Here is a 57,671-nt window from a genome sequence, read left to right as displayed (position 1 = left end):
GAATATTAATTCTATTAAACCTAGCATTCATTATGAAGGTACTGAATTAGTTGGGTTTGATGCCATCATTCCGCGTATTCATGCTAGCGTGACTTTTTATGGTTGTGCCGTTGTACGTCAGTTTGAAATGATGGGCGTATATGCCGCGAATGATTCAATCTCCATTGCGCGTTCGCGGGACAAATTGCGGGCACTGCAACTACTTTCCCGCAAAGGGATTGGCATGCCAGTGACGGGTTTTGCCAATAAGCCAAATGATATCCCAGATCTCATCAATATGGTGGGCGGCGCTCCGTTAGTCATTAAATTACTCGAAGGCACTCAAGGGATTGGTGTCGTACTCGCTGAAACTAAAACGGCTGCTGAGAGCGTGATTGAAGCATTCTTGGGGCTCAAAGCGAATATCTTAGTACAGGAATACATTAAAGAATCCAATGGTAGTGATATTCGTTGTTTTGTTGTCGGTGACAAGGTGGTTGCTTCGATGAAGCGTCAAGGTCCCGAGGGCGATTTCCGCTCTAATCTGCATTTAGGTGGTTGTGGTGAGGTGGTAAAAATCACCTCTGTTGAGCGTAAAATGGCTATTGCCGCTGTGAAGGCGATGGGATTGGTTGTCGCGGGAGTAGATATTTTACGTTCTAACCGTGGCCCACTGATCCTTGAGGTTAATTCGGCGCCAGGCATTGAAGGGATTGAGCAAACAACAGGGATTTCAGTGACTGAGCCCATTGTTGAGTATATCGAGAAAATGGTTGCGGCCCGTAAAACAAACCGGTCAATTATTGCCTAATTGGTGATAGTGATAAAATGACGCCACTTTTTAAGGTGGCGTTTTTTAGGTTTAGAGCTTATAGATCAAAACTGTAGGAATATCCGAGTACTAGTTTGGCATCATCATCGGTGAGATCGGTATCTGAGACCATAAATGACACTGTGCCTATGCTGGTATCTGCGCTGAGAGTCACGTTATAGTCGGCATAATTATCTTCGCCAAACCAAGATTGGACGACATCACCGTTTGAGTAACCATAGTGCACTGATAAACTCAGCTTTTCAGTGAGAGGAACGGATACCGTCGCGGCAAGATAACTGAGATCTTTATTATCTAAAGGATCGGCGGCCAGATCGTCACCGGCATTGATGACTTGGGAGTAAGCAAGTTCGAGCCATTTCCACGTGACAGCAGCATGGAGCTCACCAAAATCAATACTGCCCGGCGCGTCTGGATAGGCGTAGTAGAGATAGCCAAAGTCGTAGCTGATGTCTTCGGTAATACTGCCGCCATAACCCGCATATAGATCAAGCTCGTAGCTAGTATCATCACCAAAATCCACATTCGATGCCCAAGTTCCCGCATAAAATCCAGAATCGTGGCTGTAGTCAAGGCCACCTTGGATTGCGACCGCATCTTTAGTTTGGGCCGCACCGCGCCATAGATAATTAGAGGTACCGCCAATGTTGCCTGATACGGCTGCAAAGGCGTTGCCTGCCAGTAACATTCCCGTCGATAAGGCCAAAACGCTGTACAGTGATTTCTTCATGCTCATCCCCTCGATTGACTTATTTATCGATTCACCATTGGCACACTCAAAGTCAGCTGTGTTCATTAGTGCATCTTGGTTTTTTCTAAGGAAGGATTTGCTAATCACATGCCACTATTACAATGCCATGTAAAACAAGGTATTAGAATTCACAATGTTAATGAAATGTTTTTATTTGCCAGTTTGTGGGGCAGAGGCGCACTTTTGTTGTGCAAAAAATATTCAGTGCTTCACTGGAATTGGGCAAAAAAAACGCCTCACAATGGAGGCGTTGTATTGAATTTTATAACTTAGTTTACGCTGTCACGTAGGGTTTTACCCGCTTTAAACTTAGGCACTGTCGCTTCAGCAATTTGAATTTCTTTACCCGTTTGTGGGTTACGGCCAGTGCGAGCGGCACGAGTCGCTGTTTCAAAAGAACCGAAACCTACGATGGAGATTTTGTCACCATTTTTCATTGATTCGGTAATAGCTGCTTCAAAAGACTTCAATGCGCGTGCTGCTTCTACTTTCGTTAGATCGGCATTTTCTGCAATTTTGGCGATTAGTTCAGTTTTGTTCATTTTTATTGTCTCTTCTTTCCGTAGATTTATTTGAAATAAGCGTGCCTAACATGCCATAAGGTTTAGCACTTGGAAAGCCTTTTGCGTCTAGCGTGCAGCAGGATGTTCAGTAAAGCGCAGAATATTTACTCAGTTCGTGACTTAAGTTTTATTCTGGTTTTATTCTTCTAACAGTTGATAGAGTAATTTTTTAACAAGTTTGGGTTCAAAGGGTTTGTCACATAAGGCATTTACACCCGCTTGGGACACATTGCTGAGGTGGGTATCGTTGGCTTCGGAAGACACCATCAAGATGGGAATGTGCGATTGTTGGCTTTCATTGCGGATAAATTGTGTCAAAGCTAGCCCATCTACACTCGGCATATTGTAATCAGTGATCACTAAGTCGAACATATTGTGTTTCATTAACGCTATGGCTTGCGCGCCATCCTCGGCCTCGGTAATTAGCTTCATCCCTAAGTTACCAATCGTACGTTTAATGACGTTTCTTGCCATACGGCTATCATCGACCACTAATACACGTACATCTTGTACATCGAAATTACTCAGGTCGAGTTCATCGTGGCTGAGTAAATCAATCGTGGCATTCAATGCTGTACCTAAATGGTCGGCACTGAAGGGTTTAGGTAGAATCGCTACTACACCCGATTGGCGGAATATTTCAAGTTGCTCACGGCGGCACTCACTCGAGACCAGCATAAATTGGATATCTTTGCAGTCAGCGTTGGCCCTTAAGTAGCCCAAGAGATCGATGGCAGTGCCATCATCGAAATGCATGGCGCTCGCAATAAGGTCAGGTTTATGGCGAGCAATAATATCTTTAGCCGCTTCTATGTTTTCTGCGGTTTGAATGCTGAGAATGCCTTCTTGTTGTAAGCGCTGAATAATAATTCGACGCTGTGTCTCTGAAGGTTCTACTAAAAGAATGGAAAGTTCGCTGGGCGATAAATGGCTCATAGTCTACTTCAAGTTAAGAGTCGTAAGTATTTTACTGGGTCGCTAAGCTACGCTATTGATAACAGCTTAGCAACAAAGTCCATTACTGAGTTTGGCGGGTCAAATAGTGTCTCGTGACCTTAGAAAATGCGATCCAATACTGCACGAGTAAAATAACAATAATGCTCACTGTGAGTGGCAACATAGGAATGTTGTGGCCAGAAACAACCACTTTTACATCCTCAGGGGTAATGCGATAGGCAATAATTGCTGTAATCCCCAGTGCCGAGAATCCTAAGGTTTGCATGCCAATATAAATTTTCAACACTAAGCTAGACCACGGCGCGCGTATGAGTATGCCAACGAGCACGGGGAGGACACCTAGGGTGAATACATCAAGGGATTGAGTCATCACAGTACGCCAAAGTGCAGCAATGCTGAAGAGGCAATATAACGTGATCAGTAGTATAAGACGTTTAGGCATAAATGTATGTGTAGACAGGTAGCGTAGAAGATGAGCAAGTGTAGGAAATGCCCTAATCCGAGTCCAGTATAACCGTAATATCGTGTAGAATATGCCTTTTTGCTAGAGGCTCTAATAGGTGACGTTTATGACAGAAGTTGAGTTTTGGGGGTTAGTCACGCGAACGGAAGCTGCGCAATCACAGGAGTCTTTGACTCAAGCACTGAAGCAGAAACTTGCCGAATTGAGTAATGAAGAGTTAAAAGCTTTCGATAAAATCTTTGGTCAGCAGATGCGCCGTAGTTATTTGTGGTCTGTTTGGGGGGCGGCTTACATTATTACGGGCTGTGATTCTGAATATGCTTTTGCCGAGTTTAGGTGTTTTTTGATTTCACTTGGTAAAGAAATTTTCGAAGGTGTGGTTAATCAGCCTGACACCCTAGCACGTTTAGTCGCTTGGCCAGAGCGAGATGCCTATGCTTACCCTTTTGTAGATGAATACGACCTTATCGCAGGGCAATTATACGAAGATAGAACTGGTGAGGAACTGCCCTTTATGCCATCGGGCAAGGCGACGCCCGTGGGGAAAAAATTTAGCACTAAGCCCAAGGATTTAAAGCGGCAATACCCTGAGCTGAGTGCCCGTTTTCCATTTTAGTCTTGGCAATACCTTATGAGCGTAAGCAAGCGTTGGTAGTTACATCGAAGGTCATGCCGTATTTAGGGCAGATGTCGCTCATAAACTCATGTTCTTGCGCGGTTAATTGTTGACTAAAATCTTGCTTAAGCTGCTCTGTCATTTGATGTTCAGCCGCATTTTGCATCTGAGCCAATTTGCTCAAATGAGTGTTAACTGCCTGTTGCTGGCTGATGGTCAATGGCGCAGCTTGGCTTGAAATACTTACGCTAGTTCCGATTGTCAGCAGTGCCAATAAAGCGAGTTTTCGTGAATATGGGTTGAATAGATAAGCCGTTTTTAGGTTCATAGGTAAGCTCCAAGTTAAAAATTACGTTTAACACGTTAGTTCTAAATCGTGCATCCTTAGACGGTAAAGAAAACGAGTTGTACTGTGAGGAGCTGAGTTTATTGTATAAATATTGAACCTATGCTGAATGGTTAGTTAGTGCTCATTCTTCATTTCTTCGCATTGAAATCCTTGCTTACGGGTATCGAACTGGCACATAGATCCACATTCCCAAGGCACATTGTCGTAGAAGGCAGATTGTTCGCGTGCAAAATCGCGGCAAGTATTATAGCTGTCAAAGTTATCGGTTTTTTTATATTTTCCTGAATCATAGCCATGGTTGTAGATAAAGGCTGACCAAGTTTTAGGGCCAGTATTTTTGTCACTCGGGGAGATAAACCAAATCGCACTTACGACGCAGGTAAACAGGATAAGAATGAACACAGGTACAACAGGGAATTTCATTTTTTATTAAGTGGGCAATGTAAACAATAGCGGAAGGATAACGCTTTTTTTGTCGTTATGCGCGTGAAATGTTCACAAATTGATAACTATGCACTTACTTGGTGCAATTTCGATACAAAAAGATACGTATCGGTTGTGATAGTTAAATAATATTTACTTAATTATACAAAAGCTTACGACACATTTGCTGTACTTATATCAGTTTTGCGTTAAGCTCTAGTTCAGGTTAGATTTTGTACTGTGGTTCTCAGAAAGTTATCTAGGCCTTGGAGGCAAACATGAAAATTCAGTCCCTTTTACTCGCAGGTGTATTAAGTTGCAGTGCGGCTTGGGCGGCCGATGAAGCGCCTGTGGATCCCGTCACCGAAGATGGTGTGGTTAAAATTGTTTGGCAAAGTCCTAAAGATTATCGCGATATAAAATCATCAGGGGAGCTCCAATCCCGTTATGAGAAGCGCTTATTTGAGACCTTAACTGAAAACATCAATAAAGAAGCCGCGAAGATTTTAAAGCCAAATCAAAAGCTTGAAATGACCATTACCGATGTTGATCTTGCGGGTGATATGCGTCCAACATTTGGTGCGACCGCCAATGATTTACGCATTATCAAAGACATTTATCCGCCGCGTATGACTTTTTCTTATCAAGTCATGGAAAACGATAAAGTGATTATCGCGGGCGATGAAAAACTGTCGAATATGGGGTTCATGGATGGGATCCAATCTTTAAATGATAAACCTTTTATGTATGAAACCAAAATGTTAACCGAGTGGTTAAAGAAGACGATTGCCCCACAACTTTAATGACTCATATCGGTTGCTAATGCTGAGGATTTAAGTTGTTTAGCTATGCCGTTAGGGCCTGAGTGTCGATAATTAGATGATTTTCTAACAGGTAAAATCCGTTATTTGCGGATTTTGCCTGTTTTTTTGCCCTAGCGCTTAAGGTCGATAGACTATGTTCATGGGCGTTAAAGGTGAGTGCGGGGGGTAAAATGCCTACACACAGACTGATCAATTGATGGTAACAGGCTTCGCCTTTTCTATCGTCGGCGAGCATTTCTTGGGCCAGCCAGTGCTCGGCGCTATAAAACAAATGCTTATGGGTTTCAAAATCAGCTAGAATTCGCTGGCAACGGCTGATCATATGCTCACAGGTGCTGATAATGACAAAGTCATCGCCGCCGACATGGCCAACAAAGCAATTGTCGCTTTTATACTTCAGTAACAGATTCGCCACTTCACAAATCACTTCATCGCCACGGCAAAATCCATAAATATCGTTATAGGGCTTAAAGTTACACAGATCAAAATAGGCTAGATAAAAATGTTTCTTTTGGATCTTAAGGCGTTTTAATTCCTCTTGAATGGGCACATTACCCGGCAAGTCTGTCAGAGGATTCGCATGGCGCGCCATCTTAATTCTGTGCTCTGTGATCCTTTGTAGCAAATCCTTGGTATGGCCTATGCCGAGTAGTTTTCCACGGCGAAGGATAATGAACTGTTGCGCTACCGTATTAGCACTCTCTGAGGTCAGTAATTGACTTACGGTGGATAAAGGTTCGTTGGCTTCAATCTGGATGACTTGCGGGTCCATCACTTCACTCACAGCATGATTTTCATGTAAGGCGCGACCATAGGGTGTGCTGAAGAGTTCAAGTAAGGTCGCGCGGCTGATAATACCGAGTGGCAACTGGTTATCGACCACTACAACCGCCTGTAATGCAGGTTGCGAGATAAAGGTGTCACTTAAAAATTTGAGTTTAAGCGTGGGCGCTACGGTAATGGCGCTCGTGCACAGGCTCTCGGCCGATTCGCTGTATCTAGGTTGAATTTGAGTATTGCTCGGCACTAAGGTCGCTTTCATCGCGCGGCAGGGGAGCACTTCTGGACGACCGAGTAAGTAGCCTTGGCAATAGACGATACCCAGTTGTTTGAGTACGGCTAATTCCTCTTGCGTTTCAATTCCTTCGGCTATCACTTTGCAGGTTAAGCTTTGGCATAACTCCACAATCGAGCGGACAAATTCCTGTTTGACGGGAGTCGAATCAATCTGATGGATAAAGTGACGGTCGATTTTGACATAGTCGGGTGACAATTCTGACCAGAGTCTCAGACCCGAATAACCTGCACCTAAGTCATCGATCGCCGTTAAAAAACCTTGGCTACGATAGTGATTCAAGCAGGATTTGAGTAAATCGATATCATCGGCGGGATATTGCTCTGACAGTTCAATCACAACCTGTGATGGCGCTATGCCGAGTTGTTGCAGTAGCTGTAAGGTCATGCCCTTAGGGTGGGCGGGATCTAATAATGCCTTGGGCGAGATATTGATAAACAGCTTGCCTTGAAACTGACGCAACTTAAATTGCTCGAGTGAAATACGGCGACAAAGGGTTTCTAGCTCGCTTAATTTACCTTGATGTTCGGCGGTCTGAAATAGCGGGACTGGGGAGTATAACGGGCTGTGTTCAGGGCCACGGCTTAACGCCTCAAAACCATGAATTTTATGTTCTAATATATTGAAAATTGGCTGAAATAAGGGACTGATTGCCGCTTTAGAGATTATTTTATTGAGCTCTTTAGCCAGATCTAAACTTGTCATTACGTCAGCCCCTTCGTCTATGTGAGCGGAGTCTATGACTTAGAAATGACAAAATGATGACAGTTTTGGGGAAGCTTAGTGCTATCTATCTGTGTTGGTGGGCTTGATTAGATATGCCATGGAAAGAGCTGAAATCTAAGGTGAGTTCCAGCTCCTAATCTCGGTTTAGCTTTGCTTCTTAAAGGCCTGCAATGTTTGCAGTAATGCGCCTAACTGACGCACATAGGTTTCGAGTTCTTTAGGATCGAGCGTTTGATGTTCTTCCATGCGAGTTAAGTCATCGACCAACTCTTGCACATAGGGCAGAAAGCGATTACTCGAAGCGATAAAACCTTGTTCTGCCGTGAATATGCTGGTGAAGTTTCCATGGCCAGCTTTCTTTAGCTCATCTAACTTAGCGTCGGCGTCTATGGCTTGGCGATAGGCGATTTGAAGATTTTCTTTCAGTTGCTCTATAACCTTGGTATGTGGCATAACAGCGTCTCATTGCAAAATTTGCAGGAATTATAAGGGGCAAAGGATATGGCAACAAGCCAATGGCGACTAATTGCATCAATCAGTTTTCTGGCGTTAGCGGGTTTGAGCACAAAAGTGGTGGGTGCAGAAACCGATAAACCACCATTTTATCAAGTGCAATGGCAAGGCAAGAGTGCGTATTTGCTAGGTTCGATTCATATTGGACGTGCCGACTTTTATCCTTTACCCACCCAAATTGAAACCGCGTTGGGTAAAGCTAAGGGCTTAGTCGTAGAAGTTGATATCAATAAAGTCGATAGCACAGCCTTACTGCAGCAATACGGCCGCGCCGATAAAACTAAAGGTTTAGATTGGCAGAGCCGAGATAAGCAAACGGTCGAGAGCATGACGCCCTATTGCGCGGCCACGGCAAATGTTTGCCAGTCGATACAATCTTTTGCACCTTGGCTGCAGGCTACTCAAGTTAACTTATTGCGTTATAACGACTTAGGTTACAGCACGGATTATGGCGTTGATATGCAGTTGATGGCTCGATATGCGGCTTTGCCTGTGTATCCGTTGGAAACCGCCGAGTCACAATTTCAATTGTTAGCGTCTTTTAATAGTCAAGAGCAGTGGTCTATGGTGCGTGAGGCGATTAGCGCATCGGATGCGGAGCTTTTATCGTTAATAACGGCTTGGCGTTCAGGTAATGAAACTGAGCTTGATGCCATAATGCAGGAGCAAATGGGCGGCGAGGGCGACACTAAAATGCTAGAGAAAATCCTCTGGCAGCGAAACCATGTGATGGCCGATGGCATTATAAAATTAATGGGCTCGACTGACGTGACTTCACCTTTGTTTGTGGTGGTTGGTGCTGGCCATGTGGTGGGGGATAAAAGCGTGGTGCAATTGCTAGAGCAAGCAGGCGCCAAAGTGAGCGCCTGCTGGAAACAGACTTGTCAGTAATCGTTTAGGCAGCGCGTTTGTAACGACGCGCGCTCACACTGCAGAGCTTTGCCCTAAAAAGTGCACATATCGGCCGAGGGAAATATAGGGTTCGCGTTGCGAGTACTCCAGCTCCATTTGTAGCAGCTTGTGATAGTCGAAATCCGCGGGCTGACTCTTTTTCAAATAGTCGTGGATTACACGCACGCCAGACTGGCTGATGAGCGACATTCGCCACTCGCTAAACCAATCTTTAACTTCTTGAATATAAAGCGGATGAGTGGGAGTTAGTCGCACTTTCTTCTTCACTTTTAAATCAGCGGCGACGTAATCGAAATTGCCCGACACTAAAGCATGAAAGCGCATGGCTTCTTTGTTGTAAAACATCAAAGAGAATAATCCGCCGGGTTTTAGCATAGTAAGTAAACCCGCTACGGTGGGCTTAGCATCCGTTAACCATTCGACGACTGCATGACACAGTATGATATCGAAATAGCCATGGTTATCGACCGATAATGCTTGGATAGGCGCATGGATAAGCTGGATAGCTAATGGTTCAGGGGAGGCATCAATTTGTTCTTTGGCTTGAGCCAGCATCTCAGCAGAGATATCGCAGAGTACAACTTCGTGGCCGAGGCGCGCTAATCTTTGGCTAAAGTAACCAAAACCCCCGCCCGCATCTAATACTCTGAGTTTTTTATCCCCCAGTTTTGCCAGCGCGGGGACGAGGTCGCGCCATAGCACTGCGGCACGAATTTCGCCCTTGGGCGTACCATAGATGTTTTTCGCAAATTTTTGCGCGAGCTTATCAAAATTCTTATCTTGCACGTGATAACTAGGTTAAAGAGAGTGGAACGATAGTGTGGCACAGTCGTAAATTTTTCGCACTCTGGAGATGTTATTGCCGAGTTGAGATGGATAAATTTGCATCGTTAATTTTTAATCTATTGATTTTATTGGTAGTAATTATTCCTACTAAACTTAGGGATACACAGAACTCAGTGCTCTGGGTTATAATCACGCCGTTTTCGCCAAACCTGACTCTATAGTTGCCCATTCGGAGAGTCAGCATCAGCCCTTATTAAGACGCAGCACTGCTTGTTTTACACTCGTTATCAGCTTGATTGATCAGACGTTACTCGTCTGTGCGGGGTAATTTATGGCAATGTATTTTTGTGCCAAGGGATAGTTAATTAAAAGGTACTCAGACTTGAATAATGCATATTGTGTTGAATTGAACGCGATGCCGTCGCTGTTTTCTCTTTATCGCAAGATCTTCTTTGGCCGTAAGCCTGGTTGGGATCAACAGCCGTTGCCCCAAATCAAGGTGACCGCGCCGCATGTGACTGTGTCTGAAGCTAAAGTAAGCCAATATGCGCAGGTGTGTGGTTTTCAATTTGACGGTAAAGTTCTACCGCCAACCTATCTCTACGTGATGGCATTTCGCCTGCATGCGGTGATCTTTACCCACGATGGGATCACTTTCCCACTGCTTGGGATGATCCACCTTAAGAACCGCATTCAAGTGTATCGGCCTGTGACGGTGGACGAGACTTTCTCCCTCGAGTGCGCTTTGACCACGAGCCGCGAGACGGATTCTGGCTTAGAGTTTGAATTTGTGTCTAAGGCGTTTGTGGGTGAAGAACTCGTCTGGGAATCGCTATCCACCTATTTATATCGTATCGATGTTGCTGGGCGTCGCGTTCGCCCACCTAAAGCCATTGATATGGCATGGGAAACACCACAAAGCTGGAGTTTGAGTGAAGATTTAGGTCGTCGTTATGCTAAGGCATCTGGCGATTATAACTTGATCCATCTGCATCCTGTGCTTTCAAAGCGTTTTGGCTTTGATCGAGTGCTCGCCCATGGCATGTGGTCTAAGGCCCGTTGTTTAGCCGAGCTGATGCCAAGTATTGGCGATCGTCCATTCACTGTGGATGTGACCTTTAAGCTACCACTTTTGATGCCTGCCGATGTTGGATTTGGCTATGAGCAGAATGCTAATAATATGGTATTTGAGTTACGTGACAGCAAAGGTCGTCGCCCGCATTTAAGTGGCGATGTGCAGTTTTAAGCCGCACTCATAATACATACAACCACGGCGCCTTCTGGCGCCGTTGTTGTTTATGGTTGTTGCTTTTGAGAAACAAAAATCAAGGTACGCTGTGACCCATAGATGCCTGCCAGATACTGAACCATTGCTGGCGATCGAGCTGGATCTCATTGGCGGCGACGGCGCTCTTGAGCCGCTCGAACGCAGGGCTGATTATTTGATGCAGATTAAGGAATCGCTCATTAACCCTTTCGACGACTATATATCTTAAAGCCAATCACCTAATATCCGCCCTATTCAATGAGTGTTGTTAGTTGAACTCTCATACTAAACCAGAGTGTATCTGAAAGGGATAAACCGACGCATGCTGACAGATATGGATATTTCGAATCGCGCTAGCCTAAAAGACATTAATGAACTGGGCGCCGGCTTAGGTCTATTACCCGAAGAGATGATGCAATTTGGTCACACTAAAGCCAAGGTCGAGCTCAGTGTGTTGCAGCGTTTGGCTGGGCAGCGCAAAGGCAAATTGATTATCGTCACCGCAGTCACGCCTACGCCCCACGGTGAAGGTAAAACGGTGACTAGCATTGGCTTAACGCAATCGTTAAATGCCATAGGCAAAAAGGCCTGTGCCTGTATTCGCCAGCCCAGCATGGGGCCTGTATTTGGGGTGAAAGGTGGTGCTGCGGGTGGCGGTTATGCGCAAGTGGTGCCCATGCAGGAGATGAATTTGCATCTCACGGGTGATATTCATGCCGTGAGCAGTGCCCACAATTTAGGGGCTGCGGCGATTGCGGCGCGGCTATTTCATGAAGCGCGCTTAGGTAAGGCGGAATTTGAGGCGCAATCTGGGCAAGCGTTTTTGAATATCGATCCTAGAGAGATCCGTTGGCACCGAGTGGTCGATCACAACGATCGCTGTCTTAGGCAAATCCAGGTGGGCTTAGGCGATAATAATGGCCCAGAGTACGCATCCAGTTTTGATATCACCGCCGCCTCTGAGTTAATGGCGATTTTAGCCTTAAGTCATAATTTGGCAGATATGCGGGCGCGGATCGGTCGTCTAGTGCTGGCCTTAAATACCCAAGGGCAAGTGATTACCGCCGAAGACTTAGGTGTCGCTGGTGCGATGACGGCCATCATGGCGGATGCGATAAAGCCGACGTTAATGCAGACTTTAAATGGTTCACCTTGCCTGATCCATGCGGGACCCTTTGCCAATATTGCCCACGGTAATTCATCCATTATTGCTGATGATATTGCCCTCAGACTGGCGGATTTTGTGGTGACTGAAGCTGGTTTTGGCTCAGATATGGGCTTTGAAAAGTTCTGTAATATCAAAGTGCGTCAATCGGGTCTGGTGCCCGCTGCCGCTGTGCTTGTCACTACTTTAAAAGCGCTGAAGGCCAATAGTGGTTTAGTGTCTGAGTCAGATATCAATCTACCAGATCAGGCTCGACTCGAAGCAGGCTTTGCAAATTTAAACTGGCATATCAACAATGTGGCTCGATATGGTATTCCTGTGGTGGTTGCCATTAACCGTTTCGCCACTGATACTGATGCCGAGTTGCAATGGCTAACTGCGGCTGTTAACGCGAGCAGCGCCTTTGGCTGTGAGGTCAGCGATGCTTTTAGTCAAGGGGAGGCGGGCGCTGTCGCCTTAGCGCAGACTGTGGTTCGCGCCGCTGAAACCGAGAGTCAGTTCAAGCTGTTATATTCAGATGAAGCCTCATTGGAGGCTAAGTTATCCACCTTAGCCGAGGTGGGGTATGGTGCAGCGGGCGTTAGCCTTTCTATCGAGGCCAAACAACAGGCGCAGCAGCTGACCGTATTAGGTTATGGGCATTTGCCCCTGTGTATGGCCAAAACGCCGTTATCAATTAGTCACGATCCTAGCTTAAAGGGCGTTCCTCAGGACTTTGAGATCCCAGTGCGGGGTTTAGTCTTGCATGCTGGTGCGGGGTTTATTACCGCCTTGGTGGGTAATGTGATGACTATGCCAGGACTAGGGCTGAAACCGGGTTACTTAAAAATTGATATTGATGTGCAAGGTGAGATAGTTGGCTTAGGCTAACACTTGATGCAGAGATTGATAGGCCAGAGATAAAAATAAGGGCGAGCTCATTGCAACGCCCTTCTTCTCTCGTTTAACGCTGGTTTAAAGCGGTGATTTCGTAGTTTGATAGATATGCACATCACGCTGTGGGAAGGGAATACTGATCCCTTCGGCGTCAAAGCGCATTTTCACTTCGCGGGTAATGTCCCAATACACTTCCCAGTAATCTTCCGGTTTTGCCCAAGGGCGAACGATAAAGTCGACCGAAGATTCGCTCAATAGATGTAGCTTAATCGTCGGTTCTGGCAATGGTTGTACCTTAGGATGCGCTTCGACGATGGACTTGAGAATCGCTTCAGCTTGTTCGATGCTGTCGCTATAACTGATCCCAAAGGTCATATCGACTCGACGTTGATGCTCAGCTGTGATGTTGTTAATTGTGTCACCCCAAATCTTATTATTAGGAATAATAAGACGTTGGTTATCCATGGTTTTAATCGTGGTGGAGACAAGGCTCATGTGACTGACGCGTCCGGTGACGCCAGCGGCGTTGATCAAATCGCCCACATCATAGGGACGGTAAATTAAGATCATCATGCCTGAGGCGAAATTCGACAGGGTATCTTGCAGGGCAAAACCAATAATTACACCCGCGATACCAAAGCCTGCGAGCAGGGGACCAAGTTCGATCCCAAGCTGTGAAAGGGCGATTAACAGCCCGATAGTAAAGACGGCTTTACCTGATAGCGAGGTGAAGAAGTCTTGTAATAACTTACTTAAATTCAACTTAGAATTGCTAACGGTATTTTTCACTATCTGTTTGGCTAACTTGCCGGCGAGACCCGCAATAAACAAGATCAAACAGAAAACAAATAACTTAAACACGACGGTTGGGCCGTGATTAATCGCTTGTTCTTGTGCCGTATTTAGCCACTGCTCAACGAGACTTGATGCCACATCAAAGTTCAACACATCTTGAGTTATATCACCTGAAACACTAAAGAGTGTCTTTTTCAGCGCGGCGGTATCATGGCCTAAGGCGTCGAGTAGGCTGATGTCGATATTTAAGCTCTGACTATTCTGTGCTAAGCGTTCCTTTAGCATCATTACGTGGCTGGTTTGCGCCGAAGTGACATCTTTACCTGCATTGGTTGCGATATCGATTGCTGCTTGTAGTTGCTGCTGGGTATAAGTCACTAAACTTTCTAGCGTATCGGCACGTGCTACTAAAATTTGCATCAGTGATTTTTGTGCTTCGCTAATATCTTGGCCAACTTGTTCGAGCCAAGTGAGCGTCTCGAGTTGTTGCTTGTAATAGGTGTCTTTTTCTAATTCGCGCTTTGATATTTCCAGCAGAGTCGCATCATCTGTGCTCGAACCTAATTGCTGTTCTAATTTACTAATGTTGTCATCGATATAAGCATCAATTTGTTGGATGTAGTTAAGTTGTCCTTGGATTAATGGTTGCAGAAAAGCTTTGTCGATTGGCGTTGTTTCGAGCAGATCTTTAATCTTATTACGTAACTGTAAGGTTTTGTTTTGAATTCGATATTCAACAATTGTCTTCAATTCGCCTTTGGCATTTTTTAGTTTACGTATATCCGTATCGATAGCCTGTTGCAGCATTGCCAGTTCTGCCTTGAGCGTTACAGGAGTGCTGGATGGGCTTTCGGTTGCAGCGACAGGTTCAGTTTGCGCTTGGGATGAAAGGCTCAGTAGTGGTATTAGCAGGGCAAACACGAGAGCGAGGTAGCGGTGCATAGGAGTGATCTTAAGTAGAAATATGTCTGAGTATGATAGATGTTGCCGGATCTACTGTAAAATATCTGCGAGTGAAATAGCCCTTGGAATTAAACTTTTTTAGGGAAGGGTTGATTTGAGCTTAACCTTGAGTGCGGTGCTTTATCTGCTTTTTCCGACATTTTGGGTATTTACAGGCCGAACTCTAGTCGGTATCTGGTAAACTTGCGCATCGTTATTTAGGAATCGTGTTTTCATGTTGTGTTCCCATTGTAATCAATACATCAAGGTCAGTGACATTAGCCAGCAAAGAGGCAAAGGTTTCGACGCCCAAGTGCGTTGCCCCCATTGTGCGGCTTGGTTAGGCCGCAGCCCAACATTGGCTAAACTCAAGTTATTAGGATTTTATTTGAGTGTGTTTATGGCGGGATACAGTTACTTTGATGCCTCTGTGCGGTATTTTGCGATCCCTGTAATGATTTTTTCGTTGATGTTGTTGTTTGTGAGCCATTTTATGGATCAAGTCATCACCATTGAAGCGCCCGAGCAAGTCGATGATAGCGATCAAAGGCAGAAGTATCGTTAGGCTAATAAGTGGATTCGTTATGGATAGGAAAATCGGCGGTAAATTTTCCAGAGACGAACATCATTTGAGCGCCTTTAGCAGGCGCTCAAAATGCAACTAAGAGGGTTTAAAGGGCGAACTGCAGCCGCGTCTTTATTTACTGCACGACTTGTTCTTGGCTCGTTAAGGAGTGCTCAACGTAATAAATACCACCAAATATCACCGCGCTGAAGATGACTATCCCTAAGATAAGCCCTAAGTTTTCACGAAAAAATGCTAGCATAATAGTTGCCTTTAGGTGGATAAAACGGAGCCATATCGAGCTTGATTTCGTCATTGTGCTCGCAGACATAAAAACTAAATACACTATAGTTACACTCACTTAAGCTAATCTTAAATGCGTTTTTTACCTGAGTTCTCACAAGATCCTACCGCTATTGAAACAAGAAGTTATTGGTAAGACTGGGTACCTCAAATATCTTGTAACCTTTTGCAAAGCGATTACCTTATTGCAACTTGCTATGGCACTGACATAGACTTATGCAACTTTTTAACTATGGGGACGACTGAGTGAGACTTAAAAGTCACATTAGACGCACAATTTCGATATGGCTTGCTGCCGTACTGATATTGCTGTCTCTTGCTGCCTCAGCCCATAGTGTGACCCATCTTGATGATGGCGCTAAGACTCACTGTACCCTGTGCTTCCATCAGCACCAACTCAACAAGATTTTATTGACCCATCCGCTGACGCTGAATTTAGCTATACAGCATTTCGATGTGGTCGAATTTATTTTACCTTCCTCTATTTTTGAACACGTCAGTGTTTATCGCAGTCGTGCGCCTCCCTTCGCTCTCTAAATCAACTTAAAATTTTAACTTATTGTATTTCTTGATGACTTTATATCAGTCGTCGAGTGCTAGTTGTATTTTGGAGATATCATGACTGTTTTAAATACCCGAATTTCTTTGGTGGCTTTGGCGTGTGCGCTCGTTTCGCCTAGCTTATTTGCAGAAGACTCGAGCTTGACCAACCCTAATATCAGTGGTGTGCTAAATGGATATTATCAGACGGGAGAACGCCCATTAGCCGAGAGTCCAGATGGCTTTGGTTTAGGTGAAACTGAACTGGCGATGAGTGCCAATATCGATGATATGTTTTACGGTAAAATCACCGCAGTAGTTGAAATGCATGACGGTGAGACTGAACTGAATCTGGAAGAAGCCTTTATTCAAACCATGGCGATGCCAGCGGGGTTTTCTATCCGTGGTGGCCGTTTCTTATCGGACATTGGTTACCTCAATAACCAACATTTACATACTGATTCCTTCACCGACCGTCCTGTGGTTTACCGTGCATTCTTAGGGGGACATTATTTTGATGACGGTATACGTTTTAACTACGTAGCGCCGACGGACTTGTATTGGACAATGGGCGTTGAAGCCTTTAAAGGCGATAGTTTACGTGCTGCCGATGAGCATGGTGAGCGTGAGTTTAAGAAGGTCGGTGTTTATACCTTGTACTCAAAAATAGGTGGCGACATAGGTGATAACAGCTCATGGCAAGCGGGGTTGAGTTACTTGCGCAACGAAAATGGCCAAGTGACTGCCCATGAAGAAGGGGAACATGAAGATGAGCATGCCCATGGGGATGAGCACGAAGGTCATAGCCATGCTGCATCTTACACAGGTAAAAATACCTATGGTGCTGATTTTGTGTATAAGTGGGCGCCTAACGGTAACTACAAATATCAAAATCTCACTGTGAGCGGTGAGTACTACCGCGTGAGCGATTTTACACCTATCGATTTACATCCTGAGGATGCACCGAGCCAAGATTACCACCAAGGTTGGTATCTGAGCAGTGTGTACCAATTCACGCCGAGCTGGTCAGCGGGGGTGCGTTATGGTGAAGCTGATACGCAAGAGCTCCATGGCGATCATTTTCATGGGCAGAAGTTGAAAGAATCTGAGGTGAGTTTGGCTTGGCATTCTAGCCATTTCTCGACGGTTCGTTTCCAGTATACCAATCAAAAGGGTACTAACTTCGACGGAATAGAAGACGATAACATCTTCACTATTCAATACATTATGTCTCTGGGGGCTCACGGTGCGCATCAATTCTAATTTAGCTAAATTGGCCGCAGTGGCCTTATCTGTCACTTACACTGGTTTGGCCCATGCCGAGCTGAATGTGTTTGCCTGTGAACCTGAATACGCGGCATTGACCAAGGAGCTTGCTCCAACGGCTAGCATCTATTCGGCAACGACGGCATTACAAGACCCTCACCAAGTGCAGGCGCGTCCGAGTTTGATCGCTAAAATGCGTCAGGCGGATCTTGTGGTGTGCGCAGGTGCCGATCTTGAAGTGGGTTGGTTGCCTATGCTGCAGATGAAGTCGGCAAACGCAAAAGTGCGCTCGACCGAGCAAGGCTTATTTTTCGCTGCCGATCAAATCGAGACCTTAGATAAACTGGCCAGTGTCGATCGAAGCATGGGTGATGTGCATGCTCAAGGTAATCCACATATTCATTTTGACCCGACGCGACTGTTAAAAGTCGCCACGGCACTGAGTGCTAAGCTGACTCAGCTAGATCCTGCTGGTGCGGCCGATTATCAACAGTCACTGGCAGATTTTACCACTCGCTGGCAAGCCGCAGTTCCGCGTTGGGAAGCGCAAGCTAAGGGATTACAAGGTAAAAAAGTGATCGCTTACCACTCAAGCTTTAGATACTTATTCAACTGGATTGGTATCGAGCAAGTGGCAGATTTAGAGCCAAAACCGGGTTTAGCTCCCACTAGCGGCCACTTAGCGAGTCTGCTGACGCGCGCCGAGCAGGGGGATATTCTGGCCGTAGTTGTGGCATCTTATCAGGATGAACGCGGTGCAAAATGGCTGGGTGAAAAAGCGAACTTGCCCGTGGTAATGCTGCCTATGTCTGTGGGGGGGAATGATAAGAGCCAAGATTTATTTAGCCTGTATGACAGCGTGATTTCCCTCTTAAATGGAGTGAAATAAACCTATGTTTGATCTTGAGCTGATGTCGATTCTGTTACCTGCATTGGCAGCGGGGATCTTAGTGTTGTCGACGCATATTGTACTTGGAAGACAAGTACTTAAGCGTGGCATCATCTTTATCGATTTAGCGATAGCGCAAGTTGCCGCTTTAGGCGCGATTGTCGCTCACATGGACCACAGATTAGAAGATATGCCGTTTGCTAATGTGTGGATGCCAGCGCTGTTTGCCCTTGCGGGTGCAGGGTTTATCGCTTGGTTAGCTAAGCGGATGGCGGGTGAGTTGGAGGCTATGATTGGCTGCTTTTACGTCTTGTCTGCGGTGGCCGCAATGCTGTTGCTGGCAAACGACCCACATGGCGCCGAGTTGTTAAAGCAATTGATGTCAGGTCAGATCCTGTGGGTAAGTTGGTCACAACTGATTTTGCCGGCCGTAGTGTATTCACTGGTGTTATTAGCGATATTCCTGCGCCCCCAGATGTTGGACGGGGCAGGATTTTATCTGCTATTTGCGCTAGTGATTACCTTATCGGTTGAATTAGTAGGCGTTTATCTGGTGTTCAGCACCTTGATATTGCCAGCTTTAGCGTTGAACAAGTACCGTGGTAAAGGTCGGCTATTTTACGCTTACCTCGTCGGTTTACTGGGCTATGTTTTGGGCTTAGTTCTGTCGGCGACATTAGATCTCCCTAGTGGTGCGGCAATTGTCGCGACTTTGGCCGTGAGTGCCTTAGTGATCCGCTTTGTGTTAAGTAAAGTTTCACCTCAGGCAACTGAGTCTGAAATCCTACCCAAGCACCACGCTTAGTTCGATATTAATCTTAAAGCCCATCGATACACTGGAGGTTCAGTATATCGATGGGCTTTTTTTGCTTGCTTGTTAGCAAGTCAGCTTACAGATGTAAACAATATATTGAGTCCCAAAGCCATGGTGGCTATACTGTCGCCACTTTTACAGTCGGAGTAAATCGTGCTTTTAATCGTCAGATCAATGTTGTTGGCGGTATCCTTGTTGCTTGCCTTTATTTTTGGTGGCTTAGTGTGTTTATTAAGGCCTCGCCATCGCGACAATGTACATATGTTCGCCAAGATCTTCTCATCGGTTGCGCCAATCCTTGGGATTAAAGTGATTGTTCGCCGGCACGAAGATGTGCAGGACGGCCCGTATATTTTCTTAGCAAATCATCAGAATAACTTTGATCTCTTTACTCACACGACAGCAGTTCCTAAAGGTACAGTGAGTTTAGGCAAGAAGAGTTTGGCGTGGATGCCGCTATTCGGTCAAATCTATTGGTTGTCAGGTAATATTCTTATCGACCGTAAAAACCGTCACAGTGCCTTTGATACTATGGCTAAAACGGTTGAAAAAATTAAGCAGAAGAATCTATCCGTATGGATTTTTCCTGAAGGTACACGTTCGCGTGGTCGTGGTCTGTTACCTTTTAAAGCGGGAGCTTTCCATACTGCAATCGCGGCGGGAGTGCCAGTGGTGCCAGTGGTTGCTTCGTGTCAGAGCCATATTAAGTTAAATCGCTGGAATAATGGTGTCGTCATCATCGATATGATGGCACCTGTGCCGACCGCAGGTTTAGATAAAGCCGATGTGAAAAACTTCTCTGCGCAAATTCATGCCAGCATGTCGGCGAGATTTGCTGAGATAAATCAAGAAGCGGCAGCACTTATGGGTAAAACTCTCGCGAGTGATGACGTATAATGCCAATTTGAGCCAGATTTACCTTAACGGAGACAAATCCATGTCTATTGAAAGTCAGTTAAAAGCCCAACTTGCAGAGAATCGTGACATAGTGCAAGCCCTGCTTGACGATGGCTCAGAGCCTGATGCGGAATATGTTATTGAGCATCACTTTTCATCGACCAATTTTGACCGTCTTGAAAAAGCGGCTGTGGATGCCTTCAAATTAGGTTTTGAGGTGAATGATGCCGAAGAAATGGAACTGGAGGATGGTTCAATTATCTTCTGTTTCGATGCTGTCGCACACCACAAACTGGATGTTGAATTACTGGACAAAGCGGCCGAGCAATTGCTGCAATTAGCGGTAAAGCAGAAAGTGGAATATGACGGTTGGGGTACCTATTTCGTCGGCGATGAAATGGATGACGAAGAAGATGAAGATGAAGACGAAGAAGATGATGGTTTTCCTCATTAATTCGTTGGTGGATCTCGAGTTTAATCTTCACTTGTTTTAAATAAAAATGCCCATCATTGATGGGCATTTTTATTGGGTATACTTAGGATTTACTTGTTTTACTCGTATGTAAAACACTGCAGTTACGGCCTTTTTGTTTCGCTTCGTACAGGGCTTTATCGGAGCAGGAGATCCAGCTAGAACTGCTGGTAATATGGGAGCCAATTTCACATACGCCTAAACTTACCGTCACAGTAATCTTAAGGCTTTCATACACTATGACGGATGCGGCGATTTTCTCCCTGAGTCGCTCGGTAAAGTTCATCGCATCTGCGCCGCTGGTTTTAGGCAATACGACCGCAAATTCTTCGCCGCCATAACGTCCTGCACAGTCGGTATCACGTAAGGATTGGCTGAGTAAGTGCGCAATATGCTGAATGACTTTATCACCCGCCACATGACCATAGCTGTCGTTGATATGTTTAAAGTTATCGATATCTATCATGACTAAACTTGCCATACCTGAGTAGCGGGCATACAAGTCGTACTCGTGGTCTAAGCACTCTTGCCAATGACGACGATTATGCAACTGAGTTAGACCATCGGTTTGGCTAAGGCGTTCGAGTTGCTCGTTGGCAGCTTTAAGTTGCAATTTGTTGATGGCGATATCTGTCACGTCATAAATAATCACACTGATATGGGTCACTTGTCCCGTGAGCGATGCCAGCGGCAGCAGGGTCACGTTCTGGTACATGTAGTCAGCACGGCCCGTTATCGGGCGATAGTTTTTAAATTGGAAAACGTACGGACGTTGTTCCCAGCTGATAAAGGCACGGTTTTTAAGCATAAAAACCGATTCCATTTTCTGCTTTAACCAAGTGGCGGGCAGATCGGGGAAGCGGGTAAACAGGTTTTGACCTTTGATAGAATTAGGGGAAACACCGCTGTGATTCTCCATAAAACCGTTCCACAGCTGGATATTGTAATGGCGATCTAATACCACTAATCCCACCTCTATGGTTTGTACCATATCGATGAGCCAGTGTAGTTCGTTCATTGCGCTTTGGTCATTTGACATAGGATAAAATCCAACTGGTTAATCGAGTAAATAGCCGAGTTTATAGCTAAGTGTGGGGATAGAATCCTCGGTGAAGAGCAGTAGCAAATCGCATTGAATATTATGATCTTCAATCCGATAGTTGATCTCCATTGCCAAAGTTCGGTGCCATTTCTCTGAATTATCATGGATCAGATCGTTAACCGTGCAGTGCCGTCCCAGCACGACAGGGTGAGCCTGACTAAATTTCATGTCGAGCTGTTCAGAAATGCCGTTAAGGAAAGCGCCTATCAGCACGTTTCCAGTATCGATCAGGACTTCTATCTCAGTATTTTTGTCTTCTGGATTAGCTAATCCCATCAGCTTGGCCATGTCTTTAAAGCTGGAATCATGGAACAAGAGCAGAGCTTCTCCCGCAATACCCGCCCCGATAAAACCTTGGCAGAGCGCGGATACCGTTGAGCTTTCTTCCGTGGCTTTGAGCGCCATGGTTAACTCACTGACTTCAAGCACGTTCACATTAGGGATAGGTAGTAATACGAATACATCGAGTAACTTAGCTAACAGATCGGCGGCGCGTCCCATGGCAACGTTGGCTATTTCTTGGCAAGCGTCGCGCATGTCGACTTTGATCATCGGGACTTCGTCGGTGAGATCTTTCTGCGTCAGCGTTAAGATGCCGTAATCTTGTAAAATGTTGCTGATGGCATCGGCGCTCACCGGTTTTTGAATAAAATCTAACGCACCCAAGGCTTTAACCCGCTCGTGAGCTTTGATTTGAATATCGCCGGATACCACAATAATCAGCGCGGGTAAGTCCTGTTGCTGCACGGTTTGCAGTACTTCATAACCGTCCATTACAGGCATGTTGAGATCGAGAAACACCACTTCGCCTTTTCCTGCGCGGATGGCATCAAGGCCTTCGGCACCATTGGTCGCATAAGTTATTTCCACATCCCACTCTTTGGGGAGTGTGCGGGCCATTTGCTTACGTGCCATGGCGGAATCGTCACAGATGAGTACAGATATTGACATGCTGACTAGTGATCCTTATTTGCCCATTTATTGAAGATAACACTTATTTTTTAGGTCTGACTGACGAATTGCGTTCTTCGGGCAAGTCTGATTAATATCTTTTATATGTAACTTATAGATATCATTGATAAATTTATATTTTCTGGTGGCATTAAAATTTGAATCATTGTTGAATCAAATCATGCTGAATCTTAAATCGAACTGGCTAATGTTGAGTAAATAACAAGGATATAGTGACTAAAAAAGGACTATAGAATCCATATATTGCTGCCCAATCATCCTTCGCTGCAGGTAGCATTGCGATACTGGTGTCGATTTTTAGCAGTTAAATAGCTAGCAGTTAAATACGCTTAATTATTGAGCTTGCTAAGGCTATCTAATCGAAAAATACATTAGGATTACTGCACGTAGTGATGACAGCCTAACATAAGTTGCCTTCAATCCATGATGGAATTGGCAATATTTTGACTTAAGTCAAAAAACAGGCTCATGTTATATCTTTTAGTGAATCATGCCAAATGTGTTAACATTTATTCTGGACTGACCAGTAACGGAATATTTCATGAGTGGCCAAAGTGTACAAGTTAAAATCGATGATGGCATCGCCTATGTGTTGCTTAATCGTCCTGAAAAAATGAATGCTATTAACTATTTAATGTTTAGTGAGCTTGACTGTGCGATTAAAAGTATTAAATCCAATCGTGCGGTGCGAGCCGTGATCCTCTCGGGAGCGGGTGGGAATTTTAGCTCTGGGCTCGATGTCAAAAGCGTCATGTCGGCACCGATGCAGGCAGTTAAGTTACTGTTTAAGGGGTTACCGGGGAATGCGAATTTGGCACAGCGGGTGTCACTAGGTTGGCAAACCTTGCCTGTGCCAGTGATTGCCGTGCTTGAGGGCTGTTGCTATGGCGGCGGTATGCAGATCGCTTTAGGCGCAGATGTGCGTATTGCTAGCCACGACAGTAAGTTATCTATCATGGAAGCGAAATGGGGACTTGTGCCGGATATGGCGGGTTTAGTCGCATTAAGGCAAATTATGCCTAAGGATCAAGCCATGTTACTTAGCCTGACGGCAAAAGTGCTTGATAGTCATGAAGCGCTAGCTTTAGGACTCGTGACACAAGTGAGTGAGACGCCGATGGAAGCCGCTGAGAAATTGGCGCGGCAACTGATGCAAACCTCACCGGATGCGGCAGCGGCCATCAAACTTAGCATTAATCGCAGTTGGACTGCTTCTATCCGTAGTCTGCTGTGCCGCGAGTCTATTAGTCAGATTCGGTTATTGTTAGGCAAAAATAGCAAGATAGCGGCGACGCGTCAGCTGCAAGATCCGCAGAAACCCTATCGGGATCGTCAATCGGGTTGGTAATGCTATTTTGTCTGAATTAGCTTGAATCGCCGTTTTTACTGCGCGCCGCTCATTCGGGCAGAAAAGCCTTTGATCGCATTTAAGCAATTCTGCCATGCGCTCTCGTTATCTAAATTGAGCGCTAGGGTAGTTTGGCGATAGTTAGGGCTTTCTAAGGTCACCGCGAGTTTTTTGCGATTGTCGGCTGTTTCTAATGAGGCTGGGTGACCGTCTGGTGATTGAATATCTAAAATGGGCAGCGTAAGTTTTGCCAGTTGCTCCGCGAGTGCTTGATTACGCTGTTCGTCTTCTCGATAGGGATTGATGACGATCAGCACATCGGGATCGGCAATCTTCTTCTGGCTTAATAGGCTAATCAATAATCCTGCACTTTGGTCTGCGGTGATCAAAATACGTTTTCCCGCATAATCTGCACCGACGGCATCTAACTGCGACATGCTTTTGACTAGAAAATCTTCCTGCTCTTGCAGATGCTTGCTGTTATCTTCGGGCTTGATTTTAGGGCTTGGTTTGTTGGACGGTGAGCTTAATTGCGCGGCGCCAGGCGAGGTCACTTCAGTGGCGGCGGTGGCAAAGTTAGCTGCGGGCATTTCAGTTGGCGGAGTTAAACTTAAGCTGGCCCAACCGGCAGGATTGATATTGCGGCGTACAAACGCCATCAATCCAGGCGCGTCTGCGGTACCATTGGTGGCGGGCAGGATTATCGCCGCACCAAGTTTCTTTTTACCTTCCCATGGTCGCACTAACAAATCGTAGGGCTGATTATCAATCGTGATTTGTTTAATTTCATTTGTGGGTAGATAGCTGTTATTCGACTTTTTGGCACTGATTTCGGCTGGCGTTGGCGCAGCTGTTGCTGGGTCTGCCGCGCGGGAAGAGATGCTAGTGAAACCAAGTAGGAGGCAAAAGAGGAGTGAAAGAATGCGCGGCATAGAATTGATAACCACCTGTGTAGTCTCATAAATTCATCAGTGTTTGAGTATAACCTGAACAATTACCAAAAAGTGAATTTTCCTCGCCAAAGAATTGCACCTGTCATTTAGTATAAAAAGTCACTTGTAATAAGAGGCCACTTGGAATCGAAAGCCACAGGGCATAAAAAAGCCCAACGCTGAGGCTGGGCTAATTGATTGAAACCTGTGGTTCCGCTTGGGTTTATACGTGGCTGACGAGTACCATGCGGATCGCATCGAGTTGTAACTGGCTGGCATCCAGATAAGTGTTTAGCTCTTGCATCTGATTGCGCAGGTATTCCAATTCTTCCTCACGGATATTGGGGTTCACCGCCTTGAGTGACTCTAAACGATCAAGCTCTGTGCTCAGTTGCTGAGTCATTTTCTCTCTGGCTTGGGCGACCATTTCATCGACAACCACTTGAGCATATTCTTCACCCTTAGCAAATAGCGGATGCAAAATAGGCTGAGATGCCGTGACTAACTTGCCGCCAATGTGACGATTCACCGCGCTTAATTGCTTATCGAAACTGGCGTAATCCACTTTTGCCGATAGGTCGTTACCGTTTTTATCCAGCAGCACGCGAATGGGGGTAGGCGGTAAATAACGGTACAGCTGGCTCGACTTAGGTGCTGAAGCATCGGCCATGTAGATGAGTTCTAAGAATAAGGTGCCTGCTGGCAGGGCTTTATTCTTTAGAATTGCGACGCTGGTGGTGCCAGTTTCAGAACCTGTGATCAGATCGAGTCCCGTTTGCACCAGCGGATGCTCTTGGGTGATCAGCGCAATATCATCGCGTGATAACGCTGTGTCACGATCAAAGGTCACTGTTACGCCATCTTCTGGCAAGCCAGGATAAGTTGGGAACATCATGTGCTCACTCGGGCGCAGAATAATCGAGTTTTCACCCTTATCTTCTTGATCAACACCGATAATATCCCACAGACGGATCACTGAGCCGATTAAATGAGTATCACCGTCACTTTGGGCAAGGCGGTTGACGATTGCCAGTGCCTTCTCGCCGCCGTGTGAGTTGATTTCCAGCAGCTTGTCGCGGCCTTGCTCCATGGCGTGCTTGAGTTCTTTATAACGGCTCTGGGTGTGATTGAGTAGGTTTGTCAGCTCATCGCTGTCATCACCCACAAGCACGTTTAGCAGATCTTCGGCAAATTCACTGTAAAGCACATGGCCACTAGGGCAAGTGAGTTCAAAGGCATTTAGCCCTTGGTGATACCACTGCATCAAACGTTCTTGGGCGGTATCTTCAAGGTATGGCAAGTGAATTTGGATATCATTTTTCTGGCCGATACGGTCTAAACGACCGATTCGCTGTTCCAATAGATCGGGGTTTAGCGGCAGATCGAACAGGACTAAGTGGCTGGCAAACTGGAAGTTACGGCCTTCAGAACCAATTTCAGAACAGATCAGTGCCTGTGCGCCGCCTTCCTCTTGGGCAAAGTAAGCGCCGGCTTTATCGCGCTCGATAATCGACATGCCTTCGTGGAATACCGTTGCTTGAATCCCTTCGCGGGTGCGCAGGGCTTCTTCTAAGCTCAGTGCGGTTTCCGCTTGGCTGGCGATGATCAGCACTTTTTTGCTACGGTGGGATTTTAAGAACTCGATTAACCAATCCACACGGGGATCGAACTTCCACCAACTGGCGCTGTTATCTTCAAATTCTTGATACAGTTTTTCAGGACTCAGGGCTTGCGCCGCTTTCGCCTCTAATGACTTGTGTCCGCCCATCATGCCGCTGACGCGTGCGGCTGTTTGATATTGATCTGGCATGGCGTGTGGGTAAGCGTTAAAGAAACGCTTTGGAAAGCCTTTTACCGAGGCGCGGCTGTTTCGGTATAACACGCGGCCAGTACCGTGACGGTCAAGTAATTCTTGCAGTAATTCGCTACGGGCGGCCTGTTGTATTTCGGCATCAATACCGTCGGCTTGGATTAAACGAATACTTGGGCTGATGTCTTTCTCGCCCAGTAATTCGGTCAAGCTGTTGATGGCGGCATCGGGTAATTTAGCGTTGCCAGCTAAGGCTTCGGCGGCAATGGCGACGTCTTTATAACTGTCTTCTTCAGCTAAGAAAGCATCGTAATCGTAGAAACGATCCGGATCGAGCAGACGCAAACGGGCGAAGTGACTTTCATGGCCAAGTTGATCCGGCGTTGCGGTTAACAGCAAAACGCCTGGGATGACTTCGCTTAATGCTTCAACCACTTGATAGGCGCGGCTTGGCGCTTCTTCGGTCCATTCTAAGTGGTGCGCTTCGTCAACCACTAACAGATCCCAATCGGCATCTAGGGCTTGATCAAGACGTTTTTTCTTACGCAGTAATTCGAGTGAACAAATCACTAACTGTTCTGTGTAGAAAGGATTGTCGTGATCGGCATAGGCTTCTACACAACGGTCTTCATCGAATACCGAAAAGCGCAGATTAAAGCGGCGCAGCATTTCCACTAACCACTGATGGCGCAGAGTATCGGGCACGATAATCAGAATGCGTTCGGCGCGGCCAGTAAGCAGTTGTTGGTGAATAATCAGACCCGCTTCAATAGTTTTACCTAAACCCACTTCGTCGGCTAACAGTACACGCGGTGCATAGCGACGGCCGACTTCATGGGCAATCCACATTTGATGCGGAATAAGTCCAACACGTGGACCTTGCAGACCAAGCAAATCCGATGAGGCCAGTTTGTGGCGCAACATTTGGCATTGATAACGCACACCAAAACGGTCGAGGCGATCGATTTGGCCAGCAAATAAACGGTCTTGGGGTTTGTTGAAACGAATATTGTGGTTCAGCAGGGTTTCACGCAGTGTAGCTTGCTCGCCTGTCTCACTGTGAATGCCGTGATAGATCACTATCCCGTCTTTCTCGGTCAATTCACTGACCGCAAGGCTCCAGCCTTCATGGCTTTCAACCGAATCGCCGGGATTGTATATAACACGTGTCAGAGGGGCTTCTGCTCGGGAGAACATACGGTTCTCACCCGTGGCAGGGAATAATACAGTGACCATACGGCCTTCTACTTGAACCACAGTTCCTAAACCAAGCTCTGACTCGGTATCACTTATCCAACGTTGACCTAAGGCGAACGGCATCTTAAATTCTCATTTCTAGGCGGACTCTAACAAAGGGCGCGTATGTTATACCAATACTCGTGATATTTAAATCGCCCTCTCACCCGTTAGAGCCTAATTCCCAGAGTGCTAGATTACAAATTGTACAAGCGACAAAATTGTCGTGGCAGTACATGAAACTGTCACGCTAATGTCACATCCGCGGTTATACACTGCTTCGAGTCTGTAAGGTAAACAATGGTTGCTGTATTGTTATCTTGTGAGTTTGGTGCCAATATCAACTTAAGGTTTAAGTGCGAGTAAAGTGCTATCAACTTGAACCTTATGATCATTCTTTGCCATATGCTTAGCCAGTAATAGGAGCCGTGTAACTTTTATTGAGACTCAAAAGTGTGTTTAAACTTTAATGAAGCACTCTGGAGGCGCCATGGAACAAGACGACAGAAAGTTGTTTGTACTGGATACCAATGTGTTACTACATGAACCTTTGGCGATCTATTCGTTTAAAGAGCACGATGTGGTCATTCCGATGACAGTGCTAGAAGAGTTGGACCAGATTAAAGACCGAAAGAGTGATGTGAGTCGTGATGCTCGGGTTGCTATCAGGGCATTGGAAGATACCCTAGGTGGTGAAACTACCCCTGAGCAGATTATTAATGGCGTCCCTTTACCCAGCCGAGAGGGTCATGCCGATGCCGTCGGTTCGCTCTCAATTTTCCCTGATCACCTTGTTGATTTTACCTTAGGCGCACTGCCAGGAGATGGAAACGACAATCGCATTATCAATACCGCGCTACATCTACAAAACCTACATCATCCCCGTACCGTTGTCTTAGTCACCAAAGATATCAATATGCGCCTTAAAGCCAAAGGTGCGGGTATTCAATTGGTTGAGGATTATCGAACTGACCAGTTGATTGATGATATCCGCTTCCTCAGTAAAGGCTTTTACCAGTTTGAAGGTAATTTTTGGGAGCACTTGAACAAGGTCTCCACCGAGCGCCACGGTAGACATACAGTGCATGAAGTACCGCTCAAAGACCTCGAAAATGATAATTTTTATATCAACCAATATCTTATCGACACAGAGTCTGATTTTTGCGGTCGTGTTATCGAGCGCACAGACACCCATTTACATATTTTAGATTTAGGCCGTGAGCGGGTGAAAAACCTCGAGGCATGGGGTGTTAAACCTAAAAACGTCTATCAAGGCATGGCATTGCAGGCGCTGCTCGATCCCGATATCGATCTGGTTATCTTAACCGGCCCTGCGGGTTGCGGTAAAACCTTGCTCGCCATGGCGGCGGCGTTGGAACTGGTGGTCGAGCGTAATCGCTACGACAAAGTGATTGTCACCCGTAACACCCCTGAAATCGCCGAATCTATCGGCTTCTTGCCCGGCACGGAAGAGGAGAAGATGATGCCGTGGCTGGCCGCGATTACTGATACGCTCGAAGTACTGCATAAGAATGATGTGAATCCCACTGGCAGCATGAACTACATCATGGAGAAGGCTAACATTCAGTTTAAGTCGATAAACTTTATGCGCGGGCGGTCGATCCAAAACTCCATAGTGCTATTAGATGAATGCCAAAACCTCACTGCCTCGCAGATCAAAACCATGATCACCCGTATGGGCGAAGGCACAAAATTGATTTGTTGCGGTAACTTAGCCCAAATCGACTCTAACTACTTAACTGCTGTTACCTCAGGTTTAACCTATATTGTCGAACGTTTTAAAGACTTTGAAGGCAGTGCCAACGTGTACCTGAATGGCGTGGTGCGTTCACGCTTAGCGGAATACGCCGAAGAGCATCTGTAAAGCAGGTCGGTTTAATTTAGGGTAATGACTAAGGCCTCAGATATGGAGGCCTTAATTTTATGGAGTAGTAGATTTTTAATCGACTTATCAGTGGTATGAGTAGGCTTTATCTGACAATTATTTTATGTGATTGGCAGTTCCTTCCTGCTACTATATGGAGCTCATAGTTTTTGCCGCCGTAGGCTGAAATTAAGCGCTGCAATCAAGGGTAGTGGATGAAATCGAGTGAGCCGGATCTCCAACTAAAATCGCCGATCCAGAAGAACTACAACCGTGCCGTTTTTTATACGTACATCGGCGTTATCGTCATGTCTTTGTTGACCGCATGGATGTTCTTCGACCGCCAAAAAGCACAGCAGATGGAGCAGCGTGAAGAGCAGGTTCAGCGCCATGTATTGCAAATCGATCTGCTACTTGAGTCGAGCATTAGAGCGGTAAAAAGCTTACGCAACGTTGCTGTGGATCATTTACGTTTGGGCGAACTCGTGCGTAAAGAACGCTTACCCCAATACGGTAAATTCAACGAAAGCGGCCAGTATTTTACCTTAGAACCTAGCTACGCCCAGAGCGGTGAGCCTTTTACCAACATGGGGAGGATTACTGGTGCGGGTTCCCTCGACGGCCGCGACGACAAGTTCTATCAAGAACTTGAGATGTTGTTTGAGCTGTCACTGTCCTTCCCCGTCGCCAAAGAAGCCGCCCCGAAAGCCTCGGCGATTTATTACCTGTCGAAACGTAGGATCATGTCCTACTTCCCTTGGTCGAATGACGATCAACGTTTTAGGGACGAATTACTCAACAAGAAACAGTTCCAATACGCTACCCCAGCAATGAATCCGCAGCGCAGTGTATTTTGGAGTGAAGCCTATGTTGACTCCACGGGCAAAGGCTTATTGACCACTTTAGGTGTGCCCATTTATTTGGATGATGAGTTCATTGGCTCAATCAACTTAGACATGACGCTTGCCTCGTTAGCGCGGCAAATTCGGGTTTACTTTAAGATGCCGGGCACAGTGATTTTGCTCGACCAACAGAACAATATTTTATCCCACAGCGATTTTGATAGCTCAGATATCAATCGGGTCTATCACATCAGCCAACGTATTCCCTCTGAGCTGCATTCTTTACCTGAGTCGGAATTGTTCGATGCCCACGACGGCATCATTCGTAACGGCTATTACATTCACTCGGTTGCCCTGCATAACGCGCCTTGGCGTTTACTGTATTTGCAGGATGAAGACGACCTATTCCAAGACTCGTGGGAAAAACTGCAGCTGACCTTTATTTTAGTGGTTATCGCCCTGTCGGTGTTGGTGACCATAGTGCATTGGCAGACGCGTCGATCTTTTGTGAGTCCAGCCTCGCGACTACTGTCGCACCTTGAGGGCTGCTCCCAAGAGCCACGTAAGCCACCGGAGAAAATCACCCGTGGCTGGGAGCCTTGGTTCTTGTTGGTCAGTCGGATCTTTGAGGAAAACAAACAATATACCCACCATCTGGCTGAGCAGAATAAGCGGCTCGATAAGCTAGTGGCGCGGCGTACTGAACGCTTAAAAGACACCACAGAGCGGCGTGAGCGCGAATATGCGCTACTGCGATCCCTGCTTGACTCGATTCCTGAAGCGATTGTCTTTAAAGATAAAGAAGGCAACTATTTAGGTTGTAACAAGGCGGCTGAACGCATGCTGGGTTACACAGAGAGCGAGATGATAGGTTTATCATCTGAGGATCTGACCTCGCCTGAAATGGGCATACGTATCCGCGCCGAAGACGAACAAGTCTTAAAAGATCGCACGCCGCTGCGCTACCAAGAAAAGGTCGAGCTTGCGGGCAAACCTGTGCTGCTCGATACCCTTAAGCTGCCTTTCTACAATCGCCGCGGCGAACTGCAGGGATTGATTGCCGTGTGGCGTGATGTGACGCGGGAATACGAATCCGCTGAACAATTACGCCTGTCCGAAGAGCGTTATCACTTAGCTATGGATGCGGTGGAAGATGGCCTGTGGGACTGGTATTTAGACTCTGAACAGATCATTTGTAACCCAGCCTATTATTCTATGTTGGGTTATAAAACCAATGAATTCCCCGCTTTAGTATCGACAATTGATGAATTATCCCACCCCGACGATCGTATTCGCGTCGAGGAATACCGTGCTCAGTATCTTGCTGATCCCGTCGGTGCTTTCGAAATTGAATTCCGTATGTTAGGTAAAAATGGCGGCTATCACTGGGTGTTATCCCGTGGTCGTGTGGTGGAGTTCACCGCCGAAGGTCAGCCCAAACGTATGCTTGGTACCCATAAGGATATTACCCGCCATAAGAGTAACGAAGTGGCGTTGCTTGAAGCCAAGCAAGACGCCGAACTCGCTAACCTCTACAAGAGTGAATTCTTGGCCAACATGAGCCATGAGATCCGCACACCGATGAATGCCATTATCGGTATGTTGCAGTTGGCACAGCGCACTTCGTTAACGGCGCAGCAGAAAGATTACCTCGAAAAAGCCGGTTTCTCGGCGCAATCGCTGCTGAGGATCATCAACGATATTCTCGACTTCTCTAAAATTGAGGCGGGTAAGTTGGAGCTTGAGCGGGTGCCGTTCCCGCTGGATAAAGTGCTCGATCACGCTCTGGATCTCAATGCGCTCAAGGCACAGGAACAAGGCGTCGAATTACTCTTATATGCCCCCGTGACGGCGGGACTCATTCTTAAGGGCGATCCGCTGCGCTTAGGCCAAGTGCTGATTAACTTGCTATCGAATGCGGTGAAATTTACCCAATCTGGCGAGATTGAGCTCGGCTGTGAAGATGTCGGCGAGCGGGATCATCGGATTACCTTGAAGTTCTGGGTGCGCGATACGGGTATCGGCATAGGTAAAGATCAACAGGATAAGCTGTTTGATGCCTTCGCCCAAGCCGACGGTTCGACCACTCGTAAATACGGTGGCACTGGCTTAGGTTTGTCGATCAGTAAGCATCTGGTGTCTATGATGGGCGGCAAGATGCAAGTGCAGAGTGAGCTTGGGGTCGGTAGTACTTTTAGCTTTACCATCAGTTTTGAAATTGCCGAAGCCGCTAAGATTGAGCCTTTGGTCGTGCCGGAAAAACTCAATAGTCTACGCACCTTAGTCGTTGACGATAACCCGACGGCACTGCAAATCTATTCGACCTTGATGCGAGATTTCCACTTCGACGTCGATACTGCCGCCAGCGGCGCAGAAGCGCTTTATAAACTGTCGCGGGCACCAATCGATCTGTTATTGCTCGACTGGATGATGCCAGAAATGGACGGTAGCGATGTGGTCAGCGCCATAGATACTATGGTTGCCGAAGGCCGCTTAGCGAAACGGCCTGTGATTATCATGATGACGGCCTATGCGGCAGAGCCCTTGCAGCATGAAGTCGATAGTGCCAATGTGTTTGCCGTACTGCAAAAACCGTTTAAGGCATCGAGTCTGTTCGATGAGATCATTGCCGCCTTTGCCGATGAACCGAGATTGAATGTGGTTCAGCCTATGGTTGAAGTTCAAGTTGAGGAAGGGGAGCACACAGGTTTAGTGCTGCTGGTGGAGGATAACTTTATCAACCAGCAAGTGGCCACTGAGCTCCTTAAGAGCGCTGGCTACGAAGTGGTGCTGGCCGACAATGGTCAAGTGGCGCTGGATACCATCGACTCGCGGCCGTTTGATGCCGTGTTGATGGATATTCAAATGCCAGTGATGGACGGGTTAACGGCCGCAAGGGCATTGCGTGAGCGTTTTAGTGCCGATGAACTGCCTATCATTGCCATGACAGCCCATGCCATGTCGGGCGACAGGGAAAAGAGTTTAGCAGCAGGGATGAATGCCCACATCACTAAACCCATAGTGCTCAACGAATTATTTGAAACATTAAATCACTGGATCAAACACAAGAACCAGCATCAGAATCGTTAATTTATTTGCTCGGGGCCAGTGATGGCCTCGCATTATTTACTTTAAATCAATCGCTTGAGATAAGCAGTTATCAAAGATGCCAATGACTTATAAGGTAAATAACGCAGCCAGCCGAATCAGGAGGAAAGATGAAACCCCAAAGTGTAGCCTTAGCCTTATTTATAACGCTGTTAGGATTTTCCACCGTTACGGTCGCGGCAGCGGCGCCTAGCGCCAAGATCATTAAGCAGGGCCAAGAGGCGAAAGGGTTTCTTAATCTCTATTACGAGGAGTCTGAGGGAGAGTTATATCTTGAGGTCAATCGTTTAAATCAACCTTTTATCTTAGTTACTAGCCTGCCACAGGGCGTAGGCTCAAACGACATTGGTCTCGATCGCGGCCAACTGGGTCAGACCCGTATGGTGCAGTTTGAGCGCCAAGGTCCCTATGTTTTACTCAAGCAACTCAATACTCAATATCGTGCGAATACCTCTGATGCCGCCGAGCAAAGAGCGGTTGAAGAAGCCTTTGCCGATTCTGTGTTATGGCAAGGCAAAGTGATTGAGGGCAAGCCAGATTTGGTAGCGATCAACGATCTGGTGCTCAATGATTTACACGGCGTGTCTTCCGTATTGCAACAAACAGAGCAGGGCAATTATCAGCTCGATTTGAGCCGTTCTGTCATCTTACCCAAAGGGATTAAATCCTTTGAGAAAAACGCCGATGTGGATGTGCAACTCACCTTTAAAGGCGATGTTGCTGGCGCGCAGGTCGCACAGGTAACACCCGATGGCACCTTAATGTCGGTGCGGATGCGTTATTCCTTTGTTGAGCTTCCCGATGCGGATTACCAACCGCGGGCTTATCATCCTATGAGCGGTTATTTGTCCGATGAGTATCGCGATTATGCCATGCCCTTTGACCAACCTTTAGTGCAGCGTTTTATCCTGCGCCACCGTTTACAGAAAGTGCATCCTGGCCCAGCGCCAAGCGAAGTCGTTAAACCTATTACTTATTATCTCGATCCTGGTGTGCCAGAACCGATACGTTCGGCGTTGCTCGATGGCGCGCGCTGGTGGGAGACGGCTTTTACTCGCGCCGGATTTATCAACGGCTTTAAAGTTGAGTTATTGCCGGTAGATGCCGATCCGCAGGATATTCGCTACAACATGATCCAATGGGTGCACAGGGCGACGCGGGGTTGGTCCTATGGCGCCGCACTGACCGATCCTCGCACCGGTGAAATTATTAAGGGTCAAGTCACGCTCGGCAGCTTGCGTGTGCGGCAGGATTACTTGATTGCCAAAGGCTTAACCGCTGGCTGGCAGGATAGAGTGGCGGCCGAGAAAGCGGCGACAGCCTTGTCGCTGGCGCGTATTCGCCAACTGGCCGCCCATGAAGTTGGCCATACGTTAGGGCTCGATCATAACTTTGCCGCTTCGACTAATCAGGATGCCTCTGTGATGGATTATCCCCATCCGAAAATCCAGTTGAAGGGCAATGATATTGATATTTCAGCACCTTACACTACAGGTGTTGGCCCTTGGGATGATTTTACTATCGCCTATGGTTATAGCGATCAAGGTGATGCCCGTACCCAACAAGCACTGCAAGTCGACTTGCTGGCCGATGTGGCTAAACGTGGTTTACGCTATATTGGTGAGGCCGATTCCCGCCAAAAGGATGCGAGTCAGGCCTATGCCAGTTTGTGGGATAGTGGTGACGATCCGATCGATCAGCTGGGTAAGTTAAATAAAATTCGCACTAAGGCGATTGCGGATTTCTCCAGTGCGGCCTTGTTACCCAATGAGCCACTGGGCGAGCTAGCCGATGCCTTTGCGCCAATTTATTTGCTGACGCGTTATCAAATCGATGCGGTCGCTAAGTTTATTGGCGGCACTGACTATAACTATCAATCTATTGGTGAAGGCAGCCGCTGGAGCTATATTGCGCCGCAGTTGCAGTTAACGGGCTTAGACGCGCTACTTAACACACTCGATGCGGCGAGTTTAACTGTGCCGCAAACCTTGCTCGACAGTTTAGTGCCAAAGGCGGGGAATTATCATGTCACGCGGGAATCCTTCGATTCAGGTCTAGGTGCAATTAACGACCCTCTCGGTATGGCTGAAGTGTTTAGCCGTCATACCGTGAGCTTGCTATTGATGCCTAAACGCTTGAATCGTGTCAGCCAAGCATCCATGGCAGATAGTGAGCAGTTATCGGTGACGACATTATTGGATAAGTTATTTGCGGCGACCTTGTATCAAGAGGATAAGCTCGCGCTGGTCGAAGGCGTATGGATGCGAGTGAACGCTGTGGTGATTGATGAAGTGCTGGCAACGCTGCACGATCCTCAAACCTCACCAGAAGTGAGGGCTGCGATCAACGATCGCGCTCAGTTTGTGATTAAGCAATTGAAAGCGAAGTCGAATCGAGCGAATGTGAGTCTTGCGGCGCACTATACTTGGTTGCAACAGGGTCTGGCTGCGGGTTTGACCGATGCTAAGGTTAAGCTTATTCCTAAGCCGTTAACCCTACCACCGGGATCACCGATTTAATCCGATGAACATAGGCGCTATTAGGCGCCTATTTCTTTTGGATTTTTCGGATAAAAGTGATCGGCTTTACGCTCTAGATGAGTAAAGCGGCGGGTGTTTTTGTAGGGCAGTTTCATAAAGCCCGATACGCCGTGACCTTGGATTTTTCCGACATGATGCAAGATGCGATCGAGGCTCGCGCGAAACGCCGCTTGCTTACGCGGATTGAGCAGTTTCAAGTAACTGTGAATTTTTAAGTGATTCGGCAGCGCCTCAAAAATGATGCAGCCTGTGTGGTGAATTTGGTTGATGCGGGCTAATTCTTCCATGATTTCATGGGGTAATTCGAGGTTCTCATCGGGATCTTTACCGTCTTCAAAATAAGAATGTAACCGCGACTTATCTTCTAAGGTGGGGACGTCACCGACTTCGAAGGGCAACTGCAGTGCGGCACTGGCGACAAAAGGCTCGCTGGTGTCAGCTCGTTCGATATGCAGTGTGTCTTTGGCGTTAAAGAAACAGGCCTTAAACACCCCTATACGTTTAATTCCCCGCGCGAGATCCACCATATTGTTGACCGCTATGATCAAGGCACTTTTTTGTTTTGCATCGTAAATCGCAAGATTGGAGTCGATAAACACGCCGGTTTCCTGCCAATGAATAGCCAGACCACCCACGATCGGATATTGCGCTAAACGACCCACTGCGGCGATAAAGCCTTTTTCGGTATCGCCCATGCCCGCGAGGAAGTTGCGGTAATATTTTTCGAGCTGAATATCATCCATCTTAGCGATGGGATCTTGGGCGTTGTGTTCCTTTAAAAAGGATTTACGCGAACTGTAGCTGACGGTTTCAACATCTTTGTCGCGGGATTGTACCCAAACAGGAATTTCACCCTGTAAATCAGCTTTGGGCAGTTCAGGTAAGTGCAGTCTGTGGCTGTGGCGCATACTTTTTAAAAAATAATCGCCGGCGATATTACGCTGCTGCGGATCTGTGCTGAGCATGCCCTCTAAGGTACGGGCTAATTCTATCGGTAAGCCAATGCTGGTGGGCGAGATCACTTGTGCACCGAAGCGGCTTGCTTGCCCAGAGGCGAGGGCATACAGAGTCGCGGCAACTCCTTGCTCGTCAAAGCGCGGGCTGGAGAGTGCTCCATTGAGTTGCTCTTCGCCGATAAAATACACATCACCCATGCGGGCGTTGGTATGTTGTTGATCGCTAGACATTAACGCCATCACATTGTCTTCGACGGGTTTGTTATGTTCATCCCGCTGCGCAAATACCGCTGAGCCCCAATCGATTAACGATAAGTGTTGTTGTTCAATATCGTAAACCAGATTTGAAGGTTTGATATCGCCGTGCACTAAAGGCTTGCCCGTGCGCAGGTAATACAAGATATCGGCGAGTTGGCGGGCGATGCTCATGACCATAGCGGTAGGTAAGGCGCCCATGCGGCGGCAAAGTTGGTCGAGATCTTCCCCTTTTGCCCGTTCCATCACGAGTATTCCCTGTTTACCTACTCGCTCAAATTTGATCGCCCCCGGCACATTGGGGTGCTTGAGTAAGGAGAGCATAAAGGCTTCTTCTTCGAGCCGATCTTGAATATGTTGCGGCAAATTAATCCGTGAAAACTTAAACACATGGGCATCACCCGCTTGATTGATACCCGCAAAAACGAAACCGTAGGCGCCTTTGCCGACCAATTCGATATCGGTATAACCTAATTTGCTCAGCTGTTGTTTACAGAGGCGGATCCACGCCTTGTGTTTACGGGCATCATTGGCTTTGAGCAAGTAAATAGATTGCTCTTCAGAAATATAAAAATGCTGCAGCTGAGGTGTTTGCAAATTGTGCTCCTTGTTTTGTTCATTTAACCAGTAAGCGGGGGAGATAATCAAATAGCGGCTGGCTTTATTTTAGGATTCAGAGCGGCATTAGTGATCAGCGTCAGGCGCGGCTTACCTAACCGATCATTTCGTCACTGACTTTGACTTACATCAAATTAAATCCTCGCGACTATAGGTAATCTTTGGGGCATTAGATGGAATCAATTTTTGTTAATTAACCTACAGACAAAGTGCAGCTAAGGAGGGCGTATGCCCACCCAATATAAGGCCTTGTTGATCGAACTTTTGGAATATCCGCGTAAGCGTATTTTACAGTCAATGGAAGTGACTCATTGCCCGCATGCGGTATTTTTTAATGATAGAGACGAGCAATGTTTAACGTGTCATCAGGGCATGGAATGTATCTGGATGAACCAGAATGACGAGCTGGTGGCCGTGAACGAAAAATCGATTGCCGAGTTAAAACAGCAGTTGTTGATCGCCGTGGACTTTATCGACTCATCTTTAAGCCCACATCATTTATCACGCCGTCAATGCCAATGCGATAACTGTGTTTGGCTGCGTAAAGTGCAAGCCACGTTAGATCAGTAAGTGAGTCTTTACATTGCTGAGTTTGCCGAATGGCAGGAGGCTTTGCATCTACTTTAAAATGTCATTAGAGTAAGGACAATATTAGCGAATAGAGATAAACCCATGGAACCCGGTTTTTGGCATGAAAAGTGGCAGCAGCAACAGATAGGTTTTCATCAGCAAGACATCAATCCTTTCCTCGTTAAGTATTGGCAGCAGCTTGCATTACCCGCAGATACCAAGGTTTTTGTGCCCTTATGTGGTAAGTCGCTAGACATGTGTTTCCTCGCAGAACAGGGGCATCAGGTCATAGGGTGTGAGTTGAATGAATTGGCTGTACAGCAATTTTTTAGCGATAACCAACTCGAGATGACGCAAACGGCCGTGGGTGAACACCAGCATTATCAAACCGAACAGATCAGCTTGTATCAAGGCGATATTTTCACCCTACCTAAGACTATCACCCAAGCGGTGACGGCTTTTTACGATCGCGCCGCGTTGATCGCTTGGCCAGAGAGCATGCGTGCACAATATGCCAAGCAGTTAGCGAGCTTATTACCTAGCGGTAGTGTCGGTTTATTAGTGACTTTAGATTATCCGCAAGAATCCCTTATCGGCCCGCCTTTTGCTGTATCCCCTACTTGGGTAGATCAGCATCTGAGTGAGGATTTTGATATTGAAGTATTAGCGTCGCAAGATGTGTTGGCCGACAATCCACGTTTTATTAAGAAAGCAGTGCCTTGGCTTAATGAAGCGGCCTATTTGTTGAAACGTAAGTAGGCTTGACTCGGAAGTTGGATCTGTAACCCCATTGAATTATTCGCGGCTTTCGAGCTTGGAGTTCAGTGGGGCTTGTCATTAAAACATCATATCTAAAGATTAGGCTGGCAAGATTATTTAAGACGAAATGACAGATAGAAGACTTTGTTGCCGCTGGATTTTGGGATTAAGTTTGCTTGAGTCAGCGTGGTTTTAGCTTGTCGGAAGTTTGTTCGTGAGTGAATTACCCTTTACCACTCTATTCGCGATTCAATTTACGCGACTTCGTAATAATTAGGCTCAAGTTCTAGTTGATTTTGAATGATCTGCACCGCCATTCTGGCGCATTTACCACATTGATCGGCAACACCTAAGCGCTTTTTTACGTCAGCAAGCGAGCTATCGCCCTGGCTTACTGCGTTTTTAATTTGCGTATCAGTGATCGCATGGCAAAGACAAACGTACATATATTAGTCTCCAATCGAATTGCGCTAATTCTAAATGAAAACGCTTATCAAATGCAATCATGTTTTTGGGTGATTTTCATACTTTAACGCTTTTGTTACATGGCGCACGTTTTATCGTCTATGCTAGGTGTGTTTTAGCACTAAAAAGCTAGGCAGTTTTAGAAGTAGGTTTAGGAATACAGAGTCAGGGTGATGATGCCTCACGGATGGATAACTCATGGATGAATAACGAAGAATTAATCAAAGATCCATAAGGTTTCATGAGAACTAATCTACCAGTTACACAGCGAGAATATGATTATCCAGCGGATTGGATTTTATTGTCGACCACGGATACTCAAAGTCATATCACTTACGCCAATCAATCTTTCTGTACCGTTGCCGGTTACGACCTCGATGCCATGCTAGGCAAGCCCCACAACATGGTGCGTCATCCAGATATGCCTCCGCAAGCGTTTGAAGATCTGTGGCGATGTATCAAAAAAGGCGAGCCTTGGAAAGGGATAGTGAAAAACCGCTGCGCCAATGGCGATCACTATTGGGTCGATGCCTATGTCTCACCGATTTCAGTTAATGGCAAAGTCGTCGAATTTCAATCTGTACGCACTAAACCCACACGCGATCAGGTTAAGCGTGCAGAAATAGCCTATGCAGAGTTGAACAAAAAGGGCAGCGTCAGTGCGTTAAAACGTACCTTGGATATGCCAGTTAAATTGCTGTTACTCGCATTGGTTGCCATGCTACCCATGCTTTACCTTGCTCTGCAAATTGGCTTAATGGGCTTTATTGCCCTAGCGATAAGTCTCCTAGTATTGCTGGTGGGCGGTAATCTGGTGCTGAGTCGTTACTATGCTTTAGTGACTAAGGCGAAGCATATCTACGATAATCCGCTGATGGCCCATATCTATAGTGGTAACTGTGACGATCTTGGCGCGATTGATTTAGCACTGCAAATGCAAAATTCAGAACTTAAGTCGATTCTTGGGCGTGCATCGGATTCCTGTTATAACGTGTCAGAACAGGCCAAAATATCTGCCGCCAAGGGCAAACAAATCCAGAGCACCAGTCAGGCTCAACTATCTGAAATAGAACAAGTTGCTACAGCGATGCAGGAAATGACCGCCACATTAGGCGATATGTCCTCCAATTGTGCCGATGCGGCGAGTGCCACACAAATGGCATCCGCTGAAACTATCAATGGTGATAAAACGGTGTCGAGTACTATTCGCTCGATTCAAGCGATGGCGGAGCAACTGCAACAAACGTCAAAAGTGATTACTGAGTTAGAAGCCCATAGTAAAGATATTGGCACTGTGCTCGATGTGATTCAGAGTATTGCGGGGCAGACGAATTTACTGGCATTGAATGCAGCAATTGAAGCGGCTAGAGCGGGTGAGCAAGGTCGTGGCTTCGCTGTCGTTGCTGACGAAGTACGGGCGCTGGCACAACGTACTCACGATGCCACCAAAGAAATCCACAGTATGATTAATCTGTTGCAGCAGGGGACGAATAAAGCTGTTATCAGTATGCAGCAAGGAGTGGTTGCCGCTTCCGAATGTATTTCAACGGCGGATTTAGCGGGTACGGCATTACGTACGATTCGTGAGGCTATTTCGACCATTACCGATATGACGCACCATATTGCCAGCGCGGTTGAAGAGCAATCGAGTGTGGCAAATGAGATGAATCGCAGCGTGGTGAATGTGTCGCAATTTACCCATTCTAGTCATCAACTCGGCAGTGAAATGGTCGGCTTGAATGACGAAGTGACCCGCGAGATGGATTCTCACTCGGTATTGGTCGATCAATTCTTAAAGCGCAGTTTTAGGGTTTAACTGCCTAAAATTTAAGATAAAAAGGCAATAGTCTGATTATTGCCTTTTCTTTTACTGATTTCTAACTCAATTTCTTATCTTTGATCTAATAACCTTTACTAAAGTCGACTCGATTCTGCAGTGGCTCACCCATGATGTAGCGGCGATAGTTTTGGCTAAAGATATCGACGATTTGTGCAGGATGGCTTGGCGCCGAAATATGCGGCGTGATCACGGCATTTTCCCGTTCCCAAATAGGATGGCTATTGGGCAAAGGTTCCCGAGCAAATACATCGAGGATCGCTTGCTGACTAGGATTAGCGATAAGTTGGATATTGAGTGCATCGAGATCGAGTGCATCACCGCGGCCAACATTAAACAGCACTGCATCAGTTTTTAACATAGCTAACATGTCAGCATTGAGAAGATTATGCGTTGCAGGAGTGCTTGGCAGTAGATTTGCAACCACATCGGCCTGTGTTAACACTTGGCCTAAATTGGCCATCGCTTCAATGGCATCAAAACCTTCAATGGTATTACCACTTCGATTGATCCCTGTGACATGCATGCCAAAGTGTTTTGCCGTTTTCGCTAAATGCTGGGCAATTGAGCCTGTACCGAGTAAGAGTAATCGCATTCCCTGTAGGCTTGAATGGCGCTGCTGGGGTTGAATCAGCCACTGTTTTTGTCCTTGTTGCTGGCGATAAAAACGATGGCCGCGGATATGCGCGAGTAAATAGCCAAATAGATACTCACTCATCAGCGGGCCGAAAATGCCTTTAATATTGGTAAGTTGATAGTCTTTTCTGCCCCTTGGACTCATCAGGGCATCTATGCCAGCAAAGCTTGATTGTAACCATTGCAGATTTTTAGCATGGGGTAATAGGGGCGCGGCGAGTTTAGGTTCGGCTAACCAAATATCTGCATCAATTATGCCCGCTGGATTATCATCGAGTAACGTTAAATCTGGGAGACTCTGCGCTTCAATCAAGTCGCGGTACTGTTGATTTGCCTTTGTTAGCAAGAGTAACTTGTGCCCCATGGCGTCTCCCTTTATGCTTGGTTATTGTTATTTTTCAATACGCTGTCGCGGCCACGCTGATGGATTGCGCTGCATCTTTTTAGGTTAAGTCTATGTTTGATCAATTAGTCGCCATTATTGCCCAGTTAGGTAATATGCTTCGCCCTTGGGCCTTCGATATTGCTACCGCTATGGTGGTATGTCTTATTTTGGTTTTTTCAGCGGATGTCAATCGTATCTTAAGGCGTCATTTGTTGGGGCATTCTTTTGTGCTGCGGACATTTGTTTTTATTATTGTGAATGCCTTTGGCTATGGCCTATTGATCGTGAAAGCCACGCCTTGGGTGGCAAGACACATAGTGGCTATGCCATCCCATTGGATGTTTCTGTTAATTGTGGCCATGTTTATTTTTATCGGTTATTGGGCTCAGCGAAATAGCCAAGCTTAATAGCGTTATTATTTTGGCCGTTACTCAAAGTAGCCAGAGTAATTGGCCATTGCCTTTTGGGTTAAGGCTTGCATGGCGCGATCGGGGTAATTGCTGAACACGCCATCGACGCCTATCTGCTTAAGCGCATGAATATCATCAATATGATCGACAGTATAAACATAAACCTTGGCACCTCGGTTATGGGCGTCGTCTACTAGCGCTTGGCTGATAAAACTCACATCTAAATGCAATGAATAGGCATTCAGTTCGCTTACCACGCCAGCCCCATCGAGTGGAATACTGGCAAGCAGTGGTGCGACTAACGCATCCGGCAACACCTGTTTAAGTTCATGCAGATAGGGGTGATTAAAGGAAGAGATCAGTAACTGCTCCTTCGTAAACCCAAGCTGACTCATAGCCTTTGGGTATAAGTCGATTAACGGCGTGACGGTATTAATGCCTTTTAACTCTATATTGACTATGCAGCGCCCCGCAATCAGCTCAAGTACTTGCCATAGCGTCGGAATGGATTCACCTTTCACATTGATGCTTGCTAGGTAGTCCTTGTTCACTAAGTGAATGACGCCCGTGCCCGAGCTTTTATTATCGAGTCGTCTGTCGTGAAACACGACTAACTCACCTTCGACATTATGTACATCGAGTTCGACGGCTTGTGCACCCAATTCTAACGCTTTAGCCATGGCGGCTAAGGTATTTTCGGCCTGATAACCGCTGGCGCCGCGGTGAGCAAAAATAAGCATGGTCTGCGATCCTATTAGCTTCTAATAATGCCTTGTTGCTCGCGATTTTGACCATTCTTAATATGGATTTCCATCTGCGGGTAGGCGAGTTCGAGATTGTTTTCTTTGAGTTTTTTAGTCACTCGTTTATGTAAATCATGGCGCAGTGGCCAGCGTGCCGACATATCTTTTGCATAGGCGCGCACTTCATAATCTTGGGTATGTTTACCAAAGCCGGCAAACCAGACTTCAGGTTCTGGGCTGGCAAGTGCATCTTCACACTCTTGCACCGCTTGATACAGGGTCGCTTCAACTTTGGCAGGGTCTGAATCCCGCGCCACCGACACATAAACAATGACCCGAGTAATAGGATCTGACAAGGACCAGTTGATCAGCTGCTCTGTGATAAAGGCCTTGTTCGGGATGATAATTTCCTTTCTATCCCAGTCAATAATCGTTGTCGCCCGAATTTGGATTTTACTGACTGTCCCTGTTAAATCACGAATTGTCACTGTGTCGCCAATCCGCACGGGTTTCTCAAACAAAATGATCAAACCTGAGATAAAGTTGGCGAAAATTTCTTGCAAACCAAAACCTAAACCGAGAGACAGTGCGGCAATCAGCCATTGCAACTTAGACCATTCCATCCCGAGATTAGAGAAGCCGATTAATAGGCCGAGGAAAACCACCAGATAACGACTGACGGTTGTGATCGCAAAACCCGTTCCGGGCGAGAGATCAAGCCTTTGCAGGATCATTAGCTCAAGTAGGCCGGGTAAATTGGTGGCAATCATTAACGAGAAACCCACCACTATCAGCCCAAACATCAGTGATTTCATGGTAATGGGCAATTGTTGCTCTAAGCCATTCACACTGGTATTGGTCGTCCACAGCGTAATGCCATCGAGGAAGGAAAACAGCGCCGTATGGGTTTGAGTCCACAGACCAATCAAACTGGCTAAAAAGGCCAATAACAAGAGTGAACGCACTAGGCCAAGGGATTGGCTCGAAATGGTTTCGAGATCGACTACGGGTTCTTCGTAGGTATCGAGTCCATCGACGGAAGGGTGATGCGTTTCGCCTTTTTCCCTTTGTGCTAAGCGTTCGGCACGTTTTGCCTTCGCGCGATCGAAGGCGATACGGCGGCGTTCGATTAACATCCATCGTTTGATCAATTGGTATAAGAGCAAGAAACCCAGACCCAGCACGATCGATAATTGCAGTTGTAACAGCATTTGGAAAGCGGTGAAGTAGTAACCCCTAAAGGCTAACACTGCGCTTAAAAGCGGCACAGAAATCAGTAAGGTCCAGAGCATTTTCTGAATGAGTTTTTTGTTTTTACCGTCTTTCTTGGCATCCGAGTTTTTACGGCTAAGAATTAAGATGTCTTTGTATAACAAGAATAAAACGATACAGAAAACAATAAAGGCACCACGGCCTATGCTGTTGCGCACCAGTGATGTGTCGAGCACTTCGGTAAAGCCCATTAAGCCCAATAATGGACTAGCAATCAGCACAAAGTGTCTGAGCCGTGATTGTCCCGCTTGAATGAGTTTCGAGGGGCGTTTGAAATGGCCCACGAGTACGCCTTTGTCGAGCGTCAGAATAAAGATGAAGCGATATAAGAGATACACTAAACCAATCGCCAGTATGCCCATACCCACTGCTTGCACAAAATTGCGATCGGAATGATAGAAAATCAATCCCGCCATGATCACTGGGAAAGGTTTTATCAACGCATAGCTGATACTGCAGGCGAGCGCTTTGAGAGTGTAAATGAATTTATCTTGGGTCACATTGCCCACATAAGTAGTGTAATGATTTAGCAAGCGATTGAATTTAGGAGTGATCAAGTCTTGTACGACTAAACACAGTACCAGCAATATGATCCACCAAGACCAATAATCGTTTTGTTCATCCCAGGCTTTTCCCAGTTCATCCCACTGTGCTTGTTGCACAAGCCAAACCGTGCTGCGCTCAAGATCCGTAAGCCATAACTTACTGATACTTGCAGCGTTAGGCACCCAGAATAAATGTTCGTTAAGGGTATTTTTGAGGGTGAGATTCTGTTGACTCAGTTGTTGGTAATTGACCTTCAGCTTGCCTAATTCACTTAAGTATTGGTCATAGCTTTGCATCAACTGCGAGATCAAACTCTGTTGCGAGTGTAAGAGCTTAATCTGCTGCTCATTGTATAAGCCGGGTTGTTCTAATTCTTGCTCATTGAGGGCTTGTTGCTGCTCTAAATGGTATCTGTCTAAGCGCGCATCGGCGATCAGCGTTTGCAGTTTTTCGTGATTCGGTGGTTTAGGCAGTGATTGCAACATCTGCAAAAAGCGCTCACCAAAGGCGGAGTTCATTTTGACCCAAGTGATCTGCTCTTGGATGTTTGCCAGTTGTTTGGCTTGGGATTGATATTGGGTTTCAGCCTGTTCCTGCTGTTCGACCACATTATTGATCTGCAGAGTTAACGTTTGCAGCTTTTGGCCGTAAATCTGGTTGGTGTCGGCAATATTACGGGTGATAGGATCGATGACTTTTTCGGTATTAACTAAGTTTTTGGCTAGGGTAGCATCCGTTTGTTGCTGACGTTGTTTATTGATTGCCTTGTTGATGGTTTCGATCAAGGCTTCTTGCTGCACCAGTTGTTGGCGGACTAGTTGTAATTGTAATTGCGTCAGTTCAATGCGTTTTTGGCTGCTGGCAAGTTCTGCTTCATCGGTGGCAAGGCTTTGTTCAAAGAAAAGTCGTTGAGTTTGCTGTAACTCTCCCGTTGGGGTATCTAGCGGGGCGAATTCTGCTTTTTTGTTTTGGGCGACAGTTTGCCTCGCGCTGGCGATAACGGTAGGTAAGTCATTGTGACGTAGCAATAAATCGTTAACTTGTCGACCAAGGGCGGATTCGCTTTCTTTAAGTTCAGACAAGCGAATATAGGCCATGGAAGCCTGCTGGCTGAGGTCAGTACCTTTTTCCAGTGATAAAGGCTTATAGGCGTCTTTCAGCGCTTGGTTAGTGCGCTTCTTATGTTGTTCAAAATCAATCTGCGCTTGTTGGAAACTGGCTGCGTTGGCGGCGAGTTTTTCTATGTTAATTTTTAGTTCGTTAATTTGTTCGTCAATGCTGAGATTTTGTTGCTGATCTTGCTTGTTCATGCCAAGACGTTTATCCAACTGCAAAGGCGAATTGGCAAGTGCGGAAAATGTGAAAAAAGCAATAATGAACAATAAAATACGTGGCATATAGGCTAAAGACATTTAGGGGCGAAAGACGCTCCATATTAGCCAAATTGCGTTGAGATTGGTATGTTTCAGGCGTTCTTTTTTCGCCGCTGTGACTGGTGCGATTGATGGGTTTCGAAGATGGCGGTTGCGACTATGATAGTGCCACCAATTAAGGTGTTGAGATTGAGCTCTTCACCTAAAATGATCAGCGCTAACATGGCACCATAAAAGGGCTGTAAGCAAGAGACTAGCCCAACCGTTTTGGCGCTGAGTTGCCTCAGCGCAGAAGTAAATAGCGCATGTGGCGCTGCGGTAAAGACGACGCCGAGTAAAATAATTAATCCCCACACTTCTAATGAGATACTGCCCAGTTCCGTTTGGTGCCACGGCATCAAGAACACCACGGCGACCAAAGTTTGATAGAACATGGCATGGGGGCCGCTGTACTGGGAAAAGTAGCGTTTGTGCAATAAGTTACGGGTGGTGAACAAGATGGCGGATACTATGCCGATGGCAATGCCCAGCGTAGTGTCGTTACCTAAATTGGCCTCAGGGATCAGTAATATCACCCCAATCAGCACTAATACACCGCTGATCATATCGTGTAATTTTATCTTATTACCTGTCAGTAACGGCTCGGCAATCACTGTCATCACCGGATAGGTGAAAAACGCAATCATGCCAATGGCGACCGACGATAATTGCATGGCCGCAAAATAGGTCACCCAATGCAGACTTACGATAACCCCAAGCCCGATTGCGACTAGATAATCTTGTTTGCTTGCCAGCGTTAAACGTTTGCGGCTGAATTTGACTAGCAAACCTAACACTGTGGCTGCGACGATACAGCGTAGGAAGGTGATGTCGAGGGCGCTGAGCGGGATTAATTTAGAAAACAAAGCTGTGCCGCCAAATAGCAGCACAGCCAGATGCAATTCAATTAATCCCGAAGGTTTAGCAGAACTCAAGAAAGCTTAATCCGCTTGCTTAACGTCTTTCAGGTTAGCGAAGGCTTGTCCCATACGCGTTACTGCTTCGGCTTCAACACCTTCAGCAAATGTTGCGATAGCATCTTTAGCAAACAACATCACTACAGTACTGCCTAACTTGAAGCGACCCATTTCCTCACCTTTGTCTAAGGTGATGGCATCTGGGCCTTGGGTTGGATATTCCCAAGTGAAGACTTGCTTACCTGTCGGCGGCGTGACTGTGCCTGCCCAGACGGTTTCAATACTGGCAACAATCGTTGCGCCAACTAACACCATAGCCAGTGGACCTAATTCGGTTTCAAAAATCGCCACAACGCGTTCGTTACGGGCAAATAGACCGGGTACGTGTCTCGCCGTTAACGGATTCACCGAAAACAGTTCGCCAGGTACATAGGTCATTTTTGATAACGTGCCTTTAATCGGCATGTGGATACGGTGATAGTCTTTAGGCGCCAGATAGATAGTCGCAAAATCACCGCCTTCGAAGCGTTTAGCATCTTCGGCTTGATCGCCAAGCAGGGTTAACGATGAATAGTGATGACCCTTAGCTTGGAAGATGCGACCGTTTTTGATTGGGCCTAACTGACTTACCGCACCATCGACGGGATGCACCATGATATCGGCGTCCATATCTAACGGACGAATACCGGGTTTAAGGGCGCGGGTAAAAAAAGCATTAAAGCTTTTATAAGCTTCAGGCTCACTCTGCGCCGCTTCGCTCATGTCGATTTTATATTGTTTGATAAACCACTTGATGGCGGCCGTGGTTAACGCGCCAGCTTCGGCTGCAGCGAGTTTACCCACTAAACGAGATAACAAGTGTTTTGGCAGCATGTACTGCAGCGCTATTTTGACTTTATCCAATTTCAATTCCTTTTCTTACTGCTTAATCTTTGCTGAGATTGTTGTTATTTATCAATAATTTGTTATTCTTCAGTGGCCGCGCGGAAATGGCGGGCATGACGTTGTTCATCTAAGCTGGCGATAATTTTATGGTAGTTATTAAAGCGATCTGCACTGATCTTACCTTGGCTCAGGGCTTCTTGCAGTGCACAGCCAGGATCGTCACCGTGTTTACAATCGCGGAATTTACACGCGCCAAGATACTCGCGAAACTCGATAAAGCACCAGCCGACACGTTGTGCAGGAAGATGCCATAGGGCGAATTCGCGCACGCCCGGGGAGTCAATCAAATCGCCGCCACTAGGCAAGTGCAACAGTTTAGCTGTGGTAGTAGTGTGTTGACCTAAACCTGAGTTATCGGAAACATCGCCGATAATAAGCTCTGCATCGGGTAGTAATGCATTGATGATCGATGATTTACCCACACCAGATTGGCCGGCAAACACGCTGACTTTATCTTTGAGTATGCCTTTGATGGTGTCGATACCATCGCCAAGCTTGCTGCTGACTTTATAAACCGGATAGCCAATGTCTTTGTAGCGCTGTAGCGCTTCGTCAATTGCCTGCGCTTCATCGGGATTGAGCAAGTCAATTTTATTCAAAATGATGATAGGCGGAATATCGGTATCTTCGGCAGCCACTAAATAACGGTCGATGATCTGGGTGGTAAAGCTGGGTAATACCGAGGAGACAATCAAAATCTGGTCGATATTCGAGGCGATAATTTTCACGCCATCGTATAAATCTGGGCGTGTAAGTGATGAGCGACGTGGATGAACGGCTTCAACAATACCTGCGATACCGCTATTGGCTTGGCTCTCAATGGCTAAGCGTACGATCACTTTATCGCCAGTCACTAAACTGGTGACGGCACGGCGAATATTACAGCGCACAATTTGGCCGCTTTCAGTTTCTATGTCGGCATGTTGGCCAAAACGTGAAATCACAGTACCGGGCTGTTCTTGCCCCAATGAACTATCCTGTAACTCTGGCGTATTTTTATCGCCACTGTCACGATTGAGTCGCTTCTCGTGATTAGCGCGCATACGGCGTAATTGACCTTGGCTTAGGGGTTTCTTTTTACTCACTGATTCGTCTTCGTCAATTAGGTGATTTTTTGTGTTGGAAAAAAGCAGTATGATACACACTCTTGAATAAAAAAGCCTGAATTTAGGCTAACTGACACGATAAGGCTGATTTATGACGGCAGATGTACATAATCTCATTTGGATCGATTTGGAAATGACAGGGTTAGAGCCCGACGTCGACAGGATCATTGAAATTGCCACTTTAGTGACAGATCAAGAACTCAATATTATCGGTCAAGGTCCGGTTATCGCGATTCATCAGTCAGATGATGTGCTGGCCGCTATGGATGATTGGAATCAAAAGCACCATGGTGAGTCTGGGTTGATTGATCGCGTGCGTGCTAGCCAAGAAACCGAAGCGCAAGCCGTGGCCAAGACGATTGCCTTCTTAGAACAGTATGTTCCTAAGGGCGCCTCTCCAATGTGTGGTAACAGTATTGGCCAAGATAGACGCTTTTTAAATCGTTATATGCGCGAGCTGGAAGATTATTTCCACTACCGCAATGTGGATGTCAGTACGATTAAAGAGCTAGTGAAGCGTTGGAGCCCAGAAACTATGGCGGGCTTTAAGAAGCAAAACACTCACCAAGCACTGCAGGATATCCAAGAGTCGATCGCTGAATTGCAGTATTATCGCAGCAAAGTATTTAAAATTTGACCGATCAGTAGATAAATATGCAAGAAGGGGTTGCAGCCGCATGAATTTTTCATATAATGCGGCCTCAACTTTTTGATGCGAACAGAGATGTGCGGTCATTTAGATTGAATGCGACATTAGCTCAGTTGATAAAGGTTAAAGGCGATACCTTTGTTAATGTTGAAGGCAAATGTAGCAGCAATACGAAAGGCGACATTAGCTCAGTTGGTAGAGCGATACCTTGCCAAGGTATAGGTCATCGGTTCGAACCCGATATGTCGCTCCAAATTAAAATTTAGTGATTTGCCAAATCATTAATACAGATTATGCGACATTAGCTCAGTTGGTAGAGCGATACCTTGCCAAGGTATAGGTCATCGGTTCGAACCCGATATGTCGCTCCAAATTAAAACTTAGTGATTTACCAAATCATTAATACAGATTATGCGACATTAGCTCAGTTGATAAAGGTTGATAGACGATACCTTTTTGAATGTTGAAGGCTGATGTGACAGCGATAATTATGCGACATTAGCTCAGTTGGTAGAGCGATACCTTGCCAAGGTATAGGTCATCGGTTCGAACCCGATATGTCGCTCCAAATTAAAACTTAGTGATTTACCAAATCATTAGTATAGATTATGCGACATTAGCTCAGTTGGTAGAGCGATACCTTGCCAAGGTATAGGTCATCGGTTCGAACCCGATATGTCGCTCCAATTTCCTAAATATTCCACTATCACATTACTCAATTGACATTAGCTCAGTGGTGATTTTTGATATGGCGATACCTTTGTGATTGTTAAATTAGTCAAGGTATAGGTCATCGGTTCGAACTGCTCTTGATCAAAATTATGTCGCTCCAATTTCGTTCCATTTCCTTATTGTTTATTTAACTTTCAATTGGTTAAGTGCATAATGTCGCTGTACTTCTCACATAATTCCCTCAATTCCCTCAATTCGCTCATATGTATTTGTCTTGATTCACTGCCATCTACCTCAAGCACTCTATCTCAGATTCACCATGCACAACCAAAGACTTACGAATACCCTTTGGGAAAAGTGCGTTGAGATCTCTTTTGGTTTTTCTCTTTTATACAAAACAGTGTGATAGGATTTAGATGCGTGATCTATAGCGTGTTTCTTCAAGTTTTCCTAAATTAGATAGCTGCGTGAAAGTTAAATTATGACCTTGTTCAAATATTCGTAACGCTTTTACTCACATAATGGAATTAGACAAAATTAATAGCGCCAAGTAGTTGGCCTGACAATGGAGTGCATTATATGCGTATTCAACAATTACGTGATCTACTCGAGTATGTGGCAAATTGCCGCTTAGATATGGCGCAACTCTATGGCCGACTCAATAATCAAGCTGACTCGGCTCGTGTGAAAATGATGTTGGAGTATTTTGAATCACACCAAAAAACCATGGCAGAAAAACTGCGTGATTATATGGATGAAGCACCACATCGTATTCTTGATACTTGGTATAAAGACTTCACTTTTGAAGACTTTACTAAGCGTTGCCAAGATACTATGTTGCCCGCAAACATGAATGAAGATGATGTGCTCAACTTACATTTAGACCTAGAGAATCGTCTGATTGGTTTGTTAGAAAAAACAGTTAACTCAACCACGGCGGAAGATGCGCGCAATGCGTTAGCCAATTTGATCCGAGTAGAGAAAACTCAGCAGCAACGTCTAGTCCATAGTACGATTCGGATGGACGATATCTAAATCGTCATTTCTTCTCGATTCTCAAAGCCAGCCCAGTGCTGGCTTTGGTTTTTATGTCGACTTTGTATCGGCAACTTTTACTCTACTTTGCTCCATTTGGGCGGGTTTCTGCGCCTGAACTGATTTACGTCATAATTTCTCGCTGCTTTTTTTGCTACTTTCTTGATCTATTGGCTGATTTTTATTGGCCTTGCTCAATTCTGCCAAGACTTCTATGGTGAGATTACTCATTGTGAAATGGAGTCATTGGTGTCTAAGGAGATCCTTCATGGCACAAGATCTATCGCAATTTCCCAAAGCTCTATACACCCAAACACAAGTTCGCGAAGCTGAACTGAGTGCAGTGTCTCAGGGAGTATCTAGTCTCTATGAATTGGTCGAGCGTGCTGGCGCGGCGGCTTTTGAGTGTTTAGCGAAACATAGCTCCAAAGTCTTACCTGTGTTAATTCTTGCTGGCAGCGGTAACAATGGTGCCGATGCTTTAGTGTGCGCCCGTCTAGCCCGTGCCAGTGGTATGGACGTTTCTGTGATGATGACGTCAGCGGCAGGCACGCCTGAGTGTCAGCAAGCATTGACCCATTATCTTGCTGAAGGTGGAAAATTACTGCCGTTAGAGGTTGAACCTATTCTCGCAGCGAAAATCATAGTCGATGGTCTGTTAGGTACGGGGGTGCGTGATGCTGTACGCGACGATATGGCTAAATATATCCGTGCCATCAATGACAATTCGGCTTGGGTATTGAGCCTTGATTTACCCTCTGGAGTCATTGCTGATACAGGCGCCGTAGCAGGTGTTGCTGTGATGGCGGATATCACCTTATGTTTTGGTGGTGTAAAGCAAGGTGTGTTAACGGGTAAGGCGCGGCATTACAGTGGCGAGCTTGAATTTGCAGATTTAGGATTAACGCCTTTCTTTGCTGAAGCGAGCGCACAAAGAGTAGGAAGAGAGACTCTTAAGGACTATTTTGCCGCCCGAGCACGGGATAGCCATAAAGGCCAATCGGGCAAAGTCACTGTCATCGGCGGTGATATAGGTATGGCTGGGGCTGTGAGACTGGCAAGTGAGGCTTGCCTACGTGCAGGCGCGGGATTAGTCACTGTGATCAGTCGACCTGAGCATCAACTGACGGTGAATGTCTCCCGTCCTGAACTGATGTTTTGGGGTTGTGATTTAGTCGATATGGAAGTGTATCTGCGCCTTGGTTGGGCGCAGGTTATCGTGCTTGGCCCTGGTTTAGGTAAGCATGACTGGGGGTATAATTTGTTTAAAGCCGTGGGCTTGAGCGATAAGCCTTGTGTTTTAGATGCCGATGCATTGAATCTGCTCAGTAACGAACCAAGGCGCCAAACGAATTGGGTATTAACACCACATCCGGGTGAGGCGGCGCGTTTACTTGGTTGTACCGTGGTCGATATTGAACAGGACAGATTTGCCGCTGTTCACGCGATACAGCAAAAGTACGGCGGTGTTGTATTGCTAAAGGGCGCAGGAACGGTCATTTTTGATGGTCAGCAAATGGTAGTTGCACCAGTCGGCAACCCTGGGCTTGCCAGTGGTGGGTGTGGCGATGTGTTATCTGGTATTATAGGCGCGCTCATGGCTCAGGGAATGGATAATATGCAGGCAACTGTGCTTGGCGTAGTCGTACATGGTTGCGCCGCTGATCTTGCAGCAATACAGGGAGAACGGGGTATGTTAGCGAGCGATTTAATGCCTTTTATTCGCCAATTAGTGAATAGTGATTTACTCTAGGCGGAATGTGAGACTCAAGCGGGGCTGGACTTTGTTATGTGCCCTGTGCCTTTTTAGGATTGAGTCGCTTCTCCATCAATAACAGCAGTGATATAAGCGGATATGACAGAGTTAACTTTTTTCTTAGACAACGAAGACGACACTATTGCGGTTGGGCAAAAATTAGCCCGCCATGTCCAAGCGCCTTTGACTCTGTATCTTACGGGTGATTTAGGAGCCGGTAAAACGACGCTGAGTCGTGGCTTAATTCAGGGATTGGGCCATAAAGGTGCCGTTAAAAGCCCGACTTACACTTTAGTTGAACCTTATGAGTTAGAAGGTGTCGAAGTTTATCATTTTGATTTGTATCGTTTAAACGATCCAGAAGAACTCGAATTTATGGGGATCCGCGATTACTTTACGGATAAGAGTCTGTGCATTGTTGAATGGCCAGATAAGGGAGAGGGTTTACTGCCCGCTGCCGATGTCCATATGCATTTAAGTTATCAAAATAGTGGGCGAGAAATACGCATAGAGGCCTTGTCTGAGCCAGGTGAAAAGTTATTAAAAGCGATAAAATAAAAACTAAAATGATAAAAAATAACCCGTATTTTCAAATTATTATTCTTTCTTTATGTTCTTTTTTCTCTGTGGCGGCCCATGCTGCTAATCAGTTAGAAAGCGTACGTATTTGGGCCGCGCCTGAGTCAACTCGAATCGTGTTTGACTTGAGTGGAGTGCCTGATTACACCTATTTCTCTTTAGATGGCCCTAATCGTTTAGTGGTGGATTTAAAAAAGACCACTGCTAAAGTTGTGCTTAAAAATCTTGAAAACAACAGTAAGTTAGTTAAGGGCGTGCGGATCAGTAAGTCACCGACTAAAGGTGATTTGCGCTTAGTGATCGATCTCGTAAAACCATTGAATGCAAGCTTGTTTTCTTTGCCTGTTACTGCGCCCTATGGCAATCGTCTAGTGGTTGATTTAGAAGATAAAACGTTAACTACGGCAACGGCTATCGTGTCATCTACACCCGTTAAAACTGTCACCCAAGCGGCGCAATCATCCCGCGATATTGTCATTGCTATTGATGCGGGTCATGGTGGCGACGATCCTGGCTCCATTGGTCCTTCTGGTGTTTATGAAAAAAAGGTCGCCCTAGAAATCGCCAGACGTGTTTCCAGCAAAATCAATGACACGCCAGGCATGCGTGCTGTGATGATCCGTACTGGTGATTATTTTGTGAATTTAAATAAACGCTCTGAACTGGCGCGCAACAGTAAGGCAGATCTGCTGATTTCTATCCATGCGGATGCCTTTACTTCGCCCAATCCACGTGGCGCCTCCGTATGGGTGCTATCAATGCGTCGTGCTAATAGTGAAATTGGTCGTTGGTTAGAGCAAAAAGAGAAGCATTCTGAGTTGCTGGGCGGCGCGGGTGAGATTATCCAAAACACGGATAATGAACAGTATTTGGCTATGACGCTGCTCGATATGTCAATGAACAGTTCGATGGCAATTGGCCATTCTGTAGCGGGGGATATTTTAAAAGATTTAGGTGGCGTGACTCAATTGCATAAAAGTCGCCCTGAGTCCGCGAGTTTAGCTGTGCTGAAGTCACCGGATATTCCTTCAATCTTGGTTGAAACGGGCTTTATTTCAAACCCTAAAGAAGAGCGTTTACTGTCGAGTAGTCGCCATCAAGAGAGCATTGCCAATGCTATTTATAAGGGTGTGAGCCGTTACTATCATAACAATCCGCCAGCGGATACTTTGCTTGCCCAAAGAAGGGGAGGAAGCTCTAGCAGTGCTAAGCCGGCCAAAACCACAGCAAAAGCATCTGCAGAAAGAATGCCAACTGAAAGAACACCTACAGCCTATGTTGGCGATGCGGTATCGACAAAGGTTAAACATAAGGTCCGTCGCGGAGAATCTTTATCTGCAATCGCGCAACGTTACAGTGTGCCAATGTCCAGCATCAAACAAGCGAATGGAATGAAATCCGATGTGGTGCAGTTAGGGCAAACGCTAGTCATACCCCAGAGTTAAATAGGAAAGCATGATGGGCATTCAGATCCTGCCTCCGCAATTAGCCAACCAAATTGCGGCGGGGGAAGTGGTTGAGAGACCCGCTTCCGTAGTCAAAGAATTGGTCGAGAATAGCCTCGACGCAGGAGCGAGCCGAGTCGATATTGAAATCGACAAAGGCGGCAGCAAGCTGATTAAAATTCGCGATAACGGCTCTGGTATACCTAAAGATGAACTCGCGCTGGCCTTATCGCGCCATGCGACCTCAAAGCTGCACACTTTAGACGATCTTGAAGCGATCCTTAGTTTTGGTTTCCGTGGTGAAGCGCTAGCCAGTATCAGCTCAGTCTCACGTTTAACTTTAACTTCACGCACGGCTGAGCAAACCGAAGCATGGCAAGCCCATGCTGAAGGTGCCGACATGGCAGTTAAAGTGATGCCTGCCGCGCATCCAGTAGGTTCGACGATTGAAGTGGTGGATTTATTCTTTAATACACCGGCTCGTAGACGCTTTTTAAAGAGTGACAAAACCGAATTTACCCATATCGATGAATGGTTAAAGCGCATTGCATTAGTGCGTGGGGATATCCATTTCACGCTGACGCATAACGGCAAGACAGTACGTAATTATCGTCCCGCCATGAATGAAGTCCAGTATTTACAGCGTTTGACGCAAGTGTGTGGCCGTCCATTTGCCGAGCAAGCGCTTAAGATTGAATGCCAACACGATGATTTGCGCCTCAGTGGCTATTTGCAGTCACCTTGGTCACCGGTTATCAGCGATACCCATTACTTTTATGTCAATGGACGCCTTATCCGTGATCGCTTGGTCAATCATGCAGTGCGTCAAGCCTTTGCCCAAAAAGCAGAACTTGAGCAACCCGGCTACGTGCTGATGTTGGATATCGATCCTCATCAAGTGGATGTTAACGTGCATCCCGCTAAGCATGAGGTGCGATTCCATCAGAGTCGCTATGTGCATGATTATATTCTGCAAGCATTGCAATCGGCGCTGGAAGAAGCAGGAGAGCTCAACTTCGTTGACTCTAGTTCTTTGGATGAGGTTGAAGATGTGTTTGTGGATGCTCCAACAAGCACAGCTGAAATATCTGCTCCTTTTGCACTTGGAGCTGATTCAGCTCAAGTTAATGCGCAAACTGATACACTTGAGTCTGCTCAAGATGCAGTTGTCCCTGCCGTTCAAGTAAAGTATGTAGGTGCAGGACGAGAAGGCGCCAGTTTTGGCACTCAAACCAATGCTTTTGGCAGCATGACAATGCCAAGAGACAGCAGCCGTGGCAGTTATTCTGTAGGTGAATCTCGACAACGTACTGAATTACCGTCAAAGGCGGCAATAGCAAGTTATGGTGCTTTACTGCAAACCCCTTC

50 protein-coding genes, 4 tRNA genes and 1 pseudogene (2 of these 55 cut by a window edge) are annotated in these 57,671 nt (G+C 46.3%); 31 read left to right on the top strand and 24 right to left on the bottom strand.

Annotated elements, in window-relative coordinates; genetic code table 11:
• On the top strand, nt 1-790 hold the 3' portion of the coding sequence (gene rimK / locus L5M29_RS11390) for a 30S ribosomal protein S6--L-glutamate ligase (RefSeq protein ID WP_113939182.1). The gene continues 116 nt to the left of window position 1, outside the view; 790 of the gene's 906 nt are visible here — the last part of the coding sequence; the start codon falls outside the window, past its left edge; the stop codon is at nt 788-790.
• Between the two features lie 58 nt (nt 791-848).
• Here rimK and L5M29_RS11385 read toward each other — a convergent pair whose 3' ends face one another.
• The 4 genes from L5M29_RS11385 to L5M29_RS11370 all read right to left on the bottom strand — a co-directional run bounded on the left by L5M29_RS11385 (nt 849) and on the right by L5M29_RS11370 (nt 3,524).
• Nucleotides 849-1,541, bottom strand: a complete 693-nt coding sequence (locus tag L5M29_RS11385; RefSeq protein ID WP_263167877.1) for a TorF family putative porin — start codon at nt 1,539-1,541, stop codon at nt 849-851.
• Between the two features lie 290 nt (nt 1,542-1,831).
• Complete coding sequence (locus L5M29_RS11380; protein ID WP_006079990.1) at nt 1,832-2,104, bottom strand: HU family DNA-binding protein; 273 nt, start codon at nt 2,102-2,104, stop codon at nt 1,832-1,834.
• Nucleotides 2,105-2,263: 159 nt separating this feature from the next.
• Nucleotides 2,264-3,061: a response regulator gene (locus tag L5M29_RS11375; protein WP_105250312.1), complete on the bottom strand. Its 798-nt coding sequence runs from the start codon at nt 3,059-3,061 to the stop codon at nt 2,264-2,266.
• Between the two features lie 82 nt (nt 3,062-3,143).
• On the bottom strand, nt 3,144-3,524 hold the full coding sequence (locus tag L5M29_RS11370) for a hypothetical protein (RefSeq protein WP_105250311.1): 381 nt from the start codon (nt 3,522-3,524) through the stop codon (nt 3,144-3,146).
• A 127-nt stretch (nt 3,525-3,651) separates the two neighbouring features.
• Here L5M29_RS11370 and L5M29_RS11365 point away from each other — a divergent pair, with 127 nt between their 5' ends.
• A complete protein-coding gene (locus L5M29_RS11365) occupies nt 3,652-4,161 on the top strand; it encodes a DUF4240 domain-containing protein (RefSeq protein ID WP_173247618.1) in 510 nt (169 codons plus the stop codon).
• 13 nt (nt 4,162-4,174) lie between these two features.
• On the opposite strand, the gene L5M29_RS11360 is transcribed toward L5M29_RS11365, so the two are convergent.
• Nucleotides 4,175-4,489 carry a hypothetical protein gene (locus L5M29_RS11360; RefSeq protein ID WP_173247615.1) on the bottom strand — a complete coding sequence of 105 codons (315 nt, stop codon included), beginning with the start codon at nt 4,487-4,489 and terminating at the stop codon, nt 4,175-4,177.
• Nucleotides 4,490-4,624: 135 nt separating this feature from the next.
• Entirely contained in the window at nt 4,625-4,933 is a 309-nt protein-coding gene (locus L5M29_RS11355) for a hypothetical protein (RefSeq protein WP_105250308.1), read from the bottom strand.
• A gap of 278 nt (nt 4,934-5,211) precedes the next feature.
• Between L5M29_RS11355 and L5M29_RS11350 the strand changes: the two genes are divergently transcribed.
• Nucleotides 5,212-5,736 carry a DUF3016 domain-containing protein gene (locus L5M29_RS11350; protein WP_131523944.1) on the top strand — a complete coding sequence of 175 codons (525 nt, stop codon included), beginning with the start codon at nt 5,212-5,214 and terminating at the stop codon, nt 5,734-5,736.
• A gap of 43 nt (nt 5,737-5,779) precedes the next feature.
• Here L5M29_RS11350 and L5M29_RS11345 read toward each other — a convergent pair whose 3' ends face one another.
• Nucleotides 5,780-7,537, bottom strand: coding sequence for a GGDEF domain-containing protein (locus tag L5M29_RS11345; RefSeq protein ID WP_263167875.1), 1,758 nt, complete (start codon nt 7,535-7,537; stop codon nt 5,780-5,782).
• Nucleotides 7,538-7,702: 165 nt separating this feature from the next.
• On the bottom strand, nt 7,703-8,011 hold the full coding sequence (locus L5M29_RS11340; protein ID WP_105250305.1) for a prephenate dehydrogenase: 309 nt from the start codon (nt 8,009-8,011) through the stop codon (nt 7,703-7,705).
• 48 nt (nt 8,012-8,059) lie between these two features.
• On the opposite strand from L5M29_RS11340, the gene L5M29_RS11335 reads away from it, so the two are divergent.
• Complete coding sequence (locus tag L5M29_RS11335) at nt 8,060-8,962, top strand: TraB/GumN family protein (protein ID WP_263167874.1); 903 nt, start codon at nt 8,060-8,062, stop codon at nt 8,960-8,962.
• 33 nt (nt 8,963-8,995) lie between these two features.
• On the opposite strand, the gene L5M29_RS11330 is transcribed toward L5M29_RS11335, so the two are convergent.
• Nucleotides 8,996-9,769 carry a methyltransferase domain-containing protein gene (locus tag L5M29_RS11330; RefSeq protein ID WP_105250303.1) on the bottom strand — a complete coding sequence of 258 codons (774 nt, stop codon included), beginning with the start codon at nt 9,767-9,769 and terminating at the stop codon, nt 8,996-8,998.
• A gap of 415 nt (nt 9,770-10,184) precedes the next feature.
• On the opposite strand from L5M29_RS11330, the gene L5M29_RS11325 reads away from it, so the two are divergent.
• Entirely contained in the window at nt 10,185-11,015 is an 831-nt protein-coding gene (locus L5M29_RS11325) for a MaoC/PaaZ C-terminal domain-containing protein (protein ID WP_081729006.1), read from the top strand.
• Nucleotides 11,016-11,094: 79 nt separating this feature from the next.
• On the opposite strand, the pseudogene L5M29_RS11320 reads toward L5M29_RS11325, so the two are convergent.
• A pseudogene (locus L5M29_RS11320) lies at nt 11,095-11,193 on the bottom strand (oxidoreductase); the annotation flags it as partial.
• Nucleotides 11,194-11,358: 165 nt separating this feature from the next.
• Here L5M29_RS11320 and L5M29_RS11315 point away from each other — a divergent pair.
• Nucleotides 11,359-13,071 (top strand): formate--tetrahydrofolate ligase, encoded by a 1,713-nt coding sequence (locus L5M29_RS11315; RefSeq protein ID WP_263167872.1) that lies wholly within the window; start codon nt 11,359-11,361, stop codon nt 13,069-13,071.
• An 84-nt stretch (nt 13,072-13,155) separates the two neighbouring features.
• On the opposite strand, the gene L5M29_RS11310 is transcribed toward L5M29_RS11315, so the two are convergent.
• Nucleotides 13,156-14,814, bottom strand: a complete 1,659-nt coding sequence (locus L5M29_RS11310; protein ID WP_263167871.1) for a mechanosensitive ion channel family protein — start codon at nt 14,812-14,814, stop codon at nt 13,156-13,158.
• 235 nt (nt 14,815-15,049) lie between these two features.
• Between L5M29_RS11310 and L5M29_RS11305 the strand changes: the two genes are divergently transcribed.
• Entirely contained in the window at nt 15,050-15,379 is a 330-nt protein-coding gene (locus tag L5M29_RS11305) for a hypothetical protein (RefSeq protein WP_263167869.1), read from the top strand.
• Nucleotides 15,380-15,515: 136 nt separating this feature from the next.
• Here the strand turns inward: L5M29_RS11305 and L5M29_RS11300 are convergent, their stop codons facing one another.
• On the bottom strand, nt 15,516-15,641 hold the full coding sequence (locus L5M29_RS11300) for a hypothetical protein (protein WP_105250299.1): 126 nt from the start codon (nt 15,639-15,641) through the stop codon (nt 15,516-15,518).
• A gap of 287 nt (nt 15,642-15,928) precedes the next feature.
• Here L5M29_RS11300 and L5M29_RS11295 point away from each other — a divergent pair, with 287 nt between their 5' ends.
• From L5M29_RS11295 to rraB, 6 genes are all read left to right on the top strand, one after another.
• The gene (locus L5M29_RS11295) at nt 15,929-16,219 is read left to right on the top strand and encodes an ABC-type zinc uptake system zinc chaperone (protein WP_168827349.1); all 291 of its coding nucleotides are present in this window, start codon (nt 15,929-15,931) and stop codon (nt 16,217-16,219) included.
• 81 nt (nt 16,220-16,300) lie between these two features.
• A complete protein-coding gene (locus L5M29_RS11290) occupies nt 16,301-17,485 on the top strand; it encodes a hypothetical protein (protein ID WP_105250297.1) in 1,185 nt (394 codons plus the stop codon).
• Nucleotides 17,469-18,377, top strand: coding sequence for a metal ABC transporter solute-binding protein, Zn/Mn family (locus L5M29_RS11285; protein ID WP_173913152.1), 909 nt, complete (start codon nt 17,469-17,471; stop codon nt 18,375-18,377). The genes L5M29_RS11290 and L5M29_RS11285 overlap by 17 nt, the downstream gene beginning before the upstream one ends.
• A 4-nt stretch (nt 18,378-18,381) precedes the next feature.
• Entirely contained in the window at nt 18,382-19,182 is an 801-nt protein-coding gene (locus tag L5M29_RS11280; RefSeq protein ID WP_173496258.1) for a metal ABC transporter permease, read from the top strand.
• Nucleotides 19,183-19,344: 162 nt separating this feature from the next.
• The gene (locus L5M29_RS11275; RefSeq protein WP_105250295.1) at nt 19,345-20,088 is read left to right on the top strand and encodes a 1-acylglycerol-3-phosphate O-acyltransferase; all 744 of its coding nucleotides are present in this window, start codon (nt 19,345-19,347) and stop codon (nt 20,086-20,088) included.
• 40 nt (nt 20,089-20,128) lie between these two features.
• Entirely contained in the window at nt 20,129-20,542 is a 414-nt protein-coding gene (gene rraB / locus L5M29_RS11270; protein ID WP_263167866.1) for a ribonuclease E inhibitor RraB, read from the top strand.
• Nucleotides 20,543-20,624: 82 nt separating this feature from the next.
• Here rraB and L5M29_RS11265 read toward each other — a convergent pair whose 3' ends face one another.
• Both L5M29_RS11265 and L5M29_RS11260 read right to left on the bottom strand, forming a co-directional pair.
• Entirely contained in the window at nt 20,625-21,599 is a 975-nt protein-coding gene (locus L5M29_RS11265) for a sensor domain-containing diguanylate cyclase (protein WP_113939163.1), read from the bottom strand.
• 18 nt (nt 21,600-21,617) lie between these two features.
• Nucleotides 21,618-22,613 (bottom strand): response regulator, encoded by a 996-nt coding sequence (locus tag L5M29_RS11260; protein ID WP_028759518.1) that lies wholly within the window; start codon nt 22,611-22,613, stop codon nt 21,618-21,620.
• 562 nt (nt 22,614-23,175) lie between these two features.
• Between L5M29_RS11260 and L5M29_RS11255 the strand changes: the two genes are divergently transcribed.
• Nucleotides 23,176-23,982 (top strand): crotonase/enoyl-CoA hydratase family protein, encoded by an 807-nt coding sequence (locus L5M29_RS11255; protein ID WP_263167865.1) that lies wholly within the window; start codon nt 23,176-23,178, stop codon nt 23,980-23,982.
• 35 nt (nt 23,983-24,017) lie between these two features.
• Here L5M29_RS11255 and L5M29_RS11250 read toward each other — a convergent pair whose 3' ends face one another.
• Nucleotides 24,018-24,914 carry an alpha/beta hydrolase family protein gene (locus L5M29_RS11250; RefSeq protein ID WP_263167864.1) on the bottom strand — a complete coding sequence of 299 codons (897 nt, stop codon included), beginning with the start codon at nt 24,912-24,914 and terminating at the stop codon, nt 24,018-24,020.
• 223 nt (nt 24,915-25,137) lie between these two features.
• Nucleotides 25,138-28,044, bottom strand: a complete 2,907-nt coding sequence (rapA, locus tag L5M29_RS11245; RefSeq protein ID WP_263167863.1) for an RNA polymerase-associated protein RapA — start codon at nt 28,042-28,044, stop codon at nt 25,138-25,140.
• 406 nt (nt 28,045-28,450) lie between these two features.
• Here rapA and L5M29_RS11240 point away from each other — a divergent pair, with 406 nt between their 5' ends.
• The 3 genes from L5M29_RS11240 to L5M29_RS11230 all read left to right on the top strand — a co-directional run bounded on the left by L5M29_RS11240 (nt 28,451) and on the right by L5M29_RS11230 (nt 36,314).
• Nucleotides 28,451-29,845 (top strand): PhoH family protein, encoded by a 1,395-nt coding sequence (locus L5M29_RS11240; RefSeq protein ID WP_105250289.1) that lies wholly within the window; start codon nt 28,451-28,453, stop codon nt 29,843-29,845.
• Nucleotides 29,846-30,060: 215 nt separating this feature from the next.
• Nucleotides 30,061-33,777: a response regulator gene (locus L5M29_RS11235; RefSeq protein WP_173496262.1), complete on the top strand. Its 3,717-nt coding sequence runs from the start codon at nt 30,061-30,063 to the stop codon at nt 33,775-33,777.
• 128 nt (nt 33,778-33,905) lie between these two features.
• Nucleotides 33,906-36,314, top strand: a complete 2,409-nt coding sequence (locus L5M29_RS11230; protein ID WP_263167862.1) for a zinc-dependent metalloprotease — start codon at nt 33,906-33,908, stop codon at nt 36,312-36,314.
• A 20-nt stretch (nt 36,315-36,334) separates the two neighbouring features.
• Here L5M29_RS11230 and L5M29_RS11225 read toward each other — a convergent pair whose 3' ends face one another.
• On the bottom strand, nt 36,335-38,143 hold the full coding sequence (locus L5M29_RS11225) for a protein kinase domain-containing protein (RefSeq protein ID WP_105250286.1): 1,809 nt from the start codon (nt 38,141-38,143) through the stop codon (nt 36,335-36,337).
• Nucleotides 38,144-38,392: 249 nt separating this feature from the next.
• On the opposite strand from L5M29_RS11225, the gene L5M29_RS11220 reads away from it, so the two are divergent.
• Complete coding sequence (locus tag L5M29_RS11220) at nt 38,393-38,734, top strand: hypothetical protein (protein ID WP_105250285.1); 342 nt, start codon at nt 38,393-38,395, stop codon at nt 38,732-38,734.
• Between the two features lie 102 nt (nt 38,735-38,836).
• Nucleotides 38,837-39,493, top strand: a complete 657-nt coding sequence (locus L5M29_RS11215) for a thiopurine S-methyltransferase (protein ID WP_263167860.1) — start codon at nt 38,837-38,839, stop codon at nt 39,491-39,493.
• 254 nt (nt 39,494-39,747) lie between these two features.
• On the opposite strand, the gene L5M29_RS11210 is transcribed toward L5M29_RS11215, so the two are convergent.
• Nucleotides 39,748-39,939 (bottom strand): bacterioferritin-associated ferredoxin, encoded by a 192-nt coding sequence (locus L5M29_RS11210; RefSeq protein WP_076498521.1) that lies wholly within the window; start codon nt 39,937-39,939, stop codon nt 39,748-39,750.
• 260 nt (nt 39,940-40,199) lie between these two features.
• Between L5M29_RS11210 and L5M29_RS11205 the strand changes: the two genes are divergently transcribed.
• Nucleotides 40,200-41,774 (top strand): PAS domain-containing methyl-accepting chemotaxis protein, encoded by a 1,575-nt coding sequence (locus L5M29_RS11205; RefSeq protein WP_263167858.1) that lies wholly within the window; start codon nt 40,200-40,202, stop codon nt 41,772-41,774.
• A gap of 85 nt (nt 41,775-41,859) precedes the next feature.
• On the opposite strand, the gene L5M29_RS11200 is transcribed toward L5M29_RS11205, so the two are convergent.
• Complete coding sequence (locus L5M29_RS11200; RefSeq protein ID WP_263167857.1) at nt 41,860-42,795, bottom strand: D-2-hydroxyacid dehydrogenase; 936 nt, start codon at nt 42,793-42,795, stop codon at nt 41,860-41,862.
• Between the two features lie 92 nt (nt 42,796-42,887).
• Between L5M29_RS11200 and L5M29_RS11195 the strand changes: the two genes are divergently transcribed.
• Nucleotides 42,888-43,223 (top strand): DUF3392 domain-containing protein, encoded by a 336-nt coding sequence (locus tag L5M29_RS11195; protein WP_113939153.1) that lies wholly within the window; start codon nt 42,888-42,890, stop codon nt 43,221-43,223.
• 20 nt (nt 43,224-43,243) lie between these two features.
• Here L5M29_RS11195 and L5M29_RS11190 read toward each other — a convergent pair whose 3' ends face one another.
• The 5 genes from L5M29_RS11190 to rsgA form a co-directional block, all read right to left on the bottom strand.
• A complete protein-coding gene (locus L5M29_RS11190) occupies nt 43,244-43,966 on the bottom strand; it encodes a glycerophosphodiester phosphodiesterase (protein ID WP_263167855.1) in 723 nt (240 codons plus the stop codon).
• Nucleotides 43,967-43,980: 14 nt separating this feature from the next.
• Nucleotides 43,981-47,184 carry a mechanosensitive ion channel domain-containing protein gene (locus tag L5M29_RS11185; protein WP_263167881.1) on the bottom strand — a complete coding sequence of 1,068 codons (3,204 nt, stop codon included), beginning with the start codon at nt 47,182-47,184 and terminating at the stop codon, nt 43,981-43,983.
• 68 nt (nt 47,185-47,252) lie between these two features.
• Nucleotides 47,253-48,134: a DMT family transporter gene (locus tag L5M29_RS11180; protein ID WP_219251047.1), complete on the bottom strand. Its 882-nt coding sequence runs from the start codon at nt 48,132-48,134 to the stop codon at nt 47,253-47,255.
• Nucleotides 48,135-48,140: 6 nt separating this feature from the next.
• Nucleotides 48,141-49,019 carry an archaetidylserine decarboxylase gene (gene asd / locus L5M29_RS11175; RefSeq protein WP_028761759.1) on the bottom strand — a complete coding sequence of 293 codons (879 nt, stop codon included), beginning with the start codon at nt 49,017-49,019 and terminating at the stop codon, nt 48,141-48,143.
• Between the two features lie 62 nt (nt 49,020-49,081).
• Nucleotides 49,082-50,146 carry a small ribosomal subunit biogenesis GTPase RsgA gene (gene rsgA / locus L5M29_RS11170; protein ID WP_263167854.1) on the bottom strand — a complete coding sequence of 355 codons (1,065 nt, stop codon included), beginning with the start codon at nt 50,144-50,146 and terminating at the stop codon, nt 49,082-49,084.
• A gap of 112 nt (nt 50,147-50,258) precedes the next feature.
• On the opposite strand from rsgA, the gene orn reads away from it, so the two are divergent.
• From orn to mutL, 10 genes are all read left to right on the top strand, one after another.
• The gene (gene orn / locus L5M29_RS11165; protein WP_263167852.1) at nt 50,259-50,804 is read left to right on the top strand and encodes an oligoribonuclease; all 546 of its coding nucleotides are present in this window, start codon (nt 50,259-50,261) and stop codon (nt 50,802-50,804) included.
• A 189-nt stretch (nt 50,805-50,993) separates the two neighbouring features.
• Nucleotides 50,994-51,069: transfer RNA gene (locus L5M29_RS11160), tRNA-Gly, on the top strand.
• Nucleotides 51,070-51,111: 42 nt separating this feature from the next.
• Nucleotides 51,112-51,187 (top strand) — tRNA-Gly (locus L5M29_RS11155).
• Between the two features lie 121 nt (nt 51,188-51,308).
• Nucleotides 51,309-51,384, top strand: a tRNA-Gly gene (locus L5M29_RS11150).
• 42 nt (nt 51,385-51,426) lie between these two features.
• A tRNA-Gly gene (locus tag L5M29_RS11145) sits at nt 51,427-51,502 on the top strand.
• Nucleotides 51,503-52,067: 565 nt separating this feature from the next.
• A complete protein-coding gene (locus tag L5M29_RS11140) occupies nt 52,068-52,523 on the top strand; it encodes a hypothetical protein (protein ID WP_028761762.1) in 456 nt (151 codons plus the stop codon).
• A 268-nt stretch (nt 52,524-52,791) separates the two neighbouring features.
• Complete coding sequence (locus L5M29_RS11135) at nt 52,792-54,276, top strand: NAD(P)H-hydrate dehydratase (protein ID WP_263167850.1); 1,485 nt, start codon at nt 52,792-52,794, stop codon at nt 54,274-54,276.
• A 102-nt stretch (nt 54,277-54,378) separates the two neighbouring features.
• A complete protein-coding gene (tsaE, locus tag L5M29_RS11130; RefSeq protein ID WP_028761764.1) occupies nt 54,379-54,837 on the top strand; it encodes a tRNA (adenosine(37)-N6)-threonylcarbamoyltransferase complex ATPase subunit type 1 TsaE in 459 nt (152 codons plus the stop codon).
• An 8-nt stretch (nt 54,838-54,845) separates the two neighbouring features.
• Nucleotides 54,846-56,303, top strand: a complete 1,458-nt coding sequence (locus L5M29_RS11125) for an N-acetylmuramoyl-L-alanine amidase (protein ID WP_263167848.1) — start codon at nt 54,846-54,848, stop codon at nt 56,301-56,303.
• A gap of 13 nt (nt 56,304-56,316) precedes the next feature.
• A protein-coding gene (mutL, locus tag L5M29_RS11120; RefSeq protein ID WP_411569042.1) for a DNA mismatch repair endonuclease MutL crosses the window boundary here: on the top strand, nt 56,317-57,671 show its 5' portion. It continues 559 nt past the right edge of the window; only the first 1,355 of its 1,914 coding nucleotides appear in the window; its start codon is at nt 56,317-56,319; its stop codon lies beyond the right edge, outside the window.

The organism is Shewanella sp. SM95, from assembly GCF_025653595.1.
In the GTDB taxonomy this organism is placed as follows: Bacteria; Pseudomonadota; Gammaproteobacteria; order Enterobacterales; family Shewanellaceae; genus Shewanella; species Shewanella oncorhynchi.
This window is presented reverse-complemented; position numbering and strand designations above follow the sequence as displayed.

Coding starts and splice junctions, on each gene's coding strand:
- L5M29_RS11385 (WP_263167877.1), bottom strand. CDS start 1,541: ATGAAGAAATCACTGTACAGCGTTTTGGCCTTATCGACGGGAATGTTA.
- L5M29_RS11380 (WP_006079990.1), bottom strand. CDS start 2,104: ATGAACAAAACTGAACTAATCGCCAAAATTGCAGAAAATGCCGATCTA.
- L5M29_RS11375 (WP_105250312.1), bottom strand. CDS start 3,061: ATGAGCCATTTATCGCCCAGCGAACTTTCCATTCTTTTAGTAGAACCT.
- L5M29_RS11370 (WP_105250311.1), bottom strand. CDS start 3,524: ATGCCTAAACGTCTTATACTACTGATCACGTTATATTGCCTCTTCAGC.
- L5M29_RS11365 (WP_173247618.1), top strand. CDS start 3,652: ATGACAGAAGTTGAGTTTTGGGGGTTAGTCACGCGAACGGAAGCTGCG.
- L5M29_RS11360 (WP_173247615.1), bottom strand. CDS start 4,489: ATGAACCTAAAAACGGCTTATCTATTCAACCCATATTCACGAAAACTC.
- L5M29_RS11355 (WP_105250308.1), bottom strand. CDS start 4,933: ATGAAATTCCCTGTTGTACCTGTGTTCATTCTTATCCTGTTTACCTGC.
- L5M29_RS11350 (WP_131523944.1), top strand. CDS start 5,212: ATGAAAATTCAGTCCCTTTTACTCGCAGGTGTATTAAGTTGCAGTGCG.
- L5M29_RS11345 (WP_263167875.1), bottom strand. CDS start 7,537: ATGACAAGTTTAGATCTGGCTAAAGAGCTCAATAAAATAATCTCTAAA.
- L5M29_RS11340 (WP_105250305.1), bottom strand. CDS start 8,011: ATGCCACATACCAAGGTTATAGAGCAACTGAAAGAAAATCTTCAAATC.
- L5M29_RS11335 (WP_263167874.1), top strand. CDS start 8,060: ATGGCAACAAGCCAATGGCGACTAATTGCATCAATCAGTTTTCTGGCG.
- L5M29_RS11325 (WP_081729006.1), top strand. CDS start 10,185: ATGCCGTCGCTGTTTTCTCTTTATCGCAAGATCTTCTTTGGCCGTAAG.
- L5M29_RS11315 (WP_263167872.1), top strand. CDS start 11,359: ATGCTGACAGATATGGATATTTCGAATCGCGCTAGCCTAAAAGACATT.
- L5M29_RS11310 (WP_263167871.1), bottom strand. CDS start 14,814: ATGCACCGCTACCTCGCTCTCGTGTTTGCCCTGCTAATACCACTACTG.
- L5M29_RS11305 (WP_263167869.1), top strand. CDS start 15,050: ATGTTGTGTTCCCATTGTAATCAATACATCAAGGTCAGTGACATTAGC.
- L5M29_RS11300 (WP_105250299.1), bottom strand. CDS start 15,641: ATGCTAGCATTTTTTCGTGAAAACTTAGGGCTTATCTTAGGGATAGTC.
- L5M29_RS11290 (WP_105250297.1), top strand. CDS start 16,301: ATGACTGTTTTAAATACCCGAATTTCTTTGGTGGCTTTGGCGTGTGCG.
- L5M29_RS11280 (WP_173496258.1), top strand. CDS start 18,382: ATGTTTGATCTTGAGCTGATGTCGATTCTGTTACCTGCATTGGCAGCG.
- rraB (WP_263167866.1), top strand. CDS start 20,129: ATGTCTATTGAAAGTCAGTTAAAAGCCCAACTTGCAGAGAATCGTGAC.
- L5M29_RS11265 (WP_113939163.1), bottom strand. CDS start 21,599: ATGTCAAATGACCAAAGCGCAATGAACGAACTACACTGGCTCATCGAT.
- L5M29_RS11260 (WP_028759518.1), bottom strand. CDS start 22,613: ATGTCAATATCTGTACTCATCTGTGACGATTCCGCCATGGCACGTAAG.
- L5M29_RS11255 (WP_263167865.1), top strand. CDS start 23,176: ATGAGTGGCCAAAGTGTACAAGTTAAAATCGATGATGGCATCGCCTAT.
- L5M29_RS11250 (WP_263167864.1), bottom strand. CDS start 24,914: ATGCCGCGCATTCTTTCACTCCTCTTTTGCCTCCTACTTGGTTTCACT.
- rapA (WP_263167863.1), bottom strand. CDS start 28,044: ATGCCGTTCGCCTTAGGTCAACGTTGGATAAGTGATACCGAGTCAGAG.
- L5M29_RS11240 (WP_105250289.1), top strand. CDS start 28,451: ATGGAACAAGACGACAGAAAGTTGTTTGTACTGGATACCAATGTGTTA.
- L5M29_RS11235 (WP_173496262.1), top strand. CDS start 30,061: ATGAAATCGAGTGAGCCGGATCTCCAACTAAAATCGCCGATCCAGAAG.
- L5M29_RS11230 (WP_263167862.1), top strand. CDS start 33,906: ATGAAACCCCAAAGTGTAGCCTTAGCCTTATTTATAACGCTGTTAGGA.
- L5M29_RS11220 (WP_105250285.1), top strand. CDS start 38,393: ATGCCCACCCAATATAAGGCCTTGTTGATCGAACTTTTGGAATATCCG.
- L5M29_RS11215 (WP_263167860.1), top strand. CDS start 38,837: ATGGAACCCGGTTTTTGGCATGAAAAGTGGCAGCAGCAACAGATAGGT.
- L5M29_RS11210 (WP_076498521.1), bottom strand. CDS start 39,939: ATGTACGTTTGTCTTTGCCATGCGATCACTGATACGCAAATTAAAAAC.
- L5M29_RS11205 (WP_263167858.1), top strand. CDS start 40,200: ATGAGAACTAATCTACCAGTTACACAGCGAGAATATGATTATCCAGCG.
- L5M29_RS11200 (WP_263167857.1), bottom strand. CDS start 42,795: ATGGGGCACAAGTTACTCTTGCTAACAAAGGCAAATCAACAGTACCGC.
- L5M29_RS11195 (WP_113939153.1), top strand. CDS start 42,888: ATGTTTGATCAATTAGTCGCCATTATTGCCCAGTTAGGTAATATGCTT.
- L5M29_RS11190 (WP_263167855.1), bottom strand. CDS start 43,966: ATGCTTATTTTTGCTCACCGCGGCGCCAGCGGTTATCAGGCCGAAAAT.
- L5M29_RS11185 (WP_263167881.1), bottom strand. CDS start 47,184: ATGCCACGTATTTTATTGTTCATTATTGCTTTTTTCACATTTTCCGCA.
- orn (WP_263167852.1), top strand. CDS start 50,259: ATGACGGCAGATGTACATAATCTCATTTGGATCGATTTGGAAATGACA.
- L5M29_RS11140 (WP_028761762.1), top strand. CDS start 52,068: ATGCGTATTCAACAATTACGTGATCTACTCGAGTATGTGGCAAATTGC.
- L5M29_RS11135 (WP_263167850.1), top strand. CDS start 52,792: ATGGCACAAGATCTATCGCAATTTCCCAAAGCTCTATACACCCAAACA.
- tsaE (WP_028761764.1), top strand. CDS start 54,379: ATGACAGAGTTAACTTTTTTCTTAGACAACGAAGACGACACTATTGCG.
- L5M29_RS11125 (WP_263167848.1), top strand. CDS start 54,846: ATGATAAAAAATAACCCGTATTTTCAAATTATTATTCTTTCTTTATGT.